Here is a 53,593-nt window from a genome sequence, read left to right as displayed (position 1 = left end):
TCCTCGGCCTGCGCCGCACGGGACAGGAGCGTGGTCTTCCCGAGGGTCGCGATCCGGTCTTCCGCAGCGCCGCCGGTGTAGGCCGGCCCGGGGGCGATGGTGTTGACGCGCACGCCGCGCGGGCTGTACTCGGCGGCCCAGGACCGGGTCAGCGCGGCCAGCGCGGCCTTGGTGGCGCTGTAGGCAGCGCTCCCGGCCAGACCGATCTGCCCGACCATGCTGCCGAGGTTGATGATGCTTCCCCGGCCGCGCTCGGCCATCTTCGGCGCGATCGCGGCGGTGAGGTAGTACGCGCTGCGGACGTTGGCGGCGAACAGCTGGTCGTATCGGTCGGGGTCCAGGTCGGGGGTGGGGCCGAACCAGGAGAAACCGGCGTTGTTGACCAGGACGTCGACGTGCCCGGCCGCGGACGCCAGTCCGGCGATGGCGTGAACGTCGGTGAGGTCGGCGGGCAGGAACTCGGCGCTGCCGCCGGCGCTCTCGATCTCCTTGACCACCGCGGCTGCGCGTTCGGCGTCCCGCCCGTGGACCAGGACTTTGAACCCGTCCCGGGCGAGCTTCAGCGCTGCGGCCCGGCCGATACCGGACGTCGCGCCGGTCACGAGGGCGGTGCGCGGATCAGACATGATCACGCCTCCTGTTGATTGATTAGACTGGTCTGTCTGCTCTGTTGCCTACCTAAACAGTCCGATCCTGTCTCGTCAAATCGAGGCTGGTGACCTATTCTTGAGCTGGTATTTCACACGGCGAGGAGTGAGTCCTTGCCTGCAACACGAATTAGACAGACTGGTCTAATCAAGAGGTTGTCGACGCCGAGGGCAACGAGTTCTACACCGGCGCCAGCGGAACCCGCCCGTCAGCACCAACAGGAGAGCCGTCGTGACGACACAGGAACCGAAGATCCCCGCTCAACGTCACCTCGGGCACCGCCGCTCCCGGAAGCACACTGGATATCGACACCTGCGCCAACAACCGGCCGCAGTGGTTCACGCTGCCCTCGGGCGGCTTCGGCGCAGGCCCCACCGGCCCGGCGGCCTCCGGCATCGCCGGAAAGTGTCTCGACGTGCTGAACGGGCAGTCGCAGGACTTCGATGCGGTTGACCTCTACAGCTGCAACGGCACAGCCGCGCAGGTGTGGTCGCTGGAGTCGGACGGCACGATCCGGGCGCTGGGTAAGTGCCTCGACGACCCCGGCGCGACCACGACCGACGGCACGCAGTTGCAGATCTACACCTGCAACGGAACCCTCGCGCAGGTGTGGCGACTTCCGTAAACGAAAACGCTGCGCGTCATCATCGCATCCGTTCGGCCTCGGCGGGTCTGGTTCGCCCCGCTGTTCATCGGCAACGACCCGGCCGAGGCCGAGCGGACCGCGCGAGTCGAAGCCGTCGCGGTGTCGGCTGCGATGCTGCGGGACACGCTTTCCGCTGCGTGAATTCTCACCAGCTGCTACGGCTCGACGGACTCGTCGACACCGTGGTCGCCTACACCCCGGGCCGGTCGGCGACGTCGGGGTCACGGCCGCCGCGAACGACACCATCGTGGTCGACGACGCCGGACTCAGCGTCCCGTCCGAGGCGATGTCCCTGTTCGCGCGCTTCCAAGTCGGCTCCAGCCGCCTCGGCCTGGCCATCGCCGCCTGGGTCGTCCGCGCGCGCGGCGCTTCGTTCACGGTCAGATACCTCCAACACAGTCGGTGCCAATCCCCTGCGACGCTGTGCTCGTGAACGGGCATCGGCGGGCCCGGGCATCGCGCCGGCCGCCCTGGCGGCCCACATCCGCTTCACAGCTGGCCTCGCTCTCGGAGTGTCCGCGCGACGGAACGCAGCCCACGGCTGGACGTGGACTTCACCGTGCCGCGGCTGATCCCCGTCGTCGCAGCGATATCCGCCTCGGACATGTCAGCCCAGTAGCGCAGCACCAAAACTTCGCGTTGACGCTCTGGGAGCTCCTTCACGGCTATTAGCACTTCCCGATGCACGCGAGGCAGCGCTTCTTCCTCAGCTGATTCCGCAGGGGGAAGGAAGAAGGGAGGATGGTCGCGGGCCATCTTGCGGCGTCGCATGATCGACCGGGCGTTGTTGACCACCGCCGTCCGCAGGTAGGACAGCGGGCTCTCCAACATGTCGGTCCGGCCGCGGTGGCTGTGCCACAGCCTCACGAACACGTCGTGCACCGCGTCCTCGGCGTCGCCCCGGTCGCCGAGCAGCGCGATCGCCAGGTGGGTCAAGGGCAGGCGGTGTCGTTCGTAGAGGTCGGCCAGCGTCAGCCCTGGGGGCCCGTCGTCCTTGGCCCGCGAAACCGTCGTGACTGTCAAGGTGGTCATGGCCGCCAGAGTGGCTGAGGGACTCTGAGGTTTTGATGAGGCAGCGTGGCGGGAACGCCTCAGGGTGCCGCCGCGGCTGGAGATCGCACCGTCGGCGGGTCGACAGCTGCGCTTCGTCGGCGGCTCCTCGGCAGGAGGCTCGGCCGCCGACGGGCTGCGATGTCCTCGACCCAGCCGAAGACCAGCGTGGCCAAGAAGGTCCACAGGAACGTCCCGAGCACCAACAGGACCGCTCCTTTGACCGTGTCTTCGGCCTCAAGCCCGAATCGCGCGAGCACCACGCCGACGGCAGAGATGCCGGGGTTGTGCCAGAGATAGATGGTCACCGCCCGGGCGTTGAGCAGGTCGATCAGCCGCTCCAGCCACGGCACCCGGGCCAGCCAGGCCATGCTCGGCCGGAACCGCAACAGGAGCAGGACGAATGCGAAGGACCAGAACGCGTTCGGCATCGCGTCCGTGGTCAGGTCGAAGTTGGAGGACTCCCGCCCGATCCAGGTCAGCCAGCCGCCGATCGCGGCGGCGGCCAGGACGAGCGGCACCACCACCCTCCACTTCAGCCGCAGCAACATTCCGTCGTGATGGGCGAATCCCAGCAGCCAGCAGGCCAAATAGGTGCAGAAGTCCCGGGCCGGGTTCAGGACCATGTCGCCCAGACCGAACGAATGGTGATCCAGCACGTACAGCATCAGGAACGGCAGACCCAGCATGAGCACCGAGAAGCGGCGGAACAGCGGCAGCAGCAGCGGCGTCAGCAACACGAACCACAGATAGGTACTGATGTACCACAAGACCCCGTTGAAGAAGTCGCCCCACTCGCTGGACGGCGGGGCGTTCAGCGGCAGGATCCAGAACAGCATCTTGGGGTCGGTCGGCTGCGTCGCGTCGTCCGCGGGCCAGCCGTGGAACAGCATGACCAAGAAGGCCACCGCGCCCAGTGCCCACAGCGGAAGCAGCAGCCTGCGCAGCCGGTGGCCGACGGTCCGCACCGCGGATCCGGACTTCGTCATCGACGCGGCCATCAGAGACCCGGCGAGGGCGAACATGATGCCCATCGACGGAAAGAGGATCGTCAGCCATCCGACGCCCAGCGCGTGGTAGACGATCACTCGCACGATGGCGAGCGCGCGAATCGTGTCGATATAGCGATCCCGAGTCCCTGCCATCAGCCTCTGCTTCCCATCCGATTTCGCCACGGATGGGAGTCTCATTCAGGTGGCATGAGGATTCGGTGAGGCGGTCTTCATCCAGCCGTGCCATGCGGGCTGTCGTTCGAATCCTTCAGCATCGAGACCAGCTATGAATCCGTCACGGTCGCTTGTGAGGTGGGATGCGCAGGCTGAATCGGGCTCCGCCACGGGTACTGGTGGTGACATTCAGTGAACCGCCGTGGGCGTGTGCCACCCAAGCAGCGATGGACAGCCCGAGACCGCTGGAACCAGCACCGCTGTGGAAGCGCTCGAACAGCGATTCCACAGCTTCGGGCGGGATGCCGGGGCCGGCGTCGTCCACCACGACGGTCCCATCCGCGCCGACGGTGATCTGGATGTCGGCCGGCTCGTCGCGTGTGTGGCCGTGAACCGGCGCGTTTCCCAGCAAGTTGGCCACAGCGCGGCGTACCAGAGCGGCGTCGGCGACGACGGTGGTCGCCTCCACCTCGACGCTCACCGTGTGCCCGTCGGCCGGGGTGTCGGCGACGACGGCCTCGACCAGCTGGTCGAGGCGCAGCGGCTCCTGGTTCAGCTGCAGTGCGCCGGCGCGGAGGCGGGCGCGGGTGAGCAGTCGGTGACGGTCTGCGGGCCGTGTTCGTACAGTTCGCGCAGGACCGCGGACAGGTTCATGCGACGTCGGCCTGGCCCGCTGCGATCAGTCCTGTGCAGTGGATTTTCGTGCGTCGACGGCTCGGGTGGAGAGGCTGTCCAAGAGTAGGGAGACGAGGCGGGAGGCGAGGTCGCGCTGGTGCTCGTGGCCGCTGATGAGGGTGATACCGCCCAGCGCCATGAGTACGTCATTGGTTGAGGCGTCTTCGCGCAGTTCCCCGGCGTCGATCCCGGCGGCCAGGAGCATGGCGACCGCGTTGCCGAGCGCTTCGCGGCTGTGCAGTCGAAGGCCTTCCCGGGTCGCGAGGATCGCGGGCAGGGCGTCCGCCATGCCCTGCTTGGTCTGCATGTAGTCGACGAATGCCTCCATCCAAGCGCGCAGAGCGGGGATCGGGGCGCTGGTTTGGAGCAGTTCGGCAGCCGACTCGCTGAGCCGGGCGGTTTCGTTGCGGTAGATGGCCTCGATGAGGTCTTCGCGTGTCGGGAACCGGCGGTAGAGGGTGCCGATCCCCACGCCGGCTTCGGCGGCGATCGCCTTGAGCGATGCGTCCGGCCCTTTCTGCGCGAGGGTTCGCGCAGCGACTTCCAGCAGCCGGTCGTGGTTGGCCTGCGCGTCGGCACGCAGTGACCTGGACATCCGATCCCTCCTTGCATCCGGAGCCGGCTCCGCTTATGCTCGCTTAAGCGGAGCCTACTCCGGTTACGCATGGTAGCGGAAGATCCCAGCGCAGCCCCCGCCCGGAGCGGGAGTGCGTTCAGAGAGGAACGATCATGAACGAGATCCCCTTCGGCCCTCAGTCGACAGCCGCCGAGGTCATCGCCGGCGTGGACCTCACCGGCCGCCGAGCGATCGTGACGGGTGCGGCCGGCGGGTTGGGGCGCGAGACCGCCCGTGCGCTGGCGTCGGCCGGCGCCGAAGTGACGCTCGCCGCGCGCAGGCTGGACGCCGCGGACACCGTCGCCCGCGAGATCGCCGCGGAGACGGGGAACCCGCAGGTGCACGGGGCGCAGCTGGACCTGGCCGACCCCGCCTCGATCGCGCGGTTCGCCCAGAGCTGGTCAGGGCCGCTGCACATCCTGGTCAACAACGCCGGGATCATGGCCACTCCGGAGCAGCGCACCCCGGAGGGCAGGGAGCTGCAGTTCGCAACGAACCACCTCGGCCACTTCGCGCTCGCGGTGCGCCTGCACGACGCACTCGCCGCCGCCGGCGACGCCCGGGTGGTCGTGGTCAGCTCGGTCGGACACGTCAACGGCCCGGTCCGCTTCGAGGACCCGGACTTCACCAAGGAGCCCTACGAGCCGTGGCTGGCCTACGCGCAGTCGAAGACGGCGAACGTGCTGTTCGCCGTCGAGGCCGCCAAGCGCTGGGCAGCGGACGGCATCGCGGTGAACGCGCTCAACCCCGGACGCATCTGGGGGACCAACCTCGGCCGGCACATCGAGACGCCGCCCACCTCCTTCGATCCGACCGGTAAGACCGGCGTGACGGAGAAGAGCATCGAACAGGGCGCCGCAACCTCGACCCTGCTCGCGGCTTCACCCCTGGTCGAGGGCATCACGGGCGCGTATTTCGAGGACTGCCAGGTAGCCGAACCCCACGTCCCGGGCGTGCGCCGCGGCGTCGCGGACTACGCCGTCGACCCCGACAACGCCCGTCGCCTGTGGGACCTGTCAGTCGAACTGACCGGCGTAGGCGCATAAGCCCGACCGAGGAGAGAGAAATGATCAAGGAACCAGCCGATCGCTTCGACGGCCTGCGGGCGTTCGTCACCGGCGGCGGCAGCGGAATCGGACAGGACACCGCCGTGACGCTGGCCCGGCTCGGCGCCTACGTGACCGTCGCCGGACGCACGCAGCGAAGCCTCGACGAGACGCTCGAGGCGATCCGCGCCACAGGCGGGCAAGGCCAGACGGTGATCTGCGACGTGAGCGACGAGAACTCGATCGCCCGCGCGAGCGCCGCCGCGGGCGGGGAAGACGGGCAACTCGACATCGCGGTCAACAGCGCCGGCGTGAGCGGCGGCGACACGCTGCAGCCGCTGGCCGACTACGACACGGCCCAATTCGACCGCATCATAGCCGTCGACCTGCGCGGATCGTTCCTGTCGATGAAATACGAACTCGCGCTCATGGCGCCCCGCGGGTCAGGGGCGATCGTGAACGTCGGCTCGGGCACCAGCCTGGTGGGAGTTCCCGGTTTCGCCGGCTACGTCGCGGCCAAGCACGGCCTGGCCGGCCTGACGAAGACCGCGGCGCTCGACTACGGCGCGATGGGCATCCGGGTCAACACCGTCGCGGCCGGCCTGGTCGAGACCCCGCTCGTCGCGACCGGCAGATCTCCCGAGGTCATGGCGGCACGCATCGCGCAACACCCGATCGGCCGCATAGGACAGCCCCAGGAGATAGCCGACGCCATCGTCTGGCTCTGCTCCGCGCGTTCGAGCTTCGTCACCGGCGCGGTCATCCCGGTCGACGGCGGCTACACGGCCCACTGACATGGCGACCACCAACGATCACATCGGCCTGTCCGTCGGCGAGATCGAGCGCGTCAGCGAGTTCTACTGCGGCGTCTTCGGCATGACGTCCACGGGCACGCACACGCTGGCGGACGGCGTCTCACGAATCAGCCTGCTGGCCGGTACCGAAGGCGTACGCCTCGAGCTCACCGAGATCCCCGGCTCGCTGGCAAGAAACCACACCAGCGTGTACGACGGCGCACGAACCCAGGGATGGTTCCACTGGGCACTACGCGTGGACGACCTCGACACCACGCTCGAGGCGGTCACCGCGCGCGGCGGGCACGTCATCACCGGGCCGACACACGCCCAGACCAGACCAGGGGTCACGTTCGCCTACGTCACCGACCCGGAGGGCAACCTCATCGAGGTGATCACAGCACAAAACAAGAGCGCCGAGACCACCGACCACCTGTGATCTCGCAGGCCCAAGCCCCGAGCATGACGAACTCCACCGAGGAGTTCTGCAATCAACTCACGTCATGGTCAGCCCAGAGGGGGCGGGATCCGGCGCCTCGAGTCACCTTGGTGCGTCGCCGGCACAAGGACACCCCGGACGCCGAAGGCGCCCGGGCTGGCGCTACGCGGGTACCGGAGCGAACGCGCGCAAGCTGGGAACGGGCCTCGGAAGACCCTTCCGATCACCATCAGTGTGCTGCACAAGCTACTGGGCACCTGCAACCGACGACGCTGGCCGGCAGGCGCGACCGGGTGCTGCTGGTGCTGGGCTACGCACTGCACAGTCGCCGCTCGGAGCTGTCCGCGCTTCGGATTGGAGGACACCTACGGCTACGTCCGGCCGCCCATCGATGGAACCCAGTACCCAGACATCGGCTTGTGACCGAGGGCGAGGCGCTGCCGGAGGCGGTGACCGTACCGTGGACCGGAGCCGATCCGGCATCGGTTGACCTGCTCGGATTCCCCGAGCCGCTGTTCTGGCGCCGTGAGGCGACCGGGATCCACGTCAACCTGCCATCCGGGCGCCAGGCGTCCTATGCCTTCGTCCTGGCACTCGGGTCGCCTCTTGGGGCGGTCCCTGGCCCGGTTGGTGATCAGTGGCGGTCCCTCGACCGGTCGTCGTCGCCGTTCGTGCGCGCCGCGGGTTCGCCGGGGGAGGGTCCGGTGTGGAAGATCGGCCAGCAGATCTCGGTGCGCCATTCGGCCGCCTCCGCGCTCTCGCGGCGCCCGACCGGGTAGTACTCGCGGATCGGGCCGTCCACGGCCAGCGCGTGCTCGGCGACGTACGCGCCGAGGGTTCCGTAGGCCAGGTCGATGTTCGCGTGTGTGCCGCGGTGCACGATCGTCGCCAACTCGGCAGGTGGTACCACCAGCACGTCAACCCGGCCCATCGGACGTACGGGTCCGGCGCAGGGCACGAAGATCGTTGCCGATCCGCGTTCGTGTGTGAACAGGTCGGTGCTGTAGATCCCGCCTGCGGGTGCGTCGGCGGTCAGGCCCTGGGCGTCGAGTGTCGCGTAGATCTCGCCGAGCGCGCCCTGGTACCAGGTCAGCGCTTCGGTGACGTCCACCGTTTCGGTGATCGCCGCTGCCGGTGTGGACGGAACGCTCCGCCGCCCGATCTCGGCTCGGCCGCCGCCCGACGCGCCGGTCAGCAGGTCGCGCAGTGAAGCCACCGCGGTCTGCGTGCGCACGAGTTCCTGCTCCATCTGGTCCAGGTGCGCGGTCAGCAGCGCGTTGCGCGCATCGAGGTCCGGGGCGGCGAGCACCTTGGCGATCTGCTCGACCGGCATGTCCAAAGCGCGGAAGCGGCGGATGATCTGCGCGATCGGGATCTGCGCGGTGGTGTAGTACCGGTGCCCCGTGTGCCGGTCCACCTCATCCGGCTCCAGCAGGCCCACCCGGTGGTAGTAGCGCAGCGTCTTCACGCTCAGGTGCGTAGCCCTGGCGAAGTCACCGATCGGCAGCGTCGCGTCCATACCCGTCACTGTGCCACCTCCCCTGAGGGGAGATACACGGGCGCGCGCGGGTCTTGCACCTCTCCTCAGGGCACGTCCGAGGCTGGTTTCAGGCGGTCTACCGAGCCGCCGACCCGAAGGGAGCCGAGACCATGACCACATTCACGACCGCATTCACGACCACCGCGCTGCCGCCTGTCGTCGCCGAATACCTCGCGGCAGTCAACGCCTTCGACCTGGACCGGATGCTCGCCACCTTCGCCCCGGACGCCTACGTCAACGACGCGCGCCGTGAGATCAACGGCATCGCCGCGATCCGGGCCTGGGCCGCGAAGGAGATGATCGGCGACCGAGTGACGATGGAGCCGATCGAGGTTGTCGAGCACTACGGCCAGACCATCGTGCGCTCGCGCTACGACGGCACCTACGACAAGACCAACCTGCCGGCCGAGCTGATCATGTCGGACTACTTCAGCGTGCGCGACGGCAAGATCGTCAGCCTCGCCGTCATCCGCAATCAGCCCTCCCCGTACTGACACGCACCGCGCCGCACGGCGCCCATGACGCCGTCCGGCCCGTTCGACGCCCCTGGAAAGCGAGAACCACTCCCGTGAACTACACCCTCGACCCCGAACTCGTCCCCCTCCTGGCCGGCCGCACCGACCAGGGCGCCGACGCACCGGCCCGCAAGCGCGGGGACTGGAAGACGATCCGCGAGGCTGGCAACCTCGGCCAAGCTGCCATGGCGGCGCTCGTCCCCCCGGTCAGCGGGATCACGACCGCCACCTACTTCGCCACCGCACCCGACGGTGCCCGGATCGAGCTGCGCTGGTACACCACCGGCCAGAGCACAGCCCCCGGCCCGGCCGTGCTCTACGCCCACGGCGGCGGCATGATCCTGGGCGACCTGAACGCCTACGACACCCTGCTGTCCTGGTACGTCGCCCACAGCCGCGTGCCGTTCCTGTCTGTCGGCTACCGCCTGGCCCCCGAAGTGAATGGCACCATGCTCGCCGAGGACGTCTTCGCCGGCCTGACCTGGCTCATCGACCATGCACGCGACCTGGCCGTGGACACCGGACGCATCGCGGTGATGGGCGACAGCGGTGGCGGCGCGCCCGCCGCGGCGACCGCCATTCTCGCGCGCGACCGTCATATCCCGCTCTCCCGCCAGATCCTGGTCTATCCCATGCTCGACGACCGCAACCAGACACCCGACCCGGCCCGCCAGCCCTTTCTGACCTGGACCTACGACGACAACTACACCGCGTGGAACGCGGTCCTCGGCGACACGCTCGGCACCGCGGCCGTCTCCCCGATCGCCGCACCGGCCCGCCTGACCGACTACGCCGGCCTGGCCCCGGCCTACATCGACACCGGCGACCTCGACATCTTCCGCGACGAAGACATCGCCTACGCGGCCCGCCTGGCCGCCGCCGGCGTCCCGGTCGAACTGCACGTCCACCCCGGCGTCCCCCACGGCTGGGACCGCCTCGCACCCCAGTCCGGGGCCGCCCAACGCGCCTTCACCGACCGCATCCGCACCCTGGCCGCCCTCTAAGCGGCCGACTCATCAGGGGAGAAACCCCCGACGACCAGCACCGACGGCATGCCTCAGGCAGGAGATCTCCCCTCAGGGGAGATCTAGTCACCCGGCCGGGCCTTCCAACTCCCCTGACGGCACGCCGCAAGCTCATCCGTGCAGGCCAATCAGGCCGCGAGACGAAGGGAACACAGCCATGACGACGACGGAGCAAGACAAAGAAGCCATCATCGCCATCGTCCGCGAGATGGCGGACTCGATGACCGGCGCGCAGAGCACCCGGCACTGGGCCTCGGACGTGCTGTGGTTCGACATCCCCCCGTTCGCCTCCAGGGGCGTCGCCCCGGCACGCAAGCTGTTCGACGACACCTTCGCGAACTTCGAGTCCTGCAAGGTCGACATCCTCGAACTGGACGCGAAGGTCGACGGAGACATGGGCATCGTCTGCACGGTGCAGAGCACGAACATCGTCCTCAAGAACGGCGGCACCAAGCACGTCATGGCCCGGCAGACCGACTGCTTCCAGCGGCGTGGGAACGGCTGGGAACTGATCCACCAGCACGCCTCCGTCCCGGCAGGCGGCGAATGGGACGGAAAGATCACCACAGCGTAAAGCCCGAACAACGTCGCGACGGGCTTCCCGGCTCGCCGATCTCCTCGCCGACGGCAGCGCCCGCGACGGCAAACTCACCCAGCCTCCTCGCGGGCGGCAGCCGGACGGATTCTCGGCGATCTTTCGTAGAAAGATACGACGACGAAGAACCCGTGAGAATCCGAAAGGTCCGACAAGAACAGCTACTCAACTAGACTGGCGAAGCGCATGTATTCGAACCATGTTGTATTCTCCGTGCCTGGTCAGATGAGCCAAAATTCGCGGCCGTGCCTTGGTGGGTTATCGGGGTTCGCGCTGTCAGGTGTTGGGTGAGGATTTCGGTGGTGGAGTCCTTTGTGTTTGCCAGCCCGCTTCGCTTCCGAGCGCGCTAGGAGCTGTTCGGGGTTCGGATCTAGGTGGGGCTTGGTGGCGGGCTGGTCGGGGCTGGTAGAACTCGGGTGTGGCGCGTTTCGATGTGACGGATGCCGAGTGGGCGCTAATTGAGCCTCATCTGCCGGCGGCGGCTACCGGGCCGCTGCCGCGGCGGGTGCGGGACCAGTTCAACGGTGTCCTGTGGCGGTTCCGCACCGGCTCCGGCTGGCGTGACGTGCCGGAACGCTACGGGCCCTGGTCCACGCTCTACTCCCGGTTCAATGCTTGGGCCAAGTCCGGGGTATTCCAGGGGTTGATGGAGGCGCTGATCGCGGAGGCGGCGTCGCGCGGGCTGGTGGGTCTGGAGTTGGTGAGTGTGGATTCCACGGTCGTGCGGGCGCATCAGGAATCGGCCGGGTTGGCTATCGCCGGGGAGACTCTGGATGCGCTGGAACAGGCATTGACCGAGGAAAAAGGGGCTCCGTTGGACCAGCAGCCGCCGGTGCTGCGGGTGATGCACCGCAGACCACACCCGGTGCGGACACCACCGACCCGCCGTCGGATCAGGATCGTGCCGCCACACGCCGACGTCGCAAGGCCCGGGCAAAGGCTGCCGGGCTCGGACGGTCCCGCGGCGGGCTGAGCAGCAAGGTCCACGCCGCGGTCGATGCCAACGGCCTGCCGCTGGCGTTCGTGCTCACCCCCGGCCAGGCCGCGGACTGTCCCCAGTTCCAGACCGTCCTGAACAAGATCCGCATCCCAGGGCCGGTCGGCCGGCCTCGCACCCGTCCTGCCGCGGTGGCCGCCGACAAGGCCTACTCCTCCAAGGCCAACCGCGCCTACCTACGGCGGCGGCACATCACGGCGGTCATCCCCGAGAAAGCCGATCAGCAGGCGAACCGGAAGAAGAAGGGATCGGCCGGCGGACGGCCCGTCGGCTTCGATGCGGAGCGCTACAAACAGCGCAACACCGTCGAGCGCTGCTTCCAGAAGGTCAAGACCTGGCGTGGCCTGGCCACCCGCTACGACAAGTCGCCGACGAGCTACGACGCCGGACTGCACCTCAAAGGCTCGATCATGTGGCTGAAGCACCTCACCTCAACCACATGATCCAAACCCCGAACAGCTCCTAACACGCATGGACGGCCGCGCGGGTACTTCGGATACTGCGAGTCGAACCCGTCGGGGTTGACGTTGTGGCTCGCGTCCCGGACCCGGTCTGGGCTGGGACGTGCCTCGACCGGCGCGTCGCGAATCACGGGGCAGATGTTCTCTGCGGCGGCATTGGGGACCGGACTACGCGGTGTCGCCGTGCGGGCGGTTGCGGGCCTCGACGGCTTTGATCGTGTTCTTCAGTGCCTTCCTCAGAACTCCCTTTCCGATACTGCCCACGAGCAGCCCCAGTGCCTTGCCCTTCAAGTTCTTGCCTTCGCGGACCACGTCGACCGTCAGCTGGGTCGTCCCGTCGGCTTGTGGCGTGAGCGTGTATGTGTGGCCTGAGCGGTCGCCCCAGGTGTTGGAATCGATGGTGGTCATAGTCACGTGGCGGGGGTCGGACCAGTCGTACTTCAGCCGTTCCCAGATACCGTTCGAGCCTTCGGTGACGTCCGCGGAGGTGGAGCCCGTCTCGTGCACCTTCAAGTACTTGTCGGAGCTGTTGCCGAAGAGTTCCTGGCGGCCGGGGCCGAAATCCGTCAGGCCGGCCAGAAACTGTTCCGGGGTCGCGGTCGTCGTCTCGGTGAGATGGATTGTTGGCATGGTGTACTCCAGAGATGGGATCAAGGCCGGGATTCGGGCCTCGGTCTACATCTTCGCGCCGCCGGTCACGAACGGCGACGTCAAAGTGCCCGCGACGTTCACCCGAACGGGTCTAGGCCGTGTCTTAGAAGTCGGCTGATGGCTTGGCGCCGTTGCGAGCGGCCATCCAGATGGTGATGTCCTTGGCGATGCGGCCGATGTCGTCCTGGACGGTCAGCTCGTGTTCGCGGTGGCGGACGTCGCGCAACTCGACCTCGTAGCCGTCTTCATCCAGCAGGGATACCGAGGCGAACCAGGCCGGGTCGTCGGCGTCGGGCTGGATGACGACGAACGTGTTGTCGGCATGGTTCAGCTCGCCGATCATCATGAACAGCGCGTCTTCGGACGGATCGTCGATGCCGTCGCCGTTCTCGGCGTCCGCGCGGTAGTACGAGGCGGGCATCGGCGTCCTTCCAGTGGCCAGGTGATCCGGTCGCGACCAGCATTGCAGGTCGCGACCGGGGATCACAGCCAGTCGGTGAGGGCGGCGATGGTCACGGTGGCGGCGAACCGGACGGCGAGTTTGTCGTACCTGGTCGCCACGGCCCGGTGCCGCTTGAGCCGGTTGATCCCGCACTCCACGGCGTGCCGCAGCTTGTAGTCCTCGCGATCGAATACTGGCGGCCGATCGCCGGTGCTGCCGCGACGTTTGCGTCCGGCGATCTGGTCGCGGCGCTCCGGGATCGTGGCCCGGATGCCGCGCTTGCGCAGGTAGACGCGGTTGGCCTTCGAGCAGTATGCCTTGTCAGCCCGCACCCGGTCCGGGCGGCAGCGGGGACGGCCGGCACCGGGACGAGGCACTCGGATCGCCTCCAGCACCGGCACGAACTGCGGGGAGTCGCCGCGCTGGCCAGCGGTGACGACCAAAGACAGCAGGCGCTGACCGTGTTCACAGGCCAGATGAATCTTGCTGGTCAGGCCGCCGCGGGAGCGGCCCAGGCCATGGTCGGCCGGTTCGATCTCCACCCCACCGGGCGGCTCCTTCTGGGCTGCGCCGTCGCGGCGGGCACCGGCGGCGTGCTGATGGGCCCGGCTGATCGTGGAGTCCACCGACACGTCCCAGATGATCCGTCCGGCGGCGTCGGCCCTGGTCTGGAGCCTGGTCAACAACATCGCCCACACGCCCTCGCGCTGCCAGCGCCGGAACAGCGAATACACCGTCTGCCAGGGCCGTACTCCTCGGGCAGGTCACGCCAGGGCGCACCCGTCCGCACTCGATGCCGCACTCCGTCGATCAGCCTGCGCTGAAACAGGGCAGGTCGGCCTGTTGCAGCGACAGGCAACAACGGCTCCAGCACCGTCCACTGCGCATCACTCAAGTCCCCTCGCGCCACACCGAGATCATCCCGGTGCGGCACGATCAACGCGACAGGGTTCTAAGACACGGCCTAGGACCGGACCGTCTTCACCTCGGCGGTCGCCGACACCTGATTCAGGTAGGGCACGAGGGAGTGCAGGCGTTGTGCGTTCACTCCGGACCGCGAGCGCTGGGCTACTTCGAGCGCTGCTGATGCGTAGGTGGCTACGCGTTCTGGGTCGTGGAGCTGCGCTCCGACCTTTGCCAGGTCCACGAGGACGCCGACTCGCCGTCGGTCGGAAAGACCTTGATTGAGAGCGGCGCTCAGTGCCACTTCGGCTTCGACCGGCTTGCCCAGCTCGACCAGGCAGGCCCCGCGCTCCTCGGCGAGGCGCGAACCGTCGAACCGCAGCCATCCACCGGTGTGGATGTCGCCGCGAAGGTCGGTGACGGATTCCGCGAGGTCCAGGGCTCGGAGACACTGGGTAGCGTCCCCCAGACCGGCGAGGGCCTGCGCATGCACTGATCCCGCCCACTGGCGCGTGGACAACGACGAGTCTCCCCGCGCAGCGATCTGCGAGGCCAGTTTCAGAAGCGGCTCGGCCTCCGCGAACTCTCGCTCGTACAGGCTGATGAAGGCTTGGCGGACCATGGAGCATGCCCACAGGTCGTAGTGCCCTGCCTCCCGCGCGGCGTTGGCGGCGACTGCGTAGCAGTTTGCTGCGTTGGCGTAGTCGTTGGCGTCGAAGAGGATTTCCCCCGCGAGTTGAAAGGCGTTGCTGGCCAACTCGTACACGGGCTCGCGGCGAGCCGACGTCGCGGAGGCGTCCAGACCGTCGACGAGATCTGCGACATGCCTGCGGACGGCGGGTAACAGCGTGACTTTCGTGGGGGCTGACGCGTACTCGGCCCACAGCTGAGCACTGGTGCTCTGCCACTCGCCCAGGTCAGCGGCCGAGCGTCTCGGTGCATCTCGCGGACCTGCGCCACAAACGGTGACGGCGGCATCATGCTTGATGGCAACTGCGCCGACCAGCGTCGCCAGACGTAAGAGCTCTCGGCGGTTCACGTCGTCAATGGTGACAGGCAATGCCTCAACTGAGTCAGGCGCATGGTAGTAGAAACCAAGATCTCGCTCATCCCTCGCCGGCCACCGAGTCTCACCCCGTTCCAGGCGCGACATCTTCCGCTGATCAAAGCCGTGCCGGATCTCGCCAGTCTGAGCTTCAAGGATCTCTCGTACCCGCGCGGCCACGTCTTCCTGAGTCCAACCGGCCGCGGCGCGAGCTGCTTCAAGCAGGCCGTTCCGTGTAGTCGGTCGCATACCACGAGTGTAAGAGGTCGAGTATCGATTTGGTCTGTGATCTGGTCTGTCCACCCGGGATGTTCCGGAGGTGAACTTGATCCATGATTGCGACTTCAGCGGGCACCGTGAGGCAGTTCGGGACGGGTGCGCCTGTGATGCTCCAGCACTGCGTTGCCGTGACGCAGTCACGCTGTCATCAAACTTCGGACATCACGATCACGGGTGGTGGCACATGGTCCAGCGTGTGAAGGCTTCGACACTCGACCGGGTGATGGAGGAGGGCTACACGGAGAGCTATGGCGCGTTGGTTTACCTGGCTGCGGTCATAGGGACGGATCCGGAGTCGCTGTGCCCGAGTGGCATAGAAGAACGGCTCGCATGGGGAGGCCATCTCAAGGGTTTAAGGGCCGCTCTTCTCTGTTTGGCGATGCATGAGCGCGGGATCGGCCCCGAGGCGGCCGCATTGGCCGTGAGTCATCACCTGGAGGATGCGACGAGCGACCTGGAGCGAGCCGCCGGCGCACCTTGCGGCGGTGCGCAGTGACGTACGGGTCCAAGAGTTTTGACGGCCTCGCCGAATGCGTTGCGGAGGTCCGCGGGTGCATCAACAAAGTGCTCGGAGACCGCGAGGGCGTCGACCTTGTCGAACTGGTGGCGTCAGAGCTGGCCAGCAACGCGATCCGGCACAGCGTTAGCGGTGACCGGGGCGGGCAGTTCACGGTTCACCTCGCGGAGTTCGTGGACCGGTGGCGGATCCGCGTCGACGACGAAGGCGGATCGTCCGTGCCGCGCGTGTGCGCGGTTCCGCTCATCGAGTGCATCGAAGACCTGGACCAATTCGGCGTCGAGGCCGAGGCCGGGCGGGGCTTAGCGTTGGTCGCGGCTGTCTCGGAGACATGGGGCGTGTTGGGAGGCGCGTCTGCCCGGGCAGTCTGGGCGGAGATCTTGATGCCTGGCAGTAGCAGTTGGGACAGGGCGTTGGAACCGGCAGCCCCGGCAACTCGGGCGTAGCTACCACGGCCAACAGCCGGTTGCGGCGATTTATGATGGTGAATTGTGGCTTCCTGCAGAACCGGTGGTCGCGCCGTCAGTCATAGACTATTAACGCTTGACCTGGCTGCGTATCGTGAGCACTATCAAGCCGAGCAAGAGCGGACCGAGCAGGCGAGCAGCGATATCGATGCCGCGGCACTGTTGTTGTGAGCTGAGTGTCAGCGGCTCGCGCCGCGGGTGCGGAAGTCCCGCACGAGGGCCTGGTATTCGACGTGATTCCAGCCGATCCCCACGCCCAGGCGCAGTCTGCCGCCGGAGAGCAGGTCGACGGCGGCGGCCTGCTGTGCCACCGGCGCGGTCTGGCGGTGGGGCAGGGACCAGGACCAGGACCCCGGTGGCGAACCCGATGCGTTCGGTGGTGGCGGCCAGATGGGCGAACATGACCAGCGGGTCGCGCTCGGTGTACGGGCCGGTGAGCGCAGGGCTCCGGTCGGCGGGCACGGCGCTGAGCACGTGGTCGTAGGAGAGCAGGTGGTCGAAGCCCAAGTCCTCGACCGCTCGCCCGATCAGGCGAACCGCGTTCGGGTCTCCGCGCAGTTCGGTCTGCGGGTAGACGGCGCGGATCTGCATCGTGCCTTCTCTCGGTCGTGCCGTCGCCGTCGTGGGGCTGTCCGGCGGGCCCTGTCGCGTGTCGAGGGCTTGGTCAGCGGTCGATGGAGGCCATGTTCGCGTCGTCGTGTCGCGCTCCTACCGCCGGTGTCAGGTTGCCGAGCCGCTTCAGCTGGTTCTGGTTCAACTCGATGCCGTCGGCGGCGCAGTTCTCCTCGACCCGCGCGACCCGGCGGGTGCCGGGGATCGGTGCGATGTCCTGGCCTTGGGCGAGCAGCCAGGCCAGCGCGATCTGTGCCGGGGTGGCGTCGGCCTCGGCGGCGATCGCCGCGACCTCGTCGACGATGGCCAGGTTGCGCCGGAAGTTCTCTCCGGTGAACCGCGGGTTGGTCTTTCGCCAGTCGTCCGCCGGGATGTCCTCGGGCGTGCGGATCTGCCCGGTCAGGAAGCCGTGGCCGAGCGGGGAGTAGGGCACGAACCCGATCCCGAGGCGGCGCAGCAGCGGAAGCAGCTCGGCCTCGGGGTCACGGGTCCACAGCGAGTACTCGGTCTGGAGCGCCGTCAGCGGATGCACGGCGTGGGCGCGGCGGATCGTGTCGGGGCTCGCCTCGGACAGACCGATGTGGCGCACCTTGCCTTCGCCGATCAGCGCGGCCAGGGCTCCGACGGTCTCCTCGATCGGGGTGTTCGGGTCGACCCGGTGCTGGTAGTACAGGTCGATGTGGTCGGTGCCGAGGCGCGTGAGGGAGCCTTCGACCGCGGCCCGGACGTTGGCCGGGCTGCTGTCGGTGACCCCGGGTCCGCCGCCGGCGTGGGACACCAGACCGAACTTCGTGGCCAGAACGACCTGGTCACGCCATCCCTTGATGGCCTTGCCGACCAGTTCCTCGCTGTGGAACGGGCCGTAGATCTCGGCGGTGTCGATGTGCGTGACGCCCAGGTCCAGCGCGCGGTGGATCGTGCGGATCGACTCGGCGTCGTCTAGGCCGCCGCCGCTGGTGTAGGTCCCGGCCATGGTCATCGCGCCCAGCCCGATCCGCGAGACGTCCAACCCGCCGAGAGAGATGTGCTTCATCAGATAGCTCCTGTTCGTCGTTGCCTGTGCTCCAGGAAACGCCGCGCCGCGAGGGCGTGGAAGTTGCTGCCGGAAGGTGTACCAACAGCCCACCCCTCGCCCCGGACACGCCCTGGAAAGTGCGTTTAACCTGGGAGTGTGGACAACCGCGACGAGGTCAAGGCCTTCCTCAGCTCCCGCCGGGCCAAGATCAGCCCCGAGCAGGCCGGGCTGGCCCACTACAGCCGCAACCGCCGGGTACCGGGCCTGCGCCGCAGTGAGGTCGCCGACCTGGCCGGAGTCAGCGTCGAGTACTACGCGCAACTCGAACGCGGCAACCTGACCGGCGTGTCCGAAAGCGTGCTGGACGCGCTCAGCCGCGCCCTGCACCTGACCGAGGCCGAACGCGAACACCTCGGAGATCTCGCCCGCGCCGCAGGCCCCGCACGCCGCCGACCACCGGCCCGGCAGGTACAGATACGGCCCAACCTCGCACGCATCCTGGACGGCATGACCGAGGTGCCGGCCTTCGTCGAGAACGGCCGCCTGGACGTGCTCGCAGCGAACCCGCTCGCCCAAGCCTTGTATGCGCCGGTGTTCGCCGACCCCGCCCGACCGGCGAACCTGGCCCGGTTCAACTTCTTCAACCCGCACGCCCGCACGTTCTGGACCGACTGGGCACGCGCGGCCGACGACACCGTGGCCATGCTGCGCACCGAAGCCGGCCGCGATCCCCACGACAGAGCCTTGAGCGACCTGGTCGGAGAGCTATCCACCCGCAGCGACGAGTTCCGCGTCCGCTGGGCCGCCCACGACGTCCTGCTGCACCGTACCGGAATCAAGCACTTCCAACACCCCGTCGTCGGCGAACTGCACCTGTCCTACGAGGTGATGGAACTGCCCGCCGACCCCGGCCTGACCCTCGTCGCCTTCAGCGCCGAGGCAGGATCACCCGCCGACGACGCCCTCAAGCTCCTCGCCAGCTGGGCCGCCACCCACCACCCCGCCGAAACCCTGAACAGGCCGCCCGCCACAAACAGCCAGCCAACTCGCCGCATCAAGTGAGCCAATACCAAGTCCACTGTGTCGGGACTGCCACGACATCACGCTTTGAAGGTCATTAGGTGTCGCAGGAGATCAGACCAGGGAGCGCAAGGTCCCGACGGGCCAGTGTCCGAGCCAGAACGCGATGCGTGAAGGCGCCGCTGCGGTCAAGGTCGAGCCGTCGTGGGGGACGAGTTCGGTGGGTGCGATGTAGGCGTCGCCGGGGTTCAGCCGGATCCGTAGAACACGCAGCTGTCTTCCGGCGGCGACGTGGCGGCGGATGTCGTTGGTATGTGGGTAGTGCCGGGGGACGGCGTCGATGGCGGCGCAGATGTCGAAGATGTCGAAGATGTCGAGGGTGCCGACGAGCAGGTGGCGGACGCCGGGGCCGAGGTTGAGGCCGACGCGGCGGCGGCTGGCGGTGCGCTCGGCGAGGTTGAGCTTGTCGTGGTTGTCCAGGTGGATGCCCAAGTGCAGGCCGACGGTGGTGTCGATGGTGGTCGTGGTCTGGCCGGGTTGCTCGTCGCCGGCGGCGAGGAAGTCGGCGTCGTGGTGGCTGGCGAACGGGTTGAAGGCGTTGACGTGCTCGATTAGCGGGCGTCCTGGGGCGGGTACGGAACTGTCGGCCAGGACGCGGACTAGTTCGATCATGCTGGCTGGGGCGTCGTTAGCGTTGGCGCGCAGCTCCTCGGCTTCGGTGGCGTTCAGTGGCCGCCAGTTGTCGGCCGGCAAGACGGCGCCGTCCTCGATGCTGTTCCGGCCGGCGGCGAGTATGACGTCTGCGACGTCGCAGCGTTCGATCAGAGCGTTCGCGTTGGTGAAGGCGATGCGGGTGCCCATGGTGGGTTCCCCCTCGTGGGGTGTCAGTCGTCGGGGAGGCTCAGTTCCAGATCGCCGATCAGGGCTCGGCCCAGCTGCATGGTCTGCGTCGGTTCGATGACGGCGTACTTGAGCGAGGCGATGCCGCGGATCCCGGACAGGTCGTTGCCGCGCAGGTCGCAGCCCTTGGTCGTGGTGCGTCCGAAGCTGGTCAGGTCCATGCGGCAGTCGTCGAACGCGGCCTTGGACAGGTCGCAGCTGGAGAATTCGGTCTCCTCCAGGGAGCAGTCCCGGAAGATGACCGGGCCCTTCGTGGTGACGTTCTGGAAGGCCGCGTAGTCGAGCTTGCAGCGGTCGAAGATCACGTCTTCGAAGGTGAGGTCGTCGAACTGGGCGGACAGCAGCTTGCAGTTGGCGAAGCGGACGCGCGACCATTTCCCGCCGGCGAACGTGGCTCCCGACAAGTCACAACCTGTGAACTCGACCGAGTCCATGCGGATCTCGTGCAGCTTGGCGCGGTCGACCCGCAGGGCGTCCACGCGGCCGGTGGTCAGGCGCTGGTCGGAGACCTCCAGGGACCGCAGCTCGGCGTCGGCCAGGCGGAAGTCGTTCATGGCGCCGAGGCGGTTGGCCAGGGTCTCGACGTCTTCCAGCTCGGCGTCGTCCAGGTTCGGAAGGGCCGCGCGGGTGGTCCGGATTTCAAGCTGTTCCATGGCGATAAACCCTAGGTGTCGGGGATGGCCGTCGCGGGTGGGACGCGCGGCCCGGCCTGGCGGACCGGGCCGCGCGTCGGGAGGTCACTTCCGCTTGCTCCAGTTGTCCCAGGTGGGCCGGTTGTCGAAAGGAGCTGTGGCGTTGTCCCAGGTCGCACGGTTGTCCCACTTGCCGACGGTCGGGGCGGTGCCGCCGGCCAGGGCCAGCACGGTGGGGTGGTCGGATTCGAGCAGCGTTGCGAGCGGGCTCACGGTTCCTCCTTGCGGGTTGTGTCGATGAGGGCGTTGATCAGCTCCTGGCGGGAGACCCGGCAGTAGTTGGTTTCGGTGGAGGTGAAGGTGCCGTTCTCGAAGTAGCGGTTGCCGGCCGCCGCGCCGCGGCAGAAGTCGAAGAAGCTGCAGGTGGCGCGGCAGGCTGCGAGGCCTTCGGTGAATTCGGCGATGTAGGGCAGCTGCCAGGCCCGGGCCAGGATCGATGCGAGGTCCTGCTCCACGATGTTGCCGGCGATGAAGTCGCCGTAGAGCTCATCGTGGATGCCGGCCAGCTCCGGGGAGAGCAACACGACGTCGCCGTTGTAGGCGATGGTGGGCAGCGGGTCGAAGCGGTGTGCCTCCCAGGCCGCGCGCTCCCCGGCCCGGATGGTGCCCAGATAGCTGCCGAGGCGGTCCAACTCCCGGATCTTGACACCCGGGTGCGCTGCGGACCAGGCGATTGTGCGGATCCAGAAGTCACGGGCCTCGGCCGACCCGGGCTGACTGCCGGTGTTGCTGCCCTCGAACTCCTCGATGTTGAGGCAGATCTGGTCGGCGCCCAGCTCGGTGAGGAAGTCCAGCAGGTACTCGGCTCGGCTGATGCCGGCCTTGCCGACGACGGCGATCACCGAGAACTTGATGCCGCGTCGGCGCAGCCTGTCGATCCCGGTCATGATCCGGTCGTGTGCGGGCCGTCCGGCCCGGTCGGTGCGGCGGGCGTCCAGGTCCGCCGGGCCGTCGATGCTGACTCCGATACTGAAGTCGTAGCCCTGGAAGAAGTCGCACCACGAGTCGGTGATCAGTGTGGCGTTGGTCTGGACGGAGTGATGGATCAGCCCGGCCGTCCGCAGCGGCTCGAACGGGGCCAGCAACTCGGTCAGCGCATCGACGCCGACCGCCAACGGTTCCCCACCGTGCCAGCAGACCTCGGCAACTTGCCGTCGACCGGACTCGTCGGGGCCGAGCTCGGCCAGAGAGGCCGCGACCGCTCGCGCGACCGCGACGGGCATCCGGTTGCGGCGCTTGCGCAGCGGCAGGTAGCAGTACGCAGAGCAGTCCATGTTGCAGAAGGTGTCCGGCTGCATGACCACCAGGGACGGCTGCGGCGCGATCCAGCGGGCGTAGGCGGCGGTCGCATGTTCGGCCGTAGCCACGATGCTCATAACTCGTCCTCCACCCAGTTCAGAGGCGGCTGGACTCGGCGACAGGCGACGACAGGCTGGTCTCCCGGGAAGTGATTCGCCGGCAGACCGGCCGGTCCGAGGCCAGTGACCAAGAGGCCGAATACGGAGGCGGGACGGCGAACTCGATCACCGCCTTGGGCCCGGCGACGAAGGCTCTGCGTACCGGCCGCCAGCGGCCCGGGACCGGGTCGGGGAACCAGACCGTCATGTCGTCTCGGACCAGACCTGCGTCGATCTCTTCCACCTGGTCGCCCTCGCCGGCGGCCGAGGCTGCGTCGTACTGCTCCGGGTCCCGGAGCCGGGGAAAGGCCTCGCGCGTCTTCTTCAGCACGTTCGAGGCCGGTGGCACGTCGGGTGCCTGTGGATGTGCGGTGCGTGGTGTGTCAGTGCTCATGGTCGTCTCGTGTTTCCAGAAGGGTCGAGTATGTCCGAGCACTCACTAAGGTGGACCAGTCCACCAGTCCAGTCAAGACCTTATGCGCTCCCGATGTCGCTGAGGGTGATACAGGGGGCTGTCAGGCGTCCATCGGATACTCGTCAACGCGCTCGGCGAACCCTCCACCGGTGAAGCCTTCCTCGACCACCACCGCAGTGCCGTCTGCGGTCTGGGCGGCGTGCAGCACCACCAGGACCGTCGCATCGGCATCCAGCCCCAGCGCTTCGCGGATGTCGGCGTTCAGTTCGGCGGCGGTGGCGGGAGTCGTGACGTCGCGGCCGAGTGCCGGGCGCAGGCCGGTGCGCGCGATGATGTGGCGGGTGGTGCCGCCGGGGATCGACGCGGTGCGATGCAGAAGCTCGCAGCGCTCGGCGATGGTTCGTGTGAACCAGGCCGTGACCACCGATACCGGCTCGCCGCTGGGCAGGTGCAGCAGTCTCGTACGAGCCAGGGCATCCTCGCCCTCGGCGATACCCAGTGCTGCGGCAACGTGCGGCGGCGGGACCTGGTAGCCGGGTCGGCCAAGGATCCTGAAGGGCAGCGCTCCTTCGAGGCGAGCAGTGCCGGCCGTGCGGCGCCCGGCTGGACGAGCCACTGGGGTGTCGGTGACGAAGAACCCCAGCCCTTTGCGGTCGACGATGAGGCCGTCGCGGGCCAGCGCTCGCAGCGCGTCAGAGGCGGTTACCCGCGAACAGTTCCACTGGTCAGCCAAGGCGCGGCTGGAGGGGGCCGGTGCGCCGGGTGGCAGCGTCCCGTCCTCCATCTGGTCGCGCAGCTGCCCGGTGATCTGTTCGTGAAGGGTCGGCGCCATCGAATCTCCTGACAGGGTGGACTGGTCCACCTGCCACTCTAGCGGGCAGAATCCATCCATGGATGGACTCTCGCTTGCTCCCGAAATCGCGGACTACTACGACGGCAAGGACGAGGCCAGGCGCCTGCTGGACGCGGCGGACGGGCGGCTGGAGCTGATCCGGACCCAGGAGATCCTGCGCCGCTTTCTGCCTAATGGCGGCCTCGACGTCCTCGACGTCGGTGGGGCCACCGGCATCCACTCGACGTGGCTGACCGCTGACGGGCATCGCTGCCTGGTGGTCGATCCGGTGTCCAAGCACGTCACCGCGGCCCGCGAGGCCGGCCTTCGCGCCGAGGTTGGCGACGCGCGCGCCCTGCCGGTCGAATCCGGGTCCTTCGATGCGGTGCTGTTGATGGGGCCGCTGTATCACCTGCCCGATCCGAACGAACGAGCTCTGGTGCTGTCCGAGGCGGTGCGGGTCGCCCGTCCCGGAGCCGTCGTGGCCGCTGCTGCGATCGGACGCTTCGCGTCGCTGTTCGAGAACGCCGGTCTGGGCATCCTCGCCAGGCCGAAGGTGAACGCCTCGGTCGCCGGCATCATGGCCTCCGGCGAGCTCATCCAGCCGCCGCCGGGACGGTTCACCACCGCGTTCTTCCATCCTCCGGCACTGCTGGTCAACGAGATGACCGCTGCCGGGATCGACGACGTGCGTGTGTTCGCTGTGGAGGGCCCGGCCTGGGGGATGCTGCGCGCTGCTGAGGCCCGCGGCGTGACCATCGGTGACGAGGACGACGACCCGCTGTTCGCCTCCGTCCTGGCCGCCGCGAGGATGGCGGACGACCACCCCGAGCTGCTGGCCGCCGCCAGCCACCTGCTTGCGGTCGGTGTGGTGGCTGGTTGACGCTGGGCAGGTTGCCCGTGGTGCTTATCTGCCGGCGTTTGATTGATCAGACCACGCGATGTGTTCGCCGCCCTGGTTCAGGGGCGGTGGGCGGCCGACGATCGCGTCGGCGCCTAGGGCTGGCTGGTCGGCGGGCCCTGGGCAGCGAAAACCGTCGAGCGTCGCTCGACTTCACTTCTCTCGTCAACTGTTGTCACCCGGAACGGTTGATGTTGTGCCCTTAGACCATCAACCCATCGACATCGGCTCAGGAACGAGCGTCGATTGGTGGTGTCCGCGCGGCCCGGCTGTCTTACCGCGAGCTGGTTGAGCCGGGACCGCGCGGATCCTCAACAGCCCGCGTGGTGAGCGCGGGCTCGTCGCTCGCACCAACTTCGAAAGGCATGAGCCGTGATGCTCGAGACTCAGACACGACCGGAGCCGCCGACCCTGACTGCTGCCGCCCGGTTGGTCGCCGGCGCGCTCGCGGAGGTCCATGAGGTCACCGTCGTAGAGCTGCATGAATCCGCCGGGGTGAGTAAGTCCACTGTCGCCAAGACGCTGGTGCAGCTCGAGCGCGCGGGGGCTGCGTGCCGTACGGTGCGGGAGACAGGCGGGGTACGGGACGCCGACCTCTGGTCTCCCGGGCCTGGCCTGGGTGCGCTGCTGTTCAAGGCCGATGTTCAGGCACTTGGCTCCGATTGCGGAGACGCGACCGAGCGACCGGAAAAGGCTGTGGTCGCTCCTCCTGCGTGTGTCCCGGACGACGTAGCGACTGAGGGTCCTGCGTCGCCGGTCGCGCCTGCCGCCGAGGAAGGCACGACGAGCGACAGCGAGCCGGAGTTTGAGACCGGCGTGGTTCGGCCGGCCGAAGCTGATGCGGTGACGGAGGCTGCGGCGACTGTGTCGTTTGAGTCTGACGAATCGGGGTCGGACGGACAGGCCAGGCGTCTGGCCCCGGGCGAATTGCGTGCGATGGTCACCGCCGTGCTTGAGGCTCATCCGGATATCGAGTACACCCCCACCATGCTCAGCCACATGCTGGAGGGTCGCAGCGCGGGGGCGATCCACAACGTGCTGGAGAAGCTGGTCTCTTCCGGGGCCGCTGCGCGGACGCGTGACAAGCCCAAGTCCTACCGCCACGTCGCGGCTGAGGCGCCGAATCCGGCGTGACCGGGGCGCTGCTCGTGCACCGGAGTTACGGCTCCCCACGGCTCGTCACGTAGCAGCCGCGCTTCGCGGTGTGGGCGTCATCCACCAGACCCAGGGAGGTTCCGTCGTGCCGTGTTCGTCTTCTGACCCGCCGCCGATCCCGGTGGCTCGGACGCCCAAGCTACCGCCCAGCCCCCTCCCCGCGCCGAGCCCTAAGGCGCCGGTTCCTGCGCAACGTCCAAGCCCACCGCGCCTGCCGAGCCCTCGGCGCCCAGGTACGGGACAACTGATATCGGGGTGCGCGCAGGAGTTCGCAACTACTCCGACCGCCGCCGGGTGGGCCCGGCGGCACACGGCAGACGTCCTGGCCCGATGGGGACTGCCGGAGCTTGCCGACGACTGCTGCGTGGTGGTCTCCGAAATGGTCGGCAACGCGGTCCAGCACGCCGTACCCGATGGAGCCCTGGCGACCTGCCGCCTGGTCCTGAAGCTCTATACCGACGTGGTGTCTGTGGAGGTCTGGGACCCGTCACCGGACGCATTCTTGCGTCTCCGTGAGGAAGATGTGCTTGCCGAGTCTGGACGTGGGCTGGCCATCGTCACGGCGCTGTGCGATGCACCACTGCTGGTGTTTGCCATGCCTGGCGAAGGCAAGACCGTAGTGGCTGTACTCCCGCGCGACCGTGTCAAGAGTCTGTGATTTGAGCGGAGTCTGACCGCGTTGACGGCGTGTCTGGGCGTTCGGATGACCATCGCCGCATGGCTCAGCATAGCGACCACTGGTCAGTGCAGCCGAGACGTGCGGCGATTGAGGTCCTCGGGCGACCGGCCGCTGTGAGGGTCGGGGAGTGGCTGCTCTTTGCGTTGTCGAACCCCCGCTGCCACGTAGTCCATCGTTTCCTGCACGGCACCACGTGAAGGGGGTGCTCGCGCGCCAAGTTCATCAGGGTTCGAATCTTCTTTTGATCTCGCCGGGCGGCATCCAGTCAGCTTGGCAAGCTTTGACTGGTGGTGTCGCGTATCGAAGGGTCGCGAGTACCCCGCCGTTGGCTCCGGCTCTCTCCTCAAAGGGCGCAGTGGGAGCGTGCCGGATCGCAAGCGGGCGTGACCGGCCCCTGCGGTGAGGTGATCTGCCCGCCGGGGTAGGAGCGAACCTGGGAACTGATTCGCTCGGAGGGGGTCGCTCATGGCACCGGACGCCCAGGACGGCAGCGAGCCGACCGGGATCATTTTCAGAGCGCAGAGCGCCTACTTGTTCGGGTTGCCGTACCTCGATGAGCCTGCCCAGCGGCTGGCGGAAGAAGGCCGGGTCGACGAGGCGATCGCGGTGTACGCCGACGACATCGCGCGGCAGCGGGCAACGGTGGACGCTGCGGTGCGGGCTGGCGCCGTGCTGGAGAAGGGGCCCGGCGAGCGGGCGTTCCACCAGCGCATCGCCTACGACCTATGTCGGCAGGCGGAGATCGAGGTCACCCGTCCGCGTGTGCGCCAAGCCCTGAACCTGACAGCCATGGCGCTGGGAATCATTCGTCGTATCGAGCAGGAGGCGCCTGAGGAATACGAGGGCGAACTGCTCGTCACGACCCTCGGTAAGTTCGCGCAAATTCGGGCCCTGTGCCGGGTGCGCCTCGCCGAGGCCCGCGCCGCGATCGACGAGGCGCTGCCGATCCTGCGGGGCTTGTCGGACGACTCCGCCGAATGGCATGCGTCGATGAAGCGCTTTACGGACCTGGAAGCGGATATCATCCGTCTTCTCGACAACCGCACGGACATAGCCAGCCTCGGTCTGCCCGGCACCTTGCTCCGTATGGACAGCTGGCGCGACGCGTTCACCAACGAATACCGCATGGCCCGGCTCGCGGAATTGGAACCCGCCGAGATGATCGAAGAGGCCGGGAGCGTGGATCTCGCGGAGGCGATCTGCTGGTGCCTGTATGAGGCCGGCGACGTTCACGGCACCTGCAAGCTCGGCACCGTCCTGCTCGCGCAAGGCGAGCCGGCCATCGCCGAAGCCATGTGGCATCGCGCGGACGAAGGCGGCGACGCGGAAGCCGCGCACCGCCTTGGCCGGCTCCGCCAGCAACGAGGCGACCTGACCGACGCCGAGGCGTGCTACCGCCGAGCCGTGGAGCGGGGCAGCGCACCGGCCGTCCTCGACCTCGCCGAACTGTTGCGCCGCCGAGGCGATCTTGACGGCGCGCGCACGCACTACCAGGCGGCGGAGCATCAGGATGCCGAGACCGCAGCCAAGGCGCAGAAAGCCTTGCGCAAGCTTGACCGGACGTCGCCGTGGTCGCGGCTGCGCGGGACGTCCCGGCACCGGGATGAGCCCTGAGCGGCGTCGATCGGGCGGTGCGGAAAGCCCGGGCGGGGCGGGCCCGCCGGGCGACCGTGCTCCGGCGTGGCGCGCGCTTGGCCTACGGCAGGGACCGCGTCAACCGGCATAGAGCGGCAAAGATGCCGGCGGCGGGAAGCGAATCTCCCGCCGCGCCGTTGCGGGCGCAGCCAGACCGAGGCGATCTTGGCGTTGTGTTTCCTCGAGACGGTTGCGCCAGCCTTCCAACATCGCGTCGAGGACCTGCTCGTCCGGCCGCAGCAACGCCACGCCGGAGACCAGGTGCGGCTTGGCGCCGCCCGGAAAGACCATCCTTGACCACCTTGTGCCGTTCGCATCCGATGCGATGTTGCCGCATCGGATGCGAACGGCACCATCGATCCAGGCAGAATCACCCGAACATGGTCGCCACAGACTGACCGCCACCGGCACCGCTCGGCACTCGACAGCTAAGCTCCTGGCCAGGGCCTCGCGTACCCGCCGATGGCAAGGTGTCGCGTATTCGCATCAGATGGAATGCGCGCCGCTTGCAGGGTTCTTGTCAAGGTCGCGGGTGGCGTCTGTCAAGGTTCCGGGACTGGTCGCCGGGTGCATACCTGCTCCAGTCGGCGCCTGGTTGGTGAATAGGGACTCCAGGTCAGCTCTCTGCTCCTCGAGCATCAAGCCCCGGCGGGCTTCTTGCGCCCGCGGAGCGGGATAGTGCACGCCGTGGATCGCGAAGAGCTGATAGTTGTCCTTGAACGACACGGGACCGATGTCGCCAATCAGGCCGCGGTGGCGTTGCGAGCCGGGGACTCCTTCTGGGTATCGGTCGGCTCGGCAGCGCCCGCCAGCCCTTCAGCGCGCAGGTGCTGGGGCGAGTAGGCATGACCGAAGGCACGTACATCATCTTCCTGGCCGCCGATCTGAGGTCATGCGTTGCTGTGCTCTAGCTCTCGGCAAAAGCGGTTTCAGTGTGATCCTCAGTAGGGGCGTTGCTCCGGGGCCGGGTGAGGCAAGCAATTGATCACCTTGGCGCACCAAGATCAGCGCCAATGCCATCGACCTGGCGCTCGATGAGGACCCTTCTTCTTCGGACCGCGTCCGCTGAAATGCCGGACGATACCGACTCCACCCAGTCCGGTCGCCACTCCTGAACGGGGTCAAACGACTGTCCCAGACCCCGCTCAAGCTCAGGCCGGCGGCCTTTGTCAGCAGGTCCGGCCCGCCCCGAGGTGCCGGAATCGGCTGAAGGAGCGTGGCTTGAACACGACACCGCCCGTGCCTGACAAACCGCCGCTGTCGGTCTGGGCGACTGCCCAAGACGGGCCCCGAGCTCAGCGCAAGGGCCGGTACCTGCCGGAGTCCGACGCGCACCCCGCGAAGATGTACCCGGCGATCGCTGCGCACGCGATCTCCATGTACACCGCACCGGGGGATCTGGTCATCGATCCCATGTGCGGCATCGGTACCACGTTGGTCGAAGCCATGCACCAGGACCGTATCGCGATCGGCGTGGAGTACGAGAAGCGCTGGGCCGACCTGGCGGCTCGCAACGCCGAGTACGCCGTCGACCATGGTGCTCCCGGGTACGCCACTGTCATCAACGGCGATGCCCGGGACGTCGAACGTCTCGTCGGAGCCGACGTGACGGGCAAGGCGGCGCTCGTACTCACCTCGCCGCCCTACGGGCCGGCCGCCCACGGCCACGTCCGGGTGTCCCGGGATTCGCCCTGGACTTGTTCGCGCAGCTGGAGATGTGGCGTGCGATCGACTTCTCCGATGTGAAGAGCCCAGCAGAAACTACTTCACAAGAATCTGATAACAGGGTTCCAACCCTGACGAAGTCGAGCTACCGTCTGCCCGCGGCCGCAACCAACACCGCCGATGAGCAGCAAAGGAGTCATTCGGGTCCGGCGACTGAGCCGGGCCGCACAGCGAATTCCGGGCTGGACGCTCACCCACAATCAGGTCTGCAGGCCTGACGCCAGGGGGAGCGCATGCCGCCAAGGCACCTGCCAGTCCGCCGAATTCGCAGCTCAGCAGAAGACCCTCTGCTGAGCATCCCCCAGGTCATCGCAGAACTCGGTATCAGCCGGGCGACCTTCTATCGCTGGCGATCCCTTCGCAAGGGGCCGGCGAGCCTCCGCCTGCCCAACGGCTCGATCCGCGTGCGCCGATCTGATCTCGACGCGTTCCTCGCCGCCTGCGAGGAGCCGAATCACTGACCCCTACGACCTGCGGTCCGGCGGCATGCCGCCGGACCGCGCCATCAGGCATGCCACGCGATCCGACGTGGACCGCCGCTCCGGCGACTGCGATGACCGCAGGTCGCTGCAGACCATTCCGCGAACCGTCCGTGGGCGCGTTCGCCAAGAGAAGGGCGCGAATCCCGTGCTGAGTCTCGATGTACGGATCTGGGCCATCGCCCCGATCAAGCGTGCGAAGAAGACGACATACAAAGTGCGATGGGGTGTTGCCGGACAGCAGTTCGGCAAGACCTACGCCAGCAAGCAACTGGCCGAGTCCCGACGGAGTGAACTACTCGCGGCCCAGCGTCGCGGTGAATCCTTCGACTGTGAGCTCGGCCTTCCTGAGTCTGAGATCCGCGCGATGCGGACCAACGTCACGTGGTACCAGAATGCGATCGAGTTCATGGACACTGTGTGGCCGGCGCTCGCGCCCGGTTCCCGCCGGAAGCTGGCCGAGGCGCTCGCGACCGTCACCGTGGCGTTGACCGAACCGATGATCGATCCGGTCGATCATGCATTCGCTTTCCGGTGGCTGGTCAACTGGTCGTTCAACGGCCGGAACCGGCTTTCGGCGATCCAGGACGAAGAAGCCGCGTCGGCCGTCGAGTGGATCGCGGCACACTCGCTTCCGATGTCGGCGTTGACGGATCCACAGCTAGCCAGGCGGGCGTACAACAGCACCACAACCGACAGCTTCGGCAGGCCTTACGCGGTGAACACGTATCGCAACAAGAAGAAGGGCCTCAATGGCGCCATCAGGTATGCGATCGAGATGGGGCGGGTGGACGCGAATCCTCTGGATCGGATCAGTACCATCCCGCCGAAGCGAAAGAGCGCGGTCGACCGCACGGTCGTGATCAGTCCCGCCCAGGCGCGTTCGCTTCTCGACGGAGTCCGTGGGCAGGGGCCCACCGGGCCGCGCTTGGTCGCGTTCTTCGCGGTGCTGTATTTCGCCGGACTCCGTCCCAGCGAAGCGCTCGCGCTGCGTATTGCAGACTGTCACTTACCTGAACAGGGCTGGGGTAACCTGCGGTTTGCCGAATCAGTCCCGTACGCCAACGCGGCGTGGACTGATGACGGCCAGACGAGTCCGCGCCAGTCGCTGAAGCATCGTGCGCGCGGTCAGAGTCGGACGGTCCCGGCGTGCCCAGAGTTGGTGGCCCACCTTAAGGCCCACGTCGAGGCGTTCGGCACGGCTTCAGACGGCCGCCTGTTCTTCCGGCTTGATGGCGGTCCGATTCGGCACGCCACGTACGCGAAGATCTGGGCGAGGACCAGAGCGCAGGTGCTGACCCCGGAGCAGTTTGCATCGCCTCTGGCGCGGCGGCCTTATGACCTCCGCCACGCTGCCGTCTCGACGTGGCTCAGCGCTGGCGTGCCGGCCCCGCAGGTCGCCGAGTGGGCCGGCCACAGTGTCGAGATGCTCCTCAGTACCTACGCCAAGTGCATCGACGGATCGGATCAGGAGACGCGGGCGCACAGGCGCATCGACGCGTTGTTGAACCCGGCTGACGAAGCAGCCAGCGGGGGAGAGCCTGAAACCGGGACACAGATGGGACACGGAGACTGACTGATGGTGGTCGATAGCGCGACACGATGAGACACCCGCCAGGCTGATCCAACCCGCAAAAACCACCAACGACCTGGCCCTTAAGCGCTTCACCAGCTGCCGAGGGCCAGGTCATTCTGTTATGAAGTGGGGCGTGAGGGACTCGAACCCACGACCAAGGGATTATGAGTCCCCTGCTCTAACCAGCTGAGCTAACGCCCCAAGGGTGAAGTGTTTCGCCGCTCACGACGATGGTGGGCATCTGCCCGGCGTCGTGGTGGATCAACCCTCCCCGGTGATCGACTCCCCCTAGTGACGGCAAACGTCTCCGGGTCGCGTGGGCTGCCACGTGAGCGGAGACGTTCGTCGTGCGCTCCTGCAATAGGACTCGAACCTATAACCTGCCGGTTAACAGCCGGCTGCTCTGCCAATTGAGCTATGCAGGATCGTTCTTGCTCCGTCGGTCCTTGGCGCTTGGCGCGGTTCCGGCCCGGCGGTGCGTGACTAGGTTAGCGCATCCTGGGGGGAGATCCGCAATCCGCTTTCTTGGGCAGGTCGGGGCGGGTGTGGGAACTCTGGTGGGTCGCCCGTCCGTCGTAAGGTCCGTTCGTCGGATCGGGTCGGGGGTATTGGGGTTGCCATGAAGGCTGGGACGAAGATGACGTTGGCCGCCGGGCTCGGAGCCGGGTATGTGCTCGGCACGCGTGCCGGGCGCGAGCAGTACGAGAAGATGCGGGCGGCGGTGCGCAAGGTCGCCGACGCGCCGGCGGTGCGGCAGACCGCGAACGTGATCCAGGTGCAGGCGTTCGAGATCACCCGGAACACCGCGTCCAAGGGGCGTGAGGCGGTCGGGCACGTGGTGGAGAACGTGCGGCATCGCGGGGACGGGGTGGGTGGCGACGGTGCCGACCCCGGTGCTGACCTCGGTGTTGGGGATGACCTGCGGTAGCGCGCTGTAGGGGCATCACGCGCGGCTGAGTGGGCGGCGGCCGGGCGGCGATGGCGCATGCGCGGGGCCGCTCAGCAAGCCGGCGAGTCTGGCCGCCGACCAGCTCCGACTCGCAGCGCTTGACTCTCACACTGATGGCAAGGATCGATCCTTTCGTCACGGGCCCACACCGGGCCCGCGACGAAAGGAATCGATGATGAACGACCTGGCCGGAACCGTAGCCCTGGTGACCGGTGGCAGCAGAGGGATCGGCGCCGCGATCGCCCGCAGGCTGGCCGCGCAGGGCGCCGCGGTCGCGCTGACCTACGTGCAGGCGGCCGAGCAGGCGGAGAAGGTGGTCGCGCAGATCGAGGCCGACGGCGGCCGGGCCGTTGCGATCCGCGCCGACCTGGCCGCGCCGAACGCCGCCGCCCAAGCCGTCGAGCGCACCGTCCGGGACTTCGGCGGCCTCGACATCCTGGTGAACAACGCCGGCTTCCTCACCTGCGGCCCGCTGGACCAGGTCACGGAGACGGAGCTGGACCGCGTGCTCGCCGTCGACGTCCGCTCCGTCTTCCTGACGTCGCAGGCCGCGGCCCGCCACATGCGCGAAGGCGGCCGCGTGATCAGCATCGGCTCGTGCTTCAACGGCCGCGTGCCCGGCGAGAACTTCGTCCTGCAGGCGATGGCCAAGTCGGCGCTGGTCGGCCTGACCAAGGGCCTGGCGCGCGAGCTCGGGCCGCGCGGGATCACCGCCACGATCGTCGACCCGGGCCCGATCGACACCGACATGAACCCGGCCGACGGCGACAGCGCCGACTTCCAGCGCTCGCTGACCGCCCTCGGCCGCTACGGCGCCGCCGAGGACATCGCGAACGCCGTCGTGTTCCTGGCCGGGCCCGGCGGACGGTACATCACCGGCACGTCCCTGGCCGTGGACGGCGGCTACACGGTCTGAACCCGGCGGAAGGAAAGAGAAGCATGATCAGAACGGAAGCTCAGTAGTACTCGCGCATCAGCTCGGTGGCCCACTCCGGCTGCGCCACCTCGCCGATCGGCCCGAACTCCACCATGTACGGCTTCAGATCCAGCACCGGCGTCCCGTCCACCGCGTCGAGCCCGGCGACGTGCACCTCACGCCCCTCGACCCGCACCAGCCGGCAGCGCGAGACCCCGATCCGGTTCGGCCGGTTCTTCCCCCGCTGCGCGAAGATCCCCACCAGCGGCCACTCCGTGTTGTTCCGCGGATGCCGGGCCCCGGTCTGCACCTTGTCCGGGTCCACCAGGTGGAACCGGTAGACGACCTCCACGTGCGAGAACGCGTCCAGCCCGGCGAGCGCCTCGGGCTCGAAGCGCTCGTCGAGCCGGATGACGGCCTGCTCGCCGCCCCAGTCGTCGTCACGGGGCTCGGTACGGCCGCCGACTACCTGGCCGATCGGGATGATGTCGCTCGTCACTTGCCTGCCCTCACTTGCTCAAGGAGATCGACGGCGGGTTCTGGCTCGCGTGCCACATGTTCCCGCTGAAGATGAGCCGGAACGGGGCGCCGCTCTGCGGGAGGTCGAAGACCACCTCGCCGCGCGCCGTCTCGCCGGGCTTCACCTCGTGGTCCTGGAACAGCTTCCCCGCCGGCAGGGTGTCCCCGGGCACGACCGACGTCAGGTGCGTGGCGTTGGCGTTGTCCCGCAGGTCGAAGGCGCCGATGGTGTCGAACATCAGCTGCCCGCCGCTGACGTTGGTGACCGAGAAGTCCATCATCAGCCAGCTCCGGGTGGGTGCCGGCGTGAACTGCGAACCGGCCGGCGGGTTCCAGGGCATGGTGATGGAGTTGATCTTGAGTGTGAAACCGCCCTCGGTGACGGTGTCGGTCAGCTTGTAGAGCTTGCCCGGCACGCTGGCGGACGACGAGCTGTCCGACGCGGGCTGATCGACGGACGACGACGAGTCCGCCGGTGACGCCGGTGACGCCGACGACGAACTCGACGCCGCGGACGGCGAATCAGAACCCGAAGTCGCGGCAACCGTCGGCGGACTGGTCACCCCCGCAGCCGCCGCCTGGCCGGCCGTCACCCCCTGCGAGGCGCACCCCGCAGCCGCCAACGACACCACTCCCACCGCGAGCAAAGCGCGGACAGGCAGGCTGGAACGCCGAGAACGCAAAGACATTACTTCCCCCATGTCTGAAATCACCCCTGTGTGCGCGGCCCCTCCCGAGGACGCGCGCACGCAAGGTTAGCGGGCCGCAACGACTCCTGCCAGGTCAGCCCCGGGGCGCGAGATGCAGCCACCACGTGATGCCCGCGCCGATCTGACGGAAGCCGCAGGACTCGTACAGCAGCTTCCCCTCCGGCGTCGCGTTCAGCACCGCGTTGCGCGCCCCGGCGTCCGCAGCAGCCGCGACCACCGCACGTAGCAGTCCACTGCCAAGCCCCCGCCGCTGGAACGCGGGCCACACCTCCATGTCGAACACGCCAGCCGTCTCACTGACTGTCTCCCCGGCGTTCTCCCCGCTCATATGCGACCACGCGCGACCCACGAACCGGCCGCTCGGGTGGTCGTAGGCGGCGGCGTACCACGTGTGCTGCGGACGCACACGGGTCATCAGCAAGGTCTTCCCGTAGTCCGCGTACTCGCCGGTGTAGTCCAGCGTGTCCTGCTGGAGTTCGATACGCGGGTCGCCGGAAGCGCCGACGTCGGCTACCGCCGCCGTCATCCACCACGGTTCCCACCCGCGCTCGAACCCCGCAGCCGCCAACGCCGACGCGTCGACCTCCGCCCCCAGCCACGCCCCGATGATCCGAACGCCGGTCTCCCGGGCCCGCTCCACGCCCCGCAGGACGGCGTCGGCCGGAAGTCGCTCGGGGAACATCAGATTCTGCTCGTCTCTCTCACGGACCCAGGTCAACGGTCCGTCGGTCCAGGTCTGGCCGCCGAGCACCTCGGCGCGACACGTGAACCAGCAGGTCTGAGCGGCTTCGCAGTCCTCGACGGTCGGCATGCGGCCACCGTAACAACCGCCGCCCGGCGCGCGTCGAGTATCACGCAGGAGGAACCGAGCCTTAAGGGGTGACACGTGCGCGACGATCTGCCTCAAGCCATGCGGGAGACCGCGCGCCAGTTGGAGCCGGACGTCGTGCGGCTCGCCGCCGGCGGCGTCACGCGCGGGACACGGATGCGGCGCCTACAGCGGGGCGTTCAGGTGCTGGGTTCGGCGCTGAGTGTGGCGGTCGTGTTCGCGGCGGTGGTGGTGTTCGGGTCGCATCGGACGGCCGGTGCCGGTGCTGGAGGCACGCCGATGACTAATACGCCCACGACTGGCTCGTCGACGACCAGCCTGCCCGACACCCCAACCGCCACCGGCGCCCCACAAATCACTGGTAACCAGCTTATCAGTACCCTGAAATACGGCCTCCAAGACACCGGTGTGACCGGCAGCTCCTACCTGGCCCGAGGCAGCGACCTCACCGCCCCCACCAACGTGATGCCCCTGGGCGTAATCGTGGTCAGCGCACGCCTTTCCGCTGAGCACGGCATCGGATCCATCAGCATCATCATCTCCGGCCATCGTGGCGCCGCCTCCGGGTCCGGCGTACCGCAGACCATCGGCGACGGCTCGACCGTCTACGTCAGCCAGATCGCCGCAGGCACCGACGGCCCCCAATCCGACCACACCACCCTTGAGGTGACGCTGGTCCGCCCCGACGGCTCAAGCCTGTCCGCCATCGAGACCAACTCCCCGAACGACAAGAGCCCCGCAGCGCCCGGCGCCCCGTTGCTCCTTACCTCGGATCAGGTCACCACGCTGTTGGACAGCCAGATCTGGAACGCCGCCATCGCCGCCGCCGAAGCGCTACCCGATCAGGCGGCGACTTCCGCAACGTCCTCCCAGTAACTCGCCGAGAACTCGTTGATGAGGCGCGGGCGGTTCGCCGATGCGAACCGCCCGCCTGGCTTCCGGTTGAAACAGGACCCTCACATAGCCCCGGCGTCCACGGCCTGCCACATCGTCGGGTACAGCGGCCGGTACCCGAGCACCCGCCGGGCCTTGCCGTTCTGCACGATGCCGAACCACGGCTCGGTCACCTCGCGCTCGGCCATGTCCGGCGTCAGCTCGCGACCCACGTAGCGGTAGATCTCCGCGAGCGTGGCGGCCGAGTCGTCGGCGATGTTGAACACTTCGCCGCTCAGGCCCTCGGCGCGCAGCGCGAGGAGCGCGCCCTGGGCGACGTCGGCGTGGTGCACCATCTGCAGGCGGCGGGAGGAGTGCCAGTCCAGGGGGCGCTGCATGAACTCCTCGATGTGCGGGTCGCCGTCGCCGTAGACGAAGGCCAGGCGTAGCACCCGGAGGTCGAGACCGCGCCGGATCCGCAGGTCCTGCAACGATTTCTCGGCGGCGACCTTGGACACCGGGTACGGACCGCCCCACGCGATCGGCCCGAGTTCGGCCTGCTCGTCCTGCGGGGCGTGGTGGCCGCCGCCGTAGACCAGGTTCGTGCTGGCGAACACGAAGCGGGTCACGCCGGCGTCCAGCGCGGCCTCGGCCAGGGCCGTCGAGGCGTCGGTGTTCACCGCGGTGGCGCGCTCCGGGGTGGGGGAATCGCGGAAGGTGGCGGCGAGGTGGATGACCGCGGCGGTGCCGTCGACGACGTCCTTGAAGCCGGCGGCGTCCAGCGTCGCCAGGTCGCCGACGACCAGCTCGGCGCCGGCCGCGCGCAGCCGCAGCGCGGCCTCCGATTCCGGGTCGCGGACCAGGGCGCGGACCGGGTCGCCCTGGGACAGCACGCGCGGGATCAGCCGGCTGCCGACCTTCCCGGTGCCGCCGGTGATCAGGACGGGCTTGGCGGAAATGGTGGTGGTCATGGGTTCGTCTCCTTCGGGCGACTGCTGATGTCCAGAACGTTGCCGCAGGTCGGAGCCGGTGTGCAGAGACCCGCTCATCCTGGGACCGGCGATCCCTGGATAGCTCGCGGCAGGTGCGCGATGCTGGAGGGGTGCTCAAGATCGATCGCCCCGAACTCGCCGCCTTCCTGCGCACCCGCCGTGAGCGGCTGCGTCCGGAGGACCTCGGTCTGCCCGCGAACAGCCGCCGCCGGACCGCGGGCCTGCGCCGCGAGGAGGTCGCGATGGCGGCGGGCATGTCAGTGGACTACTACATCCGGCTGGAGCAGGCGCGCGGGCCGCAGCCCTCGGCCCAGCTGCTCGGCGCGCTCTCCCGCGCGCTGCGCCTGACCCGCGACGAGCACGACCACCTGTTCCACCTCTCCGGCGTGATGCCCGAGAACGACGGCTTCGTGCCGACCGACCACGTCCGCCCCGGCGTCCTGCACCTGCTGGACAAGCTGGACGACACCCCGGCGCTGGTGTGCAGCGACCGCGGCGACATGCTGGCCTGGAACGCGATGCAGGCCGCCCTGATGGGCGATCCCGGCCGCCTCCCGGTCGAGCAGCGCAACATCGCCTGGCAGCACTTCTGCAACCCGGAGGCCGCCGAGTTCTTCCTGCCCGAGGACTTCGCCCGCAACGGCGAGAACACCGTCGCCGACCTCCGCGCCGGGCTCGCGGCGCGGCCCGACGACGCCCGGCTGCGCGCCCTCGTTGAGGAACTCAAGGCGCGCAGCCAGCGCTTCGCGGACCTGTGGGAGCGGCACGACGTCGCGCGGCGCCGGGCCGACCACAAGACCGTGCTGCACCCGGTCGTCGGCCGCATCGACCTGGACTGCGAGGTCATGCTGTCGCCGGAGCACGACCAACGCCTGATCATCCACTCCGCGCGGGCCGGGTCGCCGGCGCAGCAGGCGCTGCAACTGCTCAGGGTGATCGGCACGCAGCGCATGGCCGAGGTGGATACGTAGGCAAAATACGTTGCGAAACGGAGGAGACGCTCCCGCGCGCGGGTGTCCCCCCGATACGGTTGTCAGCATGTTGGCGAGGGCAACGAAGGTCGGATTGGTCGTCGGTGTGCTGCTGATGATCGTGGCGGCATACTCGATGTACAAGGGCTCGAACACCACTCCGACCTGTGACGGCCGGCAGATGACCGCGACGGACCGGTGTATCACGCACTATGCCGACGGCCACACCGTCACCGAGGACTACGCACAGGCCAAGCACTACGACGACGCGGGCCTGGCCTGGGTCCTGCTGATCGCCGGCGTCGCGATCGGGGCGGCGTCGGCCGCGGGCTGGCAGCGGCGGCGCGGGTTCCGGCTCCGCGAGGCGTGAGGCGTGAGGCGCCGGGACTGAGGCGTAAGGGTTAGGCATAAGACAAGGCGTCAGGCGAACGGTCTCAGGCGAACGGCCTCAGGCCTTATGCCCGCGGGCGATCCAGCGCGTAGACCGTACAAGGCATCCCCAGCACCTCGTCCTCGCGGCGCGGCGTGAACCCGAGCCGTTCGGCGACCGCGATCGACGCCCGGTTGCCGGGGGCGATCATCGCAGTGATCTGAGTGAGGTCGAGCTTGCCGAAACCCCAGTCCAGCACGGCCTGCGCGGCCTCGGTCGCGTACCCCTTGCCCCAGTGCTCGCGCCGGAACGTCCACCCGATCTCGGTCTCGCCGAACTCCTCCCACCAGTTCAGCCCGGACCGGCCGATCGCCTCGCCGCCGTCCAGCAACTCCACGACACACAAGCCGTAGCCGCGCGCGGCCCAGCTGTCCGAGATCCGGCGGAGCCGGTCCTCGGCGCGCTCCGCGGTGTACGCGCCGACGAACCTGTTGACCTCGGGATCGGCGTGCAGGTCGACCCAGAAGTCGACGTCTTCCATGGTCGCGGGGCGCAGCCGCAGGCGCTCGGTGGTGATCATCACACCACTCTAGGACGGACTGGCGATCAAGCGGGCCGCGGGTTCGCGACGCGCTAGTCCTTTTTCACCCCCACCGGCCGGAACGTGTCCGGATCGGCGGCCTGCCAGTCCTCGTCCCAGCCCGGGACCGGCTCGGCGAGCAGTTCGCCCGGCCGCAGGTAGTGGTAGAGCTCTGCGTAAGTGCTCGTCTTGCGCTGGCTCACGCGCCGGTGCACCATCTCCGGCCGCAGCTCGTGCGGGCCGGTCAGGCCCATCGCGGCGATCAGCTGCTGCGCCTCGGCGACCGTCGCGGACTGGAAGCGCTGGACGCGCAGCGCCTTGTCCGGCACGTCCAGGGCCCGGTAACGCTTCGGGTCCTGGGTCGCGACGCCGACCGGGCAGTGGTTGGTGTGGCACTTCTGCGCCTGGATGCAGCCGACGGCCATCATCATGGCGCGCGCGGCGTTGGTGTAGTCGGCGCCCTGCGCGATGCGCTTCACGATGTCGGTACCGCGCGCGATCTTGCCGCTGGCGCCGATCCGGATCTGGTCCCGCAGTCCCACACCGACCAGCGCGTTGTGTACCGTCAGCAGGCCGTGGGTGAGCGGCGTCCCGACGTTGTCCTCGAACTCCAGCGGCGCCGCGCCGGTGCCGCCTTCGGAGCCGTCGACCACGATGAAGTCCGGCGTCACGCCCTCGGCCAGCATCGCCTTGCACACGGCCAGGAACTCGCGCCGCGAGCCCACGCACAGCTTGAAGCCGGTGGGCTTGCCGCCGGACAGCTCCCGCATCTTCGCGATGAACAGCACCAGCTCGCGCGGCGTGCTGAAGACCTTGTGCGACGGCGGGCTGATGACCGTGACGCCCTGAGGGACACCGCGTATGTCGGCGATCTGCCGTGTCACCTTCGGCCCCGGCAGCACGCCGCCGAGCCCCGGCTTGGCGCCCTGGCTCAGCTTCAGTTCCACACACTTGATCTGCGGATCGGCAGCCTTGTCGCGGAATTTGTCGGGGTCGAAGTTCCCGTCGGCGGTCCGTGCGCCGAAATAGCCGGAGCCGATCTCCCAGACTAGGTCGCCGCCGCCCTCGCGGTGGTACGGCGAGATGCCGCCCTCACCGGTGTCGTGCGCGAAGCCGCCGGCCCTGGCGCCCTTGTTCAGGGCCCGGATCGCGTTCGCGGACAAGGCGCCGAAGCTCATCGCCGAGACGTTCAGCAGCGCCATCTCATACGGATGCCGGCAATCCGGGCCGCCTATGAGCACGCGCGGCTGCTCCGGTGTCGGCTGCAACGGCGACATCGAGTGCTCCAGGAACTCGTAGCCCGAGGACTCGACATCCAGCTCGGTCCCGAACGCCTGATCGCCGTGGATGCCCTTGGCCCGCTCGTAGACCACCGAGCGGGTGTCGCGGTCGAAGGGACGCCCGCCGGTGTTCGTCTCGATGAAGTACTGCTGAATCTCCGGGCGGATGTACTCCATCATGAAACGCGCGTGACCCAGGACCGGGAAGTTGCGCAGGATGGAGCGTCGCGACTGCAACACGTCGTAGATCCCGAGCGCCAGCATCAGCGCGAGGGGGATCAGGGCGAAAAGCCAGAGGGGCGAAAAGGACACTGCCCACGCCGAAAGCAGCGTGAGCAGCGCCAAAGCCGGCAGCATGAGCAGTCCCATGCCGCCGCACATTAGTGCACGAAGGTTCCCAGGATCAGGATGACCACGATGGATACGGTCGACAGGATCGTCTCCATCGCCGACCACGACTTGAACGTCTGCTTGACGTCCATCCCGAAGAACTCCTTCACCAGCCAGAAACCGGCGTCGTTGACGTGCGACAGGAACAGCGAGCCGGAGCCCACCGCCAGCGCCAGCAGCGCGGTGGAGGTGTTCGTGTGGGACGCGGCGATCGGAGCGATGATGCCGGAGGCTGTGACGGTCGCCACCGTGGCCGATCCCGTGGCCAGCCGGATGCCGACCGCGATCAGCCAGGCGAGCAGCAGCAGCGACAGGTGCGAGTTGTTCGCGGCCTTGCCGATCGAGTCGGCGATGCCGGTGCCGACCAGCATCTGCTTGAAGCCGCCGCCGGCGCCGATGATCAGCAGGATGCCGGCGATCGGGCCCAGCGCGGCGCCCATGACGTCGGAGGCCTTGCGGCCGAAGCCCAGGGCGAACACGGCGTAGACCACGCCGACGATCATCGCCATGATCGGGTCGCCGACGAAGTCCATCACCCTGTGCAGTTCGGAGGCCGGGCTGCTGTCGGCGATGTCGACCACCGTCTTGACCAGCATGATGACCACCGGCAGCAGGATCACCGAGAGCGTGGTGAGCACCGAGGGGGTCTTGCCGTCGGCCCGCTCGGTCGTCGTGTACTGCGCGGCCAGGGTCTCCGGCGGGTGCGGGTGTACGCGCTTGGAGATCCAGGTGCCGTAGAGCGGGCCGCCGATGATCGCGGTCGGGATCGCGACGATGACGCCGAACAGCAGCGTGGTGCCCAGGTCCGCGTGCAGGGCGTTGATCGCCACCAGCGGCCCCGGGTGCGGCGGGATCAGGCCGTGCAGGATCGACAGGCCGGCCAGCGCCGGGATGCCCACGCGCAGGATCGAGCCGCCGGTGCGCTTCCAGACCAGGTAGATGATCGGGACCATCAGGACCAGGCCGACCTCGAAGAACATCGGGATGCCGACGACCATCGCGGCCACCACCATCGCCCACGGCGCGCGCTTCTCGCCGACCCGGTCGACGATCGCGCCGACCAGCCGGTCGGCGCCGCCGGAGTCCACCAGCATCTTGCCGAGCATGGCGCCCAGGGCCACGATCACGCCGACGTTGCCCAGGACGCCGCCGACGCCGGTCTCGGTGGTCGACAGGAGCTTGTCGACCGGGATGCCGCCGGCGACGCCGACGAACAGGCCGCCGATGAGCAGGGCGAGGAAGGGGTGGATCTTCGTCACGGCGGTCATCAGGACGACCAGGGCGATGCCGGCCAGGGCGACGAGGATCAGGCGGGTGTCGTGGCCGGTCCAGGCGGTGGACTTGGCGGTTTTGGCGGCGGCTTCGGAGGCGGCTGCGGCCAGGGCCGGGTGGGAGGCCAGGGCCGGGATCACGCGCCGGCCTCCTTGTCGTGCGCGGCGTCGTGCGCGGCCTTGTCGTGGGCGGCCTTGTCCTGCGCTGCTTCGTTGTGCGCGGCTTCGGTCCGGTCGTGCGCGGCCTCGACGGCTTCCAGCTTCTCGGCGTGGATCAGGCGCTCGGCGACGGTCAGCGGCGAGTCGTGGTCGTCGACCTTGACGCGCACCGGGTGCTCGTCGTCGGCCGGCGGCTCCAGGTCCCCGAACTGCGAGTCGAGCAGCTCCGGCGGGAAGAAGTGGCCGTTGCGCGCGGTGAGCCGCCGGGCCACGGTCTCGCGGTCGGCGTCCAGGTAGATCAGGCGCACCTGCGGACGCCCGGCCAGCAGCCGGTCGCGGTAGGCGCGCTTGAGCGCGGAGGAGGTGACGACGCCGGGCCGGCCGTGTGCGGTGGTCTCGTCGATCCAGCGCCCGATGTTGTCCAGCCAGGGCCACCGGTCCTCGTCGGTCAGCGGATGCCCGGCGGACATCTTGGCGATGTTGGCCGCCGGATGGAAGGCGTCCGCCTCGGCGTACTCCCAGCCCAGCCGGCCGGCGAGCAGCGAGCCGATGGTGGTCTTCCCGCTGCCGGAGACCCCGGTGACGAGCAGGATGGGCGGCTTGGCGCCCGGAACGGCGGGCGATGCTGCGGGGGATGCGGCATTCACGGTTCAGTCTCCTTTGACCCCGTACGCGACACCTCGTGACGCGCCACGCGTCACGGTAGGCCAAAAAGTATGACGATTGAAGAGGTGGTGACTATTCCGTAATACGAAAACCCTCGCGGCAGGGCGCTGAACCGGCGCCGATGGCGCGATGATGGTCTCGGACTCAGATGGTCTCGGACTCACCTGCACTGGACCTGGCAACGGGAGGAACGGCATGCCGGAGTTGGGCAAAGGACTGGCCGGCAAGGTCGCCGACGACCTCGGCCACGCCATCGCCGGCGGCCGCCACACTCCCGGCGACGTGCTCCGCACCGACGACCTCGCGGAGAGCTTCGGCGTCAGCCGCACGGTGGTGCGCGAGGCGGTGCAGGCGCTGCAGGCGAAGCGCCTGCTGCGCAGCTCCCCGCGCGTGGGACTGACGGTACGGCCGGTCCGGGAGTGGCACCTGTACGACCCGGACGTGATCCGTTGGCGCCTGGCCGGGCCCGAGCGCACGACGGTGCTCGACGAGCTGACAGAGCTGCGCGGTGCGGTGGAGCCGGCGGCCGCCGCGGCGGCGGCTCGGCAGGCGGACCGGGCGAAGCGCACGAGCCTGCTGGAGAGCTCGGCGCGGATGCGCGCTGCGGCGGCGGTGGGAGACCGGACGTCGTTCCTGGAGGCGGACGTCGACTTCCACCGCTTGGTGCTGGGCATGTGCGGCAACCCGCTGTTCGCGCAGCTGGCGCCGGTGACGGAGGAACTGCTGCGCGGGCGCGCGGCGCTGAAGCTGCTGCCGACGGCGCCGGACCCGGCAGACGCGGACCGGCACGATGCGGTGGCGGTGGCGGTCGCGTCGGGGGATCCGGAGCGGGCCGAGGTGGCTATGCGGGCGGTGGTGGCGGAGTCGTTGGAGGACATTCATATGCGGCTGGAGGAGCGGCGGGGTTCCAGCTAATAACAGGCCTTACAGGGCAGGTCGGCTACGGTAGATCGTGTGTCAGAGACAGATCGTGTGTCAGAGACAGATCGCGCGTCAGAGACGGATCGTGTGTCAGAGACAGATCATGCGTCAGAGACGGATCGCGCGGCCACGGCCGAGGAGACCTCCGACGTCCGCCGCTTCTGGCAGGCGCTGGGCCTGCCGGGCCTGATCGACGTCCACACCCACTTCATGCCGCACCGTCTCCTGGACCGGATTCGGGCCTACTTCGACGCCGCCGGTCCGCTGATCGGCCGCGAATGGCCGATCCGGTACCGTCAGGACGAGGAGCAGCGGCTGGAGATCCTGCGGGGCTTCGGCCTTCGCGCTTTCACGTCGCTGGCCTATCCGCACAAGCCGGGCATGGCCGAGAGTCTGAACGCCTGGACCGCCGATTTCGCCGCCCGCACCCCCGACTGCCTGCACAGCGCCACGTTCTTTCCGGAGCCGGAGGCGGTCGTCTACGTCCCGGCGGCGATCGAGGCCGGTGCCCGCGTCTTCAAGGCGCACATCCAGGTCGGCGACTACGATCCCGCCGATCCGCTGCTGGATGCGGTGTGGGGGTCGTTGGCGGAGGCCGGGGTACCGGCGATCGCGCACTGTGGGTCGGGGCCGGTCGCGACGCGCTTCACGGGCCCGGCGGCGATGGCGCCGGTGCTGGCCGCGCACCCGACGTTGCGGCTGGTCGTGGCCCATTTCGGGATGCCCGAGTACGTCGAGTTCCTTGATCTGGCCGAGCGGTATGACGGGGTGCTGTTCGACACCACGATGGCGTTCACGGACTTCTTCGGGCGCGTCGAGCTGCCGGACCGGGAGCGGAAGCGGATCGCAGAGCTCGAAGAGCGGATCCTGTTCGGGAGTGACTTCCCGAACATCCCCTACTCCTACACACAGGCGCTGGAAGCCTTGTCCCGCCTCGATTTCGGTGACGACTGGCTCTGCGCCGTGTGTTACGGGAACGCGGCGCGGATCTTCGGGGTGTGAAGCCGGCGTTCAGCCCTCAGGCTTCAGTCTTCGTGGCGGCGGCCGGTCACGTCCCAGAGGTGGTGGATCGGGTCGTGGACGAAATAGCGGGCCAGCGACTCGATCGTGAAGTCGGAGCCGTCGCCGCGGTGGCCGGTGCGTTGCCACTCGTCTTCGGACACTGATTCGAACCGCGCGGCGATCTCGTCGGTGGTGTCTACGAGTGCTGCGATGACTGTGTCAGGGTCCTGTTCGCCGTACTTCTCGTCCACTGCGGTGACGTCCTGGTCCCAGTTCGGGTACTGCGGGTCGTCCTGTTCGACCATCAGCTCGACGCGGCGCAGGTAGACCTGGTTGCAGTCGCGGACGTGGCAGGCGTACTCCAGCGGCGACCATTTAGTCGGCTCCGGGCGCGTGCGGACCTGCTCGGCGCCGTTCTCGGCGAAGTAGGTGCGCCAGGCTTCGGCGTTGGCGCGCAGCAGGGCCGGGATCTGCTCGCGGGCGACCGCGCCGGCCGCGAAGCCGCACTCCGGGCAGGGGCGCTGGAGGACCCACGTCCAGTTCTTGGTGTCCGGTGTGATCGTCATGGGCGTCACCTTAGCGGCGGGGACGTGGTCGGTAGAGTGCGTTCCATGCCGCAGACAAGCTCACGCCGGGTATGGGTGCCGTACGGACAGTCGGCGAAGGAGGTGCCCGAGGGGCTGGTGGCCGACGTGTTCACCGGCCGGGATCTCGATGTGCCCGGTGGCGTGCCGGAGTCGATCGACGAGGTCGAGTTCTTCGTGCTGCCGTACATGTTCGTCAACGCGCATCCCGAGTTCATGGGGCGGATGCCGCGGTTGAAGGTGGCGCAGACGCTGACGGCCGGGTACGAGAACGTGCTGCCGTACGTGCCTGAGGGCGTCACGCTGTGCAACGCCCGCGGACTGCACGACGCCTCGACGGCGGAGCTGGCGGTGACGCTGACGCTGTCGGCGCTGCGGGGGATCCCGCGCTACGTGCGGCAGGCCGAGCGCGGCGAGTGGGCGCCGACGTACAAGGTCGACATCGACGCGGTCGACGACGCCCTGGCCGACAAGACGGTACTGATCCTCGGCTACGGCTCCATCGGCTCCGCGATCGAGCGCCGCCTGGCCGGCTTCGAGGTCGAGGTGTTGCGCGTCGCGCGGTCGGCGCGCGAGGGCGTGCACGCCTTCACGGAGATCGACGCACTGCTGCCGCAGGCGGACGTGGTGATCGTGATGGTGCCGGCGACGGACGAGACGCGCGGCATGATCGACGCGCGCTTCCTGGCCCGGATGAAGGACGGCGCACTGCTGGTGAACGTCGCCCGCGGCGTGGTGGTGCGCACCGAGGCGCTGCTGGCGGAGTGCGCGTCCGGGCGGCTGCGCGCGGCGATGGATGTGACGGACCCGGAGCCGCTGCCCGCGGACCACCCGCTGTGGCGTACGCCGAACGTGCTGATCACGCCGCACGTCGGGGGCGCTTCGACGGCGTTCTTGCCGCGGGCGCTGCGGATGATTGACGGGCAACTGCGGCGGTTTGCTGCGGGGGAGGAGTTGACGAACGTGGTGCGGGCTGGGTGAGGGGAACCACAAGCCGCAGCGCCACGCCCACGTTCGGCGCAACTTTGTCGGCGATTTGGTGCCTGGGCGTTGACGGCAGAGCGCGCGCCGCCGATCCTGAGCTGGATCTGCTGGCGCGCGCTCCTTATTTGAGGTGGTCAGCCCCCTTGGTAGGGCGGGGCCCTACACAGGGGCCCGACACACTGGCGCTTTACGCACCGGGGCCCCGAGCTGCGGTTACAGCCTCAGCAAAGCCGCTACCCCTCACTCCGTGAAGTCCCGACCAGCTCTACCGGCCGTCCGCCGCCGTTCCCAGCGCCGGCACCTTCGCCCTCACCCTCATCGTCGCTGAGGCCGAAGCGCTCGTGCACCCACCGCAGTGGTCCCGGCGCCCACCAGGCGCTGCGGCCCAGGACGCGCATGGCGGCGGGGACCAGGATGCCGCGGATCAGGACGGCGTCGATCAGGATCGCGACGCCGCAGCCGAGGCCGAAGAACTGCAGGAAGCTCACCGATGCGGTTCCGAAGGCGAAGAAGCTCACTGCCAGCAGGCCTGCGGCTGTCGAGACGATGCGGCCGGTGCGCGCCAGGCCCTCGCTCACCGAGTGGCGCAGGTCTGCGCCCTGTGCGTGGAGTTCCTTGATGCGGCTCGTGACGAAGACCTCGTAGTCCATCGACAGGCCGAAGGCGATGCAGAACAGCAGGACTGTCATCGCCGTGTCCATCGGCCGGGCTGTGAAGCCCAGCAGGCCGGACAGGTGGCCCTGCTGGAAGATCCACACCATCGTCCCGATCGAGGCCGACAGGCCCAGCGTGTTCAGCACCAGCGCCCGCAGCGGCTGCATGACGCTCCCGGTGAACAGGAACAGCACGATGAACGTCGTCAGCACCACCCACCCGATCGCGTACGGCAGCCGCGCCGTGATCCCGTGCTCGGAGTCGATCAGCCGCGCCGTCTCGCCGCCGATCAGCGTCGACGTGCCCGCCGGGCCCGGGACCGCGCGGGCGTCCCGCACCAGCTGCTCCGCCGCGGCGGAGTGGCTTTCCGCGGACGTGAACACCGTCAGCTCTTGTGCGGACTTGGCCGCCATGCCGGCGTCGGACGGGTTCATGCCCAGCGCCGCGCCGTGTGCATACGAGCCTGCGCTGCTGTCCACACGCACCGCGCCCGGCAGCGTCGAGAGCTTCGCCGCGTACGTTCCCACCGAGGCGGTGTCGGCCGGCCCCGTCGTGATGACCTGCACCGCCGTCGCCTGGTTGCCCTGGAAGTCGTTGTGCAGGGCGTCCGCGGCCTGACGCGCCGGGGCGCTGGTCGGCAGCACCGTCTCGTCAGGAGTGCCGAACGACGCCCCGAGGAGCGGCGAGGCCAGGAACGCCAGCACCGCCACCACCGGCAGCGCCATCAGGGCGGGCCGCTTCATCACGAGCGAGGCCAGGCGACCCCACGCCGGCGCCGCCGAGCCCTGCTGCGCACCCCGTGCCCAGGGAAGCCGGCCGGCGTTGACGCGGGTGCCGAGCGCCGCCAGCAGCGCAGGCATGATGATCAGAGCGCTGGCCGCGGCGATCGCGACCACGCCGATGCCGGCGTAGGCGAACGACCGCAGGAAGTAGAACGGGAACACCAGCAGCGCGGCCAGGGCGGCGGCGACCGTCAGCGCCGAGAAGGCGATGGTGCGGCCGGCCGTGCGCATCGTCCCGAGCACCGCGTCCTGCACGCTCGCGCCCTGCGACAGGTACTCGCGATAGCGGGCGACCATCAGCAGCGCGTAGTCGATGCCCAGGCCCAGGCCCAGGGCGGTGGTGATGTTGATCGCGAAGACCGAGACGTCGGTGATGCGGCCCAGGATCGCCAGTTCGGCGAAGGTGCCCAGGATCGCGACCAGGCCGATCGCCAGCGGCAGCAGCGCCGCCACCAGGCTCCCGAAGGCCAGGACCAGCAGGATCAGGGTCAGCGGGACGGCGATCGACTCCGCGACGGCCAGATCCTTGGTGACCTGGCCGGTGACGTTGTGGTTCACCGCCGCGTCGCCGCCGGCCTGGACCGTCACCGCCGCGTTGTCCTTGACGTAGTCGCCGAGCAGGCGGGTGGTGGTCGTGCCGATCTGGTTGTCGTCGCCCAGGACGCGGACCAGGACCATCGCCTCGCGGCCGTCTGTGGAGCGCAGGCCCGGGCTGTGGTTGGCGAAGTAGGACACGACGCCGCTCACGCCGTGGTCCGCGGACAGCTCCTGGGTCAGCGTCTGACCGGCCTGCGCCGCGGCGCCGCTGTCGACGTCGCCGGCGCGGGCGCCGACCACCAGGACCAGGTTGGGCCGGCCGCCGAACTGGGCGGTGATCGCCTGCTGCGAGCGCCAGGACTGGGAACTGGTGTCGTCGAAGCCGCCGGACTTCAGCACGCCGAACGCGCCGATGCCGACCGCGACCATGGCCACCAGCAGTATCGAGGCTGCCGTCAGGACGGCTTTGGGCCGCCCTACCGCGAGTCTGCCGATTCTTCCGAGCATGGTGTTCAGACCCCCTCCGGGTCGGGCGTGGCGTCAAGTTGACGCCGTTAACATCGAGCATGCCGGTCATTGTTAACGGTGTCAACATGAGGCACGATGAACAGGTGACCACGTCGAAGACCACTCCCCGGACCCGCTACCACCACGGTGACCTGCGCAACGCCATGATGGATTCGGCGGTGGAGCTGGCGCGGACCGGCGGGCCGGACGCGGTGGTGCTACGCGAGGTGGCCCGGCGGGTCGGGGTGTCGGCGACCGCGGCTTACCGGCATTTCTCCGATGCCGAGGCGCTGCTGGACGAGGTGAAGCGCAGCGCGCTGGAGGTGCTGGCCGAGGCGATGGCGGCCGCCGTGGCGCGGGTCCCGGTCGACGGCGACCGCGGGGAGGTCGCGGTGGCCCGGCTGCGCGCGGTGGCGCACGCTTACATCGACTTCGCGGTCGAGCAGCCCGGGCTGTTCATGACCGCGTTCTGCCGCACGAACACCGTGCCCGGCCACGAGTACGGCGGCGAGCCGTACGACGAGACCGACGCCTTCCGGGCGTTGGGGGCGCTGCTCGACGAGCTGGTCGCGACCGGCCGGATGACCGCCGAACGCCGTCCCGGGGCCGACATCGCGGCCTGGTCGATGGTGCACGGGTTCGCGCTGCTGCTGGTCGACGGACCGTTGCAGCGGCACCTGTCGGCCGCGGAGCAGGACTTCGCGCGGGAGCGGACGGTGGACGTGATCGTCCGGGGGCTGACGGCCGGCGAGTGAGCGGCCGGGTGGGCGGCCGAGCGAGCGGCCAGGCGAGCAGTGGGGTGAGCCGCGGGGTGGGCCGCCGAGCCGGCGATTGGGCGCAGGCATGGGGAAAACCCCGAACCAGTCCGTCGCCTATACGACGGTCTGCCCATATCAGTGATCATATCTAAGACCTCAGAGGGTCTGGCGGGTTCTGATGCGGTTGGAGATCACCCAATTGGCGGCCTGTGCGCGGGCCGCCGGGCAGCTTAGAGTGCAAGAGCACTAAGACAACTGGTGCCGCGCCCCGAGCGTGCGGCAGAATAAAGGCCGCTGACATGGGGCTCCACGAGTTGTGGTGCGGGCAAGGCCGCTGGGGAAGGCGAACCTCGCCGCAGCACAGCCAGGAGGTCCCGATGACGGCACAGTCGGCAAACAAGACAGTGACAAGCGGAGTCCTCTACATCCACTCCGCTCCACGCGCGCTCTGCCCGCACATCGAGTGGGCGGTGGCGAGCGTACTCGGCGTGCGCGTCAGCCTCGACTGGACGCACCAGCCCGCCGAACCGCACATGTGGCGGGCCGAGCTGTCCTGGCGCGGACAGTCCGGGACCGCCGCGAGCATCACCTCGCAGCTGCGGGGCTGGCAGCAGCTGCGCTTCGAGGCCACCGAGGACCCGTCGGACGGGACCGAGGGGGAGCGCTACTCCTCCACGCCCACGCTCGGCGTCTACCGCGCCGCCACCGGCATGCACGGTGACATCGTCATCGCCGAGGACCGGCTGCGCGCCGCCCTGGCCCGGGCGCACCGTGGCGAGTCCGCGTTGGAGCGCGAGGTCGAGGCGCTGCTCGGCAAGCCCTGGGACGACGAGCTGGAGCCGTTCCGGTACGCGGGTGAGGGGGCGCCGGTGCGGTGGCTGCATCAGGTCGGGTGAGGCCCGCGCCGGCGGTGGTGGGTACACGGGATCATGGCGCCGTTCACCCCCACGGGTGGTCTTCGGCGACCAGTTTTTGAGGTGGTTGATGATCGGATCGGCGGAGAAACGCCATGATCTGCCGAGTTGATCAGCTGATTGACTGTTTGGGTGGTTCAGCTGGGTGGTTCAGCTGGGTGGTTCAGCTGGGTGGTTCAGCTGGGTGGATCAGCTGAACCGAGCCGTCCGCGCGTCCACCTCGTCGCCGTACTTCGTGGTCAGCGACCGGTACAGCTCCGGCCGCCGGGCCCGCAGCCAGCGCCGGCCGGTGGCGGTCGGCACCAGGTCCAGGTCGAGGTCGGCGGCGACCATGTCGTCGGCCGCCGCCTCGGACTCGGCGAGGATCCGGCCGTAGGGGTCGATGATCATCGCGTTGCCGGTGCGGACCTCGTCGTCGTCCCGGCCCACGCCGTTGCTGAAGACCACGAACAGACCGTTGTCGTGGGCCCGGGACGGCAGCCAGCGCAGCAGCCACTCCCGGCCGTTCGGGCCGCGGAAGGCGTCCTGGACGGCGACCGGGTCGGCGTGGCGGTTCTCCCAGACGCTCAGCGGGATGGGCTTCATGCCGTGCGGGCTCACCGAGTTCGTGCCGCCGGTCTGGTGCGGGGCCAGCAGCACCTCGGCGCCGAGCAGCGCGGTGGCGCGGACGTTCTCGACGAGGTTGTTGTCGTAGCAGATCAGGACCCCGACCCGGACGCCCCACGGCGTGTCGAACACCGTGTAGCGGCTGCCGGAGGAGATCGCCTCGTGTTCGAAGGCGTGCAGCTTGCGGTGGATGTGCACGGCGCCGTCGGGCAGGCAGACGGCGTAGGCGTTGAACAGCCAGCCGTCGCGCGCGGTGAGCAGGCCCACGCCGATGCCGAGGCGCAGCTCCGCGGCCAGGGCACTGACCCGGGCGATGCTCGGGCCGTCGTCGGGTTCGGCGACGTCGTGCAGATAGGCGGCGTCGCGCTTGGTCAGGTGCCAGTAGCCGAGCAGGCACATCTCCGGGAACGCGACCAGCTGGACGCCGTCGGCCGCGGCGGCGCGGGCGAAGTGCTCGACCCGGGCCAGGTTGTCCTCCTTGGCGCCCGGGCTCGGCTCGAACTGGACTGTCGCGGCGCGAAGCATCATGCATCCATGCAAGCTCCGCTTCCTTCGATGAGTCCAATGAATGTCGCGAGGCTGTCGATAAGCTGGGGGAATGGAAGACCGGCTGGTGCGGGCATTCGTCGCGGTCGCCGACCACGGCACGTTCGGCGCGGCGGCGAAGGCCCTGGCCGTGACCCAGCCGGCGCTGACCAAGCAGATCCAGGCGCTGGAGGCGCGGATCGGCGGCGCGGTGTTCCGGCGCGGACGGCTCGGCGCCCGCCTGACCCCGCTCGGCCGCACCCTGCTGCCCGACGCGCGGGACGCCCTGGACCGGCTCGACGGCTTCGAGCTGCGGGCCAAACGGCTGACGGCCGCCGGCGCGGGGCGGCTGGCGCTGGCCTTCGGGCTGTCGACGATCGACTTTGCGCCGCGCGCGGTCGCCGAGTTCCGGCGCCGGCACCCCGACGTCGGCGTCACGCTCGACGACATGGCCTCGGCGGTGCAGCTGGAGCGGCTGCGGCGGGGGCAGCTCGACGCCGGGTTCGCGCGGCTGCCGGTGGATCCGGACCTGTCCGTGCTCGAACTCGGCGTCGATCAGCTGACGCTCGCGGTCCCGGGGAACGTCGACACCGAGCCCGGAGTGCGGGAGCTGATCCGCCGGCACGGGATGGTGGCGCTGGTGCAGACCCGGGGGCCGGGGTTCGTCGACCAGGTGCAGCGCTACCTGGCCGCCGAGGGGATCAGACCGCGGGTGTTGCAGCGCGCGAATGATCTGCAGACGGTGATGGCGCTGGTCGCGGCGGGTGTCGGAGTGGCGCTGGTGTCGGCGCGGGCGCCGGTGGTGATGGCTCCGGAGCGGATCCGGTGGGTGCCGATCGATCACGAGGCGGCGCGGTGGCGGATCGGGCTGGTTTGGGGCGGCGGCGGGGGCGAGGTCGCGCCGGCGTTGGAGGCGTTCTTGGAGGTGACGCGGGAGCTGGCGGCCGCTGGGTGGTGAGACCTGAGCGCTTAGCAGCCCAGCGGCAAGTGCCGAGCGGCGCCCGGCGCCGACGGAACTAACGCCCCCGCACGACCCGGTCGCCAAGCTCCGTCCGCCGGTACCGGATCTCATGCCGGTGCCGCTCCCCGACGACCATCCCGGCCTCCCGCAGGACCGTGAGGTGCTCCGAGACGGTCCCGAGCGCCAGCGCGTGCCGGTGTGCCAGGAGGCTGGTAGAGGTCGGCTCGTCCAACCCGGTGAGCAGATGTGCGCGGGTGCGGCCGACGAGCTTGGTCAGGGCGGCGGCGGACGTCCCGCGGCGCGGCTCGAAGGCGTTGCCCAGGCCGCGAGCCGGGTAGACCAGGGTCGGCTGCCAGGGCGCGTCGGTGATCACGACGACCTCGTCCCACTTGAACACGCTCGGCATCAGGACCAGGCCCCGGCCGTCGAGGTCGTGGTGCTCGTCGCCGCCGGGGTCGCGGATCAGCGTGTCGCCGGTCCAGTGCACGGTCGGGTGCAGGTCCGCGAACAGGCCGTCCAGGCCGCCTTCGGCCAGGCGCCGGGACTGGTACGCGACGTCGGCCTCCAGCAGCGCCCGGATCCGCGGCCAGTGCGGGGCGACCAGGGTCTCCCAGGCGCCGCGGATCAGCTGCGTCAGCAGACTGAGGACCTCGGCGGGGGCACCGAGCAGCAGCCGGCCGCCCGGAGTGTCTCGGGCGCCGGGGGTGTACTGGAGCGCCAGCTCGATCTCGCGGCGCACCACGGGTTCGGGCGTGGCGGCGATCCGGGTGAGTTCGGCGTCGAAGTCGCCGACCGGCGCGGTCGGGGGCGGGGCGAGGAAGTCGGGGGTGTAG

General features: G+C 68.8%; 60 protein-coding genes, 2 tRNA genes and 2 pseudogenes (1 of these 64 cut by a window edge). 30 read left to right on the top strand and 34 right to left on the bottom strand.

Features of this window, described 5'->3' with window-relative positions:
* A protein-coding gene (locus GWK61_RS02835) for an SDR family NAD(P)-dependent oxidoreductase (RefSeq protein WP_194904547.1) crosses the window boundary here: on the bottom strand, positions 1-626 show its 5' portion. It extends 94 nt beyond the left edge of the window; the window shows 626 of its 720 coding nt (coding positions 1-626); its start codon is at positions 624-626; its stop codon lies beyond the left edge, outside the window.
* A gap of 320 nt (positions 627-946) precedes the next feature.
* Here GWK61_RS02835 and GWK61_RS02830 point away from each other — a divergent pair, with 320 nt between their 5' ends.
* The gene (locus GWK61_RS02830; protein WP_194904646.1) at positions 947-1,273 is read left to right on the top strand and encodes a ricin-type beta-trefoil lectin domain protein; all 327 of its coding nucleotides are present in this window, start codon (positions 947-949) and stop codon (positions 1,271-1,273) included.
* A 268-nt stretch (positions 1,274-1,541) separates the two neighbouring features.
* Positions 1,542-1,727, top strand: a complete 186-nt coding sequence (locus GWK61_RS02825) for a hypothetical protein (RefSeq protein WP_194904545.1) — start codon at positions 1,542-1,544, stop codon at positions 1,725-1,727.
* A 56-nt stretch (positions 1,728-1,783) separates the two neighbouring features.
* Here the strand turns inward: GWK61_RS02825 and GWK61_RS02820 are convergent, their stop codons facing one another.
* From GWK61_RS02820 to GWK61_RS02805, 4 genes are all read right to left on the bottom strand, one after another.
* Positions 1,784-2,326, bottom strand: a complete 543-nt coding sequence (locus tag GWK61_RS02820) for an RNA polymerase sigma factor (protein ID WP_194904543.1) — start codon at positions 2,324-2,326, stop codon at positions 1,784-1,786.
* 59 nt (positions 2,327-2,385) lie between these two features.
* On the bottom strand, positions 2,386-3,489 hold the full coding sequence (locus tag GWK61_RS02815) for an acyltransferase family protein (protein WP_194904540.1): 1,104 nt from the start codon (positions 3,487-3,489) through the stop codon (positions 2,386-2,388).
* A 142-nt stretch (positions 3,490-3,631) separates the two neighbouring features.
* Entirely contained in the window at positions 3,632-3,979 is a 348-nt protein-coding gene (locus GWK61_RS02810; protein WP_323747386.1) for a sensor histidine kinase, read from the bottom strand.
* A gap of 210 nt (positions 3,980-4,189) precedes the next feature.
* The gene (locus GWK61_RS02805) at positions 4,190-4,780 is read right to left on the bottom strand and encodes a TetR/AcrR family transcriptional regulator (RefSeq protein ID WP_194904538.1); all 591 of its coding nucleotides are present in this window, start codon (positions 4,778-4,780) and stop codon (positions 4,190-4,192) included.
* Between the two features lie 134 nt (positions 4,781-4,914).
* Here GWK61_RS02805 and GWK61_RS02800 point away from each other — a divergent pair, with 134 nt between their 5' ends.
* The 3 genes from GWK61_RS02800 to GWK61_RS02790 are packed head-to-tail and all read left to right on the top strand — an operon-like array spanning position 4,915 to position 7,080.
* Positions 4,915-5,847 carry an SDR family NAD(P)-dependent oxidoreductase gene (locus tag GWK61_RS02800; RefSeq protein ID WP_194904536.1) on the top strand — a complete coding sequence of 311 codons (933 nt, stop codon included), beginning with the start codon at positions 4,915-4,917 and terminating at the stop codon, positions 5,845-5,847.
* 20 nt (positions 5,848-5,867) lie between these two features.
* Positions 5,868-6,641 (top strand): SDR family NAD(P)-dependent oxidoreductase, encoded by a 774-nt coding sequence (locus tag GWK61_RS02795; RefSeq protein WP_194904533.1) that lies wholly within the window; start codon positions 5,868-5,870, stop codon positions 6,639-6,641.
* A gap of 1 nt (position 6,642) precedes the next feature.
* Positions 6,643-7,080: a VOC family protein gene (locus tag GWK61_RS02790; RefSeq protein WP_194904532.1), complete on the top strand. Its 438-nt coding sequence runs from the start codon at positions 6,643-6,645 to the stop codon at positions 7,078-7,080.
* Positions 7,081-7,714: 634 nt separating this feature from the next.
* On the opposite strand, the gene GWK61_RS02785 is transcribed toward GWK61_RS02790, so the two are convergent.
* A complete protein-coding gene (locus GWK61_RS02785) occupies positions 7,715-8,599 on the bottom strand; it encodes a MerR family transcriptional regulator (RefSeq protein ID WP_194904530.1) in 885 nt (294 codons plus the stop codon).
* A gap of 131 nt (positions 8,600-8,730) precedes the next feature.
* Between GWK61_RS02785 and GWK61_RS02780 the strand changes: the two genes are divergently transcribed.
* The 4 genes and pseudogenes from GWK61_RS02780 to GWK61_RS02765 all read left to right on the top strand — a co-directional run bounded on the left by GWK61_RS02780 (position 8,731) and on the right by GWK61_RS02765 (position 12,195).
* Positions 8,731-9,114: a nuclear transport factor 2 family protein gene (locus GWK61_RS02780; RefSeq protein ID WP_194904528.1), complete on the top strand. Its 384-nt coding sequence runs from the start codon at positions 8,731-8,733 to the stop codon at positions 9,112-9,114.
* A 74-nt stretch (positions 9,115-9,188) separates the two neighbouring features.
* The gene (locus GWK61_RS02775; RefSeq protein ID WP_194904526.1) at positions 9,189-10,139 is read left to right on the top strand and encodes an alpha/beta hydrolase fold domain-containing protein; all 951 of its coding nucleotides are present in this window, start codon (positions 9,189-9,191) and stop codon (positions 10,137-10,139) included.
* A gap of 178 nt (positions 10,140-10,317) precedes the next feature.
* Positions 10,318-10,734, top strand: coding sequence for a YybH family protein (locus GWK61_RS02770; RefSeq protein WP_194904524.1), 417 nt, complete (start codon positions 10,318-10,320; stop codon positions 10,732-10,734).
* A gap of 439 nt (positions 10,735-11,173) precedes the next feature.
* A pseudogene (locus GWK61_RS02765) lies at positions 11,174-12,195 on the top strand (IS5 family transposase).
* A gap of 186 nt (positions 12,196-12,381) precedes the next feature.
* Here the strand turns inward: GWK61_RS02765 and GWK61_RS02760 are convergent.
* From GWK61_RS02760 to GWK61_RS02745, 4 genes are all read right to left on the bottom strand, one after another.
* Positions 12,382-12,843 carry an SRPBCC family protein gene (locus GWK61_RS02760; protein WP_194904522.1) on the bottom strand — a complete coding sequence of 154 codons (462 nt, stop codon included), beginning with the start codon at positions 12,841-12,843 and terminating at the stop codon, positions 12,382-12,384.
* A 124-nt stretch (positions 12,844-12,967) separates the two neighbouring features.
* Complete coding sequence (locus tag GWK61_RS02755; RefSeq protein ID WP_194904520.1) at positions 12,968-13,285, bottom strand: hypothetical protein; 318 nt, start codon at positions 13,283-13,285, stop codon at positions 12,968-12,970.
* 62 nt (positions 13,286-13,347) lie between these two features.
* Positions 13,348-14,216 (bottom strand): IS5 family transposase gene (locus GWK61_RS02750; RefSeq protein ID WP_194904518.1). Its coding sequence is split into 2 segments (ribosomal slippage): positions 13,348-14,051 and positions 14,051-14,216, totalling 870 coding nucleotides; the frame shifts between segments, so codons are not numbered across the junction.
* Between the two features lie 54 nt (positions 14,217-14,270).
* Entirely contained in the window at positions 14,271-15,503 is a 1,233-nt protein-coding gene (locus GWK61_RS02745; protein ID WP_194904517.1) for an NsdA family TPR-like regulatory protein, read from the bottom strand.
* A gap of 214 nt (positions 15,504-15,717) precedes the next feature.
* On the opposite strand from GWK61_RS02745, the gene GWK61_RS02740 reads away from it, so the two are divergent.
* Together GWK61_RS02740 and GWK61_RS02735 are read left to right on the top strand one after the other, a co-directional pair.
* Positions 15,718-16,029, top strand: a complete 312-nt coding sequence (locus tag GWK61_RS02740) for a hypothetical protein (RefSeq protein ID WP_194904515.1) — start codon at positions 15,718-15,720, stop codon at positions 16,027-16,029.
* Positions 16,026-16,496, top strand: a complete 471-nt coding sequence (locus tag GWK61_RS02735) for an ATP-binding protein (protein WP_194904512.1) — start codon at positions 16,026-16,028, stop codon at positions 16,494-16,496. Before GWK61_RS02740 ends, GWK61_RS02735 begins: the two co-directional genes overlap by 4 nt.
* A gap of 209 nt (positions 16,497-16,705) precedes the next feature.
* On the opposite strand, the pseudogene GWK61_RS60520 reads toward GWK61_RS02735, so the two are convergent.
* Both GWK61_RS60520 and GWK61_RS02725 read right to left on the bottom strand, forming a co-directional pair.
* Positions 16,706-17,108: pseudogene (locus GWK61_RS60520) on the bottom strand (LLM class flavin-dependent oxidoreductase); the annotation flags it as partial.
* Positions 17,109-17,181: 73 nt separating this feature from the next.
* Positions 17,182-18,162: an aldo/keto reductase gene (locus tag GWK61_RS02725; RefSeq protein WP_194904510.1), complete on the bottom strand. Its 981-nt coding sequence runs from the start codon at positions 18,160-18,162 to the stop codon at positions 17,182-17,184.
* A 138-nt stretch (positions 18,163-18,300) separates the two neighbouring features.
* On the opposite strand from GWK61_RS02725, the gene GWK61_RS02720 reads away from it, so the two are divergent.
* Positions 18,301-19,206 (top strand): helix-turn-helix domain-containing protein, encoded by a 906-nt coding sequence (locus GWK61_RS02720; RefSeq protein WP_194904508.1) that lies wholly within the window; start codon positions 18,301-18,303, stop codon positions 19,204-19,206.
* Between the two features lie 72 nt (positions 19,207-19,278).
* On the opposite strand, the gene GWK61_RS02715 is transcribed toward GWK61_RS02720, so the two are convergent.
* From GWK61_RS02715 to GWK61_RS02690, 6 genes are all read right to left on the bottom strand, one after another.
* Positions 19,279-20,025: a hypothetical protein gene (locus tag GWK61_RS02715; protein WP_194904506.1), complete on the bottom strand. Its 747-nt coding sequence runs from the start codon at positions 20,023-20,025 to the stop codon at positions 19,279-19,281.
* A gap of 23 nt (positions 20,026-20,048) precedes the next feature.
* Entirely contained in the window at positions 20,049-20,717 is a 669-nt protein-coding gene (locus tag GWK61_RS02710; RefSeq protein WP_194904504.1) for a pentapeptide repeat-containing protein, read from the bottom strand.
* 84 nt (positions 20,718-20,801) lie between these two features.
* Positions 20,802-20,969, bottom strand: coding sequence for a multiple cyclophane-containing RiPP AmcA (amcA, locus tag GWK61_RS02705; protein WP_194904657.1), 168 nt, complete (start codon positions 20,967-20,969; stop codon positions 20,802-20,804).
* On the bottom strand, positions 20,966-22,132 hold the full coding sequence (gene amcB, locus GWK61_RS02700) for a cyclophane-forming radical SAM peptide maturase AmcB (protein WP_194904503.1): 1,167 nt from the start codon (positions 22,130-22,132) through the stop codon (positions 20,966-20,968). Before amcB ends, amcA begins: the two co-directional genes overlap by 4 nt.
* Before the next feature lie 19 nt (positions 22,133-22,151).
* On the bottom strand, positions 22,152-22,547 hold the full coding sequence (locus GWK61_RS02695) for a hypothetical protein (protein WP_194904501.1): 396 nt from the start codon (positions 22,545-22,547) through the stop codon (positions 22,152-22,154).
* A gap of 121 nt (positions 22,548-22,668) precedes the next feature.
* On the bottom strand, positions 22,669-23,400 hold the full coding sequence (locus GWK61_RS02690; RefSeq protein WP_194904499.1) for a GntR family transcriptional regulator: 732 nt from the start codon (positions 23,398-23,400) through the stop codon (positions 22,669-22,671).
* A 58-nt stretch (positions 23,401-23,458) separates the two neighbouring features.
* On the opposite strand from GWK61_RS02690, the gene GWK61_RS02685 reads away from it, so the two are divergent.
* The 4 genes from GWK61_RS02685 (at position 23,459) to GWK61_RS02670 (ending at position 27,749) form a co-directional block, all read left to right on the top strand.
* Positions 23,459-24,283 (top strand): class I SAM-dependent methyltransferase, encoded by an 825-nt coding sequence (locus GWK61_RS02685; protein ID WP_194904497.1) that lies wholly within the window; start codon positions 23,459-23,461, stop codon positions 24,281-24,283.
* Between the two features lie 393 nt (positions 24,284-24,676).
* Positions 24,677-25,435, top strand: coding sequence for a MarR family transcriptional regulator (locus GWK61_RS02680; RefSeq protein ID WP_194904496.1), 759 nt, complete (start codon positions 24,677-24,679; stop codon positions 25,433-25,435).
* Positions 25,380-26,114: an ATP-binding protein gene (locus GWK61_RS02675; protein ID WP_323747385.1), complete on the top strand. Its 735-nt coding sequence runs from the start codon at positions 25,380-25,382 to the stop codon at positions 26,112-26,114. Before GWK61_RS02680 ends, GWK61_RS02675 begins: the two co-directional genes overlap by 56 nt.
* A 486-nt stretch (positions 26,115-26,600) precedes the next feature.
* On the top strand, positions 26,601-27,749 hold the full coding sequence (locus GWK61_RS02670) for a tetratricopeptide repeat protein (protein ID WP_194904492.1): 1,149 nt from the start codon (positions 26,601-26,603) through the stop codon (positions 27,747-27,749).
* A 99-nt stretch (positions 27,750-27,848) separates the two neighbouring features.
* On the opposite strand, the gene GWK61_RS02665 is transcribed toward GWK61_RS02670, so the two are convergent.
* Together GWK61_RS02665 and GWK61_RS02660 are read right to left on the bottom strand one after the other, a co-directional pair.
* Positions 27,849-28,061, bottom strand: coding sequence for a hypothetical protein (locus GWK61_RS02665; RefSeq protein ID WP_194904655.1), 213 nt, complete (start codon positions 28,059-28,061; stop codon positions 27,849-27,851).
* 195 nt (positions 28,062-28,256) lie between these two features.
* Complete coding sequence (locus GWK61_RS02660) at positions 28,257-28,496, bottom strand: hypothetical protein (RefSeq protein WP_194904490.1); 240 nt, start codon at positions 28,494-28,496, stop codon at positions 28,257-28,259.
* A 495-nt stretch (positions 28,497-28,991) separates the two neighbouring features.
* Here GWK61_RS02660 and GWK61_RS02655 point away from each other — a divergent pair, with 495 nt between their 5' ends.
* The 3 genes from GWK61_RS02655 to GWK61_RS02645 all read left to right on the top strand — a co-directional run bounded on the left by GWK61_RS02655 (position 28,992) and on the right by GWK61_RS02645 (position 31,550).
* Positions 28,992-29,516 carry a TRM11 family SAM-dependent methyltransferase gene (locus tag GWK61_RS02655; protein WP_228561639.1) on the top strand — a complete coding sequence of 175 codons (525 nt, stop codon included), beginning with the start codon at positions 28,992-28,994 and terminating at the stop codon, positions 29,514-29,516.
* A gap of 212 nt (positions 29,517-29,728) precedes the next feature.
* Positions 29,729-29,956 (top strand): helix-turn-helix transcriptional regulator, encoded by a 228-nt coding sequence (locus GWK61_RS02650; protein ID WP_194904488.1) that lies wholly within the window; start codon positions 29,729-29,731, stop codon positions 29,954-29,956.
* A gap of 25 nt (positions 29,957-29,981) precedes the next feature.
* The gene (locus GWK61_RS02645; protein WP_194904487.1) at positions 29,982-31,550 is read left to right on the top strand and encodes a tyrosine-type recombinase/integrase; all 1,569 of its coding nucleotides are present in this window, start codon (positions 29,982-29,984) and stop codon (positions 31,548-31,550) included.
* 127 nt (positions 31,551-31,677) lie between these two features.
* Here the strand turns inward: GWK61_RS02645 and GWK61_RS02640 are convergent.
* Together GWK61_RS02640 and GWK61_RS02635 are read right to left on the bottom strand one after the other, a co-directional pair.
* Positions 31,678-31,751: transfer RNA gene (locus GWK61_RS02640), tRNA-Ile, on the bottom strand.
* A gap of 151 nt (positions 31,752-31,902) precedes the next feature.
* Positions 31,903-31,975: transfer RNA gene (locus GWK61_RS02635), tRNA-Asn, on the bottom strand.
* 194 nt (positions 31,976-32,169) lie between these two features.
* On the opposite strand from GWK61_RS02635, the gene GWK61_RS02630 reads away from it, so the two are divergent.
* Positions 32,170-32,478 (top strand): YtxH domain-containing protein, encoded by a 309-nt coding sequence (locus tag GWK61_RS02630; RefSeq protein ID WP_194904485.1) that lies wholly within the window; start codon positions 32,170-32,172, stop codon positions 32,476-32,478.
* Between the two features lie 196 nt (positions 32,479-32,674).
* On the top strand, positions 32,675-33,415 hold the full coding sequence (locus GWK61_RS02625) for an SDR family NAD(P)-dependent oxidoreductase (RefSeq protein ID WP_194904482.1): 741 nt from the start codon (positions 32,675-32,677) through the stop codon (positions 33,413-33,415).
* Positions 33,416-33,455: 40 nt separating this feature from the next.
* On the opposite strand, the gene GWK61_RS02620 is transcribed toward GWK61_RS02625, so the two are convergent.
* The 3 genes from GWK61_RS02620 to GWK61_RS02610 all read right to left on the bottom strand — a co-directional run bounded on the left by GWK61_RS02620 (position 33,456) and on the right by GWK61_RS02610 (position 35,455).
* Entirely contained in the window at positions 33,456-33,914 is a 459-nt protein-coding gene (locus GWK61_RS02620) for an SAM-dependent methyltransferase (protein ID WP_323747384.1), read from the bottom strand.
* Positions 33,915-33,924: 10 nt separating this feature from the next.
* Positions 33,925-34,623, bottom strand: coding sequence for a DUF4352 domain-containing protein (locus tag GWK61_RS02615; RefSeq protein WP_194904479.1), 699 nt, complete (start codon positions 34,621-34,623; stop codon positions 33,925-33,927).
* Positions 34,624-34,717: 94 nt separating this feature from the next.
* Positions 34,718-35,455: a GNAT family N-acetyltransferase gene (locus GWK61_RS02610; protein ID WP_194904476.1), complete on the bottom strand. Its 738-nt coding sequence runs from the start codon at positions 35,453-35,455 to the stop codon at positions 34,718-34,720.
* 75 nt (positions 35,456-35,530) lie between these two features.
* On the opposite strand from GWK61_RS02610, the gene GWK61_RS02605 reads away from it, so the two are divergent.
* Positions 35,531-36,349, top strand: a complete 819-nt coding sequence (locus tag GWK61_RS02605; RefSeq protein WP_194904474.1) for a hypothetical protein — start codon at positions 35,531-35,533, stop codon at positions 36,347-36,349.
* 80 nt (positions 36,350-36,429) lie between these two features.
* Here the strand turns inward: GWK61_RS02605 and GWK61_RS02600 are convergent, their stop codons facing one another.
* Positions 36,430-37,317, bottom strand: a complete 888-nt coding sequence (locus GWK61_RS02600) for an NAD-dependent epimerase/dehydratase family protein (RefSeq protein WP_194904473.1) — start codon at positions 37,315-37,317, stop codon at positions 36,430-36,432.
* Between the two features lie 131 nt (positions 37,318-37,448).
* Between GWK61_RS02600 and GWK61_RS02595 the strand changes: the two genes are divergently transcribed.
* The gene (locus tag GWK61_RS02595; protein WP_323747383.1) at positions 37,449-38,309 is read left to right on the top strand and encodes a helix-turn-helix transcriptional regulator; all 861 of its coding nucleotides are present in this window, start codon (positions 37,449-37,451) and stop codon (positions 38,307-38,309) included.
* Between the two features lie 67 nt (positions 38,310-38,376).
* A complete protein-coding gene (locus GWK61_RS02590; RefSeq protein ID WP_194904471.1) occupies positions 38,377-38,679 on the top strand; it encodes a hypothetical protein in 303 nt (100 codons plus the stop codon).
* Positions 38,680-38,764: 85 nt separating this feature from the next.
* Here GWK61_RS02590 and GWK61_RS02585 read toward each other — a convergent pair whose 3' ends face one another.
* The 4 genes from GWK61_RS02585 to GWK61_RS02570 are packed head-to-tail and all read right to left on the bottom strand — an operon-like array spanning position 38,765 to position 43,006.
* Positions 38,765-39,259 (bottom strand): GNAT family N-acetyltransferase, encoded by a 495-nt coding sequence (locus GWK61_RS02585; protein WP_194904468.1) that lies wholly within the window; start codon positions 39,257-39,259, stop codon positions 38,765-38,767.
* A gap of 53 nt (positions 39,260-39,312) precedes the next feature.
* Positions 39,313-40,908 (bottom strand): FMN-binding glutamate synthase family protein, encoded by a 1,596-nt coding sequence (locus GWK61_RS02580; RefSeq protein WP_228561638.1) that lies wholly within the window; start codon positions 40,906-40,908, stop codon positions 39,313-39,315.
* Between the two features lie 11 nt (positions 40,909-40,919).
* A complete protein-coding gene (locus tag GWK61_RS02575) occupies positions 40,920-42,338 on the bottom strand; it encodes a GntP family permease (protein ID WP_369125543.1) in 1,419 nt (472 codons plus the stop codon).
* On the bottom strand, positions 42,338-43,006 hold the full coding sequence (locus GWK61_RS02570; RefSeq protein WP_323747381.1) for a gluconokinase: 669 nt from the start codon (positions 43,004-43,006) through the stop codon (positions 42,338-42,340). The genes GWK61_RS02575 and GWK61_RS02570 overlap by 1 nt, the downstream gene beginning before the upstream one ends.
* Before the next feature lie 214 nt (positions 43,007-43,220).
* Between GWK61_RS02570 and GWK61_RS02565 the strand changes: the two genes are divergently transcribed.
* The gene (locus GWK61_RS02565) at positions 43,221-43,940 is read left to right on the top strand and encodes a FadR/GntR family transcriptional regulator (protein WP_194904466.1); all 720 of its coding nucleotides are present in this window, start codon (positions 43,221-43,223) and stop codon (positions 43,938-43,940) included.
* Positions 43,941-44,033: 93 nt separating this feature from the next.
* Entirely contained in the window at positions 44,034-44,948 is a 915-nt protein-coding gene (locus tag GWK61_RS02560; RefSeq protein WP_194904464.1) for an amidohydrolase family protein, read from the top strand.
* Between the two features lie 23 nt (positions 44,949-44,971).
* Here GWK61_RS02560 and GWK61_RS02555 read toward each other — a convergent pair whose 3' ends face one another.
* Positions 44,972-45,514: a DinB family protein gene (locus GWK61_RS02555; RefSeq protein ID WP_194904462.1), complete on the bottom strand. Its 543-nt coding sequence runs from the start codon at positions 45,512-45,514 to the stop codon at positions 44,972-44,974.
* 45 nt (positions 45,515-45,559) lie between these two features.
* Between GWK61_RS02555 and GWK61_RS02550 the strand changes: the two genes are divergently transcribed.
* Complete coding sequence (locus GWK61_RS02550) at positions 45,560-46,513, top strand: 2-hydroxyacid dehydrogenase (RefSeq protein WP_194904460.1); 954 nt, start codon at positions 45,560-45,562, stop codon at positions 46,511-46,513.
* Positions 46,514-46,749: 236 nt separating this feature from the next.
* On the opposite strand, the gene GWK61_RS02545 is transcribed toward GWK61_RS02550, so the two are convergent.
* Positions 46,750-48,996, bottom strand: coding sequence for an MMPL family transporter (locus GWK61_RS02545; RefSeq protein WP_194904458.1), 2,247 nt, complete (start codon positions 48,994-48,996; stop codon positions 46,750-46,752).
* A gap of 86 nt (positions 48,997-49,082) precedes the next feature.
* Between GWK61_RS02545 and GWK61_RS02540 the strand changes: the two genes are divergently transcribed.
* Positions 49,083-49,751, top strand: a complete 669-nt coding sequence (locus GWK61_RS02540) for a TetR/AcrR family transcriptional regulator (protein ID WP_228561637.1) — start codon at positions 49,083-49,085, stop codon at positions 49,749-49,751.
* A gap of 380 nt (positions 49,752-50,131) precedes the next feature.
* A complete protein-coding gene (locus GWK61_RS02535) occupies positions 50,132-50,650 on the top strand; it encodes a DUF3145 domain-containing protein (RefSeq protein WP_194904456.1) in 519 nt (172 codons plus the stop codon).
* Between the two features lie 207 nt (positions 50,651-50,857).
* Here GWK61_RS02535 and GWK61_RS02530 read toward each other — a convergent pair whose 3' ends face one another.
* Entirely contained in the window at positions 50,858-51,799 is a 942-nt protein-coding gene (locus GWK61_RS02530; RefSeq protein ID WP_194904632.1) for a nitrilase family protein, read from the bottom strand.
* Positions 51,800-51,872: 73 nt separating this feature from the next.
* On the opposite strand from GWK61_RS02530, the gene GWK61_RS02525 reads away from it, so the two are divergent.
* The gene (locus GWK61_RS02525) at positions 51,873-52,757 is read left to right on the top strand and encodes a LysR family transcriptional regulator (RefSeq protein ID WP_194904454.1); all 885 of its coding nucleotides are present in this window, start codon (positions 51,873-51,875) and stop codon (positions 52,755-52,757) included.
* Between the two features lie 58 nt (positions 52,758-52,815).
* Here GWK61_RS02525 and GWK61_RS02520 read toward each other — a convergent pair.
* The coding region (locus GWK61_RS02520) for a DUF5937 family protein (protein ID WP_194904452.1) at positions 52,816-53,593 on the bottom strand (778 nt) is incomplete at its 5' end.

This window comes from Catenulispora rubra, assembly GCF_015356825.1.
GTDB lineage: Bacteria > Actinomycetota > Actinomycetes > Streptomycetales > Catenulisporaceae > Catenulispora > Catenulispora rubra.
Note: the sequence above shows the minus strand (reverse complement) of the source record. Positions and strands in the feature narration are given on the sequence as shown.

Coding starts and splice junctions, on each gene's coding strand:
- GWK61_RS02680 (WP_194904496.1), top strand. CDS start 24,677: ATGCTCGAGACTCAGACACGACCGGAGCCGCCGACCCTGACTGCTGCC.
- GWK61_RS02760 (WP_194904522.1), bottom strand. CDS start 12,843: ATGCCAACAATCCATCTCACCGAGACGACGACCGCGACCCCGGAACAG.
- GWK61_RS02545 (WP_194904458.1), bottom strand. CDS start 48,996: ATGCTCGGAAGAATCGGCAGACTCGCGGTAGGGCGGCCCAAAGCCGTC.
- GWK61_RS02650 (WP_194904488.1), top strand. CDS start 29,729: ATGCCGCCAAGGCACCTGCCAGTCCGCCGAATTCGCAGCTCAGCAGAA.
- GWK61_RS02795 (WP_194904533.1), top strand. CDS start 5,868: ATGATCAAGGAACCAGCCGATCGCTTCGACGGCCTGCGGGCGTTCGTC.
- GWK61_RS02770 (WP_194904524.1), top strand. CDS start 10,318: ATGACGACGACGGAGCAAGACAAAGAAGCCATCATCGCCATCGTCCGC.
- GWK61_RS02745 (WP_194904517.1), bottom strand. CDS start 15,503: ATGCGACCGACTACACGGAACGGCCTGCTTGAAGCAGCTCGCGCCGCG.
- GWK61_RS02615 (WP_194904479.1), bottom strand. CDS start 34,623: ATGTCTTTGCGTTCTCGGCGTTCCAGCCTGCCTGTCCGCGCTTTGCTC.
- GWK61_RS02610 (WP_194904476.1), bottom strand. CDS start 35,455: ATGCCGACCGTCGAGGACTGCGAAGCCGCTCAGACCTGCTGGTTCACG.
- GWK61_RS02550 (WP_194904460.1), top strand. CDS start 45,560: ATGCCGCAGACAAGCTCACGCCGGGTATGGGTGCCGTACGGACAGTCG.
- GWK61_RS02685 (WP_194904497.1), top strand. CDS start 23,459: ATGGATGGACTCTCGCTTGCTCCCGAAATCGCGGACTACTACGACGGC.
- GWK61_RS02805 (WP_194904538.1), bottom strand. CDS start 4,780: ATGTCCAGGTCACTGCGTGCCGACGCGCAGGCCAACCACGACCGGCTG.
- GWK61_RS02710 (WP_194904504.1), bottom strand. CDS start 20,717: ATGGAACAGCTTGAAATCCGGACCACCCGCGCGGCCCTTCCGAACCTG.
- GWK61_RS02690 (WP_194904499.1), bottom strand. CDS start 23,400: ATGGCGCCGACCCTTCACGAACAGATCACCGGGCAGCTGCGCGACCAG.
- GWK61_RS02555 (WP_194904462.1), bottom strand. CDS start 45,514: ATGACGATCACACCGGACACCAAGAACTGGACGTGGGTCCTCCAGCGC.
- GWK61_RS02665 (WP_194904655.1), bottom strand. CDS start 28,061: ATGGTCTTTCCGGGCGGCGCCAAGCCGCACCTGGTCTCCGGCGTGGCG.
- GWK61_RS02535 (WP_194904456.1), top strand. CDS start 50,132: ATGACGGCACAGTCGGCAAACAAGACAGTGACAAGCGGAGTCCTCTAC.
- GWK61_RS02695 (WP_194904501.1), bottom strand. CDS start 22,547: ATGAGCACTGACACACCACGCACCGCACATCCACAGGCACCCGACGTG.
- GWK61_RS02645 (WP_194904487.1), top strand. CDS start 29,982: ATGCCGCCGGACCGCGCCATCAGGCATGCCACGCGATCCGACGTGGAC.
- GWK61_RS02740 (WP_194904515.1), top strand. CDS start 15,718: ATGGTCCAGCGTGTGAAGGCTTCGACACTCGACCGGGTGATGGAGGAG.
- GWK61_RS02820 (WP_194904543.1), bottom strand. CDS start 2,326: ATGACCACCTTGACAGTCACGACGGTTTCGCGGGCCAAGGACGACGGG.
- GWK61_RS02715 (WP_194904506.1), bottom strand. CDS start 20,025: ATGGGCACCCGCATCGCCTTCACCAACGCGAACGCTCTGATCGAACGC.
- GWK61_RS02590 (WP_194904471.1), top strand. CDS start 38,377: ATGTTGGCGAGGGCAACGAAGGTCGGATTGGTCGTCGGTGTGCTGCTG.
- GWK61_RS02670 (WP_194904492.1), top strand. CDS start 26,601: ATGGCACCGGACGCCCAGGACGGCAGCGAGCCGACCGGGATCATTTTC.
- GWK61_RS02780 (WP_194904528.1), top strand. CDS start 8,731: ATGACCACATTCACGACCGCATTCACGACCACCGCGCTGCCGCCTGTC.
- GWK61_RS02815 (WP_194904540.1), bottom strand. CDS start 3,489: ATGGCAGGGACTCGGGATCGCTATATCGACACGATTCGCGCGCTCGCC.
- amcB (WP_194904503.1), bottom strand. CDS start 22,132: ATGAGCATCGTGGCTACGGCCGAACATGCGACCGCCGCCTACGCCCGC.
- GWK61_RS02785 (WP_194904530.1), bottom strand. CDS start 8,599: ATGGACGCGACGCTGCCGATCGGTGACTTCGCCAGGGCTACGCACCTG.
- GWK61_RS02580 (WP_228561638.1), bottom strand. CDS start 40,908: ATGGGACTGCTCATGCTGCCGGCTTTGGCGCTGCTCACGCTGCTTTCG.
- GWK61_RS02585 (WP_194904468.1), bottom strand. CDS start 39,259: ATGATCACCACCGAGCGCCTGCGGCTGCGCCCCGCGACCATGGAAGAC.
- GWK61_RS02565 (WP_194904466.1), top strand. CDS start 43,221: ATGCCGGAGTTGGGCAAAGGACTGGCCGGCAAGGTCGCCGACGACCTC.
- GWK61_RS02755 (WP_194904520.1), bottom strand. CDS start 13,285: ATGCCCGCCTCGTACTACCGCGCGGACGCCGAGAACGGCGACGGCATC.
- GWK61_RS02525 (WP_194904454.1), top strand. CDS start 51,873: ATGGAAGACCGGCTGGTGCGGGCATTCGTCGCGGTCGCCGACCACGGC.
- GWK61_RS02540 (WP_228561637.1), top strand. CDS start 49,083: ATGAGGCACGATGAACAGGTGACCACGTCGAAGACCACTCCCCGGACC.
- GWK61_RS02725 (WP_194904510.1), bottom strand. CDS start 18,162: ATGAAGCACATCTCTCTCGGCGGGTTGGACGTCTCGCGGATCGGGCTG.
- GWK61_RS02800 (WP_194904536.1), top strand. CDS start 4,915: ATGAACGAGATCCCCTTCGGCCCTCAGTCGACAGCCGCCGAGGTCATC.
- GWK61_RS02600 (WP_194904473.1), bottom strand. CDS start 37,317: ATGACCACCACCATTTCCGCCAAGCCCGTCCTGATCACCGGCGGCACC.
- GWK61_RS02790 (WP_194904532.1), top strand. CDS start 6,643: ATGGCGACCACCAACGATCACATCGGCCTGTCCGTCGGCGAGATCGAG.
- GWK61_RS02530 (WP_194904632.1), bottom strand. CDS start 51,799: ATGCTTCGCGCCGCGACAGTCCAGTTCGAGCCGAGCCCGGGCGCCAAG.
- GWK61_RS02625 (WP_194904482.1), top strand. CDS start 32,675: ATGAACGACCTGGCCGGAACCGTAGCCCTGGTGACCGGTGGCAGCAGA.
- GWK61_RS02630 (WP_194904485.1), top strand. CDS start 32,170: ATGAAGGCTGGGACGAAGATGACGTTGGCCGCCGGGCTCGGAGCCGGG.